The organism is Flavobacterium shii (assembly GCF_025847235.1).
GTDB lineage: Bacteria > Bacteroidota > Bacteroidia > Flavobacteriales > Flavobacteriaceae > Flavobacterium > Flavobacterium shii.
In genome coordinates this window covers 230687-285318 of record NZ_JAOZEW010000004.1, presented here as the reverse complement: position 1 = coordinate 285318, position 54632 = coordinate 230687, and the positions used below count along the sequence as shown (strand labels likewise).

Here is a 54632-nt window from a genome sequence, read left to right as displayed (position 1 = left end):
CTTTTTTTTGAGTTAATGAGTTCTAGATTAATTTATAATTTAAGTTCTCTTTGGAACTTCGTAATTTAATAATCTTACCCTCATTGCTCTCAGACACAATATTGTTTTCCATTAGCAATCGTGCAGTCAAATAACAAATTGTAGACTCAGCACCCTGATTTAAATTTACATTTTCTTTTTCAAGACCATCATAGCAACCACCAGTAATTGGATCATACATGATTTGATTTAAATGATTTTGACCTAAAAACCAGTTAAAGGCTGTTTTCATTAATTTTTTATATAAGGGATCATTGAAATTTTCATAAAAAAGTTCCAATGTCTGCATGGTATAAGAAACATCTATAGGTTGTTCACCGTATTGATGGGGTATTGCTCCTTTGTGATGCCAGCCTTTATTAGAAATAACTTTAATTTTTCCATTTATAAACATTTTGGACAATAAAAAATCAAATGTCTCAATGGCTATTTTTTTATATATTAATCTATTAGTAGCCAAGTGGGCATAAAGCATTGATTCGGGTAATATACTATTGGCATAAGTAAGATAGTTTTCAAACCAGTTCCAATTCTTGGTTGCATGAGCATCATAATTTAGGGATAATCTTCTAGCTAGTTTATCTATTATTTCAATCACACGATTATTTGGCTCTACAGAATTGAATAAAAACAAACCTTTGGTTATGAAACCAATTGATCTGGGCGAAGTAACAGTTTCAGTCCAATCTAATGCTTTTAGAATACATGCAACAGCTTTATTTACTGAAGAAGATGGAATAGTCGATTTTAAAGAAACAAGCATTCCTAAGGACCAAATTGCTCTTGCATTTGAGTCTTCCAGATTTACGGTGTCATTTTTAGGATCAACATTATTAAATTCGTCTACATAATTTATAAAATTACCTTTGGGTTGTTGGCATCTTTCAATAAAATTAAGATAGGTATTGATGTAATAAATATCATTAATGTCTTCTTTTAACTGGTAATGCAAACACATTGAAATTAAAGCTCTTGCATTATCGTCCAGAGTATACCCTGAAGTAATATCGGGCTCAGAAATTTTGCTGAATTGTATCATTCCTAAAGAAGTTGTCATGTTTTTTTGATGATCCATTTTTATTGGTGGATATGTAAATTTGACTTCCATTGGTTTACTTGTGATTTTTTGATATGTAATCATATGTTGGATGGCAACATTTTCCCAAGAAGTTTTTCTAGTTTTTTCAAACGCATTTAGAGCCATTGATTCACGTAACTCAGGGTTTGATAATAATTTGATAGTTGCATTTGCAAATTGTTCTGAATTTTTAATATCAACCAAAATACCAGTATCAGATGAAAGAACTTCCAGAGTATGAGGTATTTTTGTCGCAACTATTGGACAAGAACAACTCATAGCATACGAAAAAGTCCCGCTTACAGCCTGATTGGGATCTTTGGAAGTAAATAAATAAACATCTGTTGCTTTTAGATAATTTAATAGTTCTTTTACTTCGAGATATTGATTTACAAACAGAACATTCTGTTTTAAGCCTAAATCTTCGACGAGAGATTCCAAATGATTTCTGTATTCATCTACATTATTGATGATATTATTAGGATGTGTTTTTCCAATAATCAGATATAATGCATTTGGAAATTGTTCTACAATTTTAGGAAGTGCTTTTAATCCTGTCTCAATATTTTTACCTTCTCCCAGTAATCCAAAAGTGGAAAGGATTATTCTGTCTTCAAAATTAAATTTTTGCTTTGCTTTGGAAGTATTTTCATATTCTACGATATGCGTGCCATGATGGATACAAACAATGTTTTTAGGTTCTATTTCGTAATCTTCAACAAGGATTTTTTTTGACTGATTTGTCATAACAAAAATTAAGCTTGAATAAGATATTAATAGCTTAACAAAATTTTTAAGATTTTCATTGGGGTTAGGAATGACACTATGGAATGTGTATGTTACGGGCTTTTTATTTGCATTTAAAAAGTCAATTAAATAATTACCGTATTCACCTCCAAACAAGCCAAATTCATGTTGGATATGGATTAATTTTACCGCGTCATCCTTATTTATTTCCAAAGCTATTTTTTTATACTCCTCTTTGATTTTGCTATGTAAAATATATGCTGTCCTTTTATCAATATCTCTATTGTCTGTTAATTCACATATTTCACATGTAATACTTTTTCCGTATATTTTATTTATTGCATTGATGCTATCTTCGGTGTATGTTGCAATTCCACATTGAGTTGGCGGGAATGTAGAAAGAAATACTATTTTGGATTTAGAGTCTCTAGTTTTCATCTTTATTATTTTTTAGTTCGTGTAATAAATTGTTTAAGTTTATTGAAGCAACCGCTATTTTGTCATCGGCAGCACCGTAGTAAATATATAATTGGTCGTCAAAAATTGCGGTCCCTGTAGGGAAAACAACATAATTTACATAACCTTGTCTTTCATAATATTCAGTAGGAGTTATTATTGGTTTTTTTAGTCTTGCAATAACTTTTAATGGATTATTTATGTCTAATAAAGCTACAGAGGCATGATATATTAGACCTTTTTCTCTTTTCTCGGCAGAATGATAAATAAGCAACCAACCATCATTAGTTTCGATAGGAGGGCATCCTGCTCCAATATGACTGGTTTCATGTTCGTATTTAGGACTCAATACAATATGCTGACTTAAATTTGTAATGTATTCTTGCCAGAATTCAATTGTTAGCTCCGAAGCTTTATTAAAATATAATAGTTGTATAGAAGGGAATAATCGATGAAGCAGTGCAAATTTTCCTTTTATTTTTTTTGGGAAAAATACCACATCCTTGTCCCATACATATATCTTATCTTTAAGATCTTTTGTCAACGGATGATTATTAATACTAAATACTAAATTATCTATAAGACTGGAATTTCCTAAACTATGCTTAAGTAAATTCGAATACTCTTCTATCTTAAATTGTGGAGTAATAATACCTTTCTTTTTAAACTTTTTTAATTTTTTAGAAATTGCATAAGCTCCAAATGCATTTATTCCATCATAAGTAGCATATGACAAGTAATATAGATCTTCAATCTTAGTAATACGTGGATCTTCAATCCCATGCATTTCATAGATATATTCTGGTGACATTATAGGTTCTGTTGCTCTTTCAATTACATGCAAAGGCCCTTCGAGCTTGCAATATCCGATTGTAGAAAAATTTCCTATTTGTATTGCTCTATAAAACATATGGACTGTATTATCTTCTTGATAAATCGCAGGATTAAGCACCCCTAGATTTTCAAAATTTAAATTAGTATGTTCTAATATTACACCATGCCTAGTAACTGATTCCATAATGGATTTTCTTTTTTATAAAATTAAAGATGTAGAGTTGCATAAATTAACTCAATCGATTATTTGATTAACTCATTTATGGTTATATAAAAAATGAAATGTGGTATTTTGATTTTTTTAAGCTAAAAAAAAAATTAAATGGGTCAAGAGAAATCGCTAGTTATATTAAAATTTGTATATAAAATAATTGTATTACCTCTAAATTTTAAAAGATGCCAAATCCTAGAATTAAAAATGAAGAACAGTACGAAGCTCTTTTGAAAAAAGGGTATAGTAAACAAAAATCAGCACGAATTGCAAATACGCCAGATGCTGGAGTAAAAGGAGGTAAAGCAAAGCCTTATGAAAAATGGACAAAAAAAGAGCTTTACCAACAAGCTACAAATGTAGGAATAAATGGCCGGTCAAAAATGAATAAACAGGGTTTAATTTGCTCATTAAGAAATAATTAGGAATTTATCAAAAAAACTTTATTAATAAATAACTATTAATAATTAAAGATTATGAATTTTAGAATAGTTAATAAAAAAAATTACGAACAAATGATTGTATCACCGGAAAAAGCGATAAAAAACTTGATTTGATATATGTTAGTAAAGAAAAATTATCCATAATGAAATTAAAAATGGAGAAGATTTTAGTTGTTTAAAGTCTGATTTGTCTTAAATTACGGAGTAAATGAGTCAATGATTTTATTATTAGAGTTAACTCAATTACTTAATAAAGATGAAATTTGTTATAACTAGAAGACCTTTTTATAGATCTTGTTTATTAACTAAAAAATAATCTTATGTTACGTTGGACAGTCATTTTTATAATTCTTGCAATTATTGCCGGAATTTTTGGTTTTGGCGGTATTGCTGCTGGAGCTGTAGATATAGCCCGAGTGCTATTCTTTATCTTCATTGTATTGTTTGTAATTTCATTGGTTACAGGAAGAAAAAAAGTATAAATAATCCATTAATATTTTTAATTTTTTATTGATTGGGGGATCAATAGATTATTTGCTAAAAAAGTCTAGTCATTATATTGATAAGACTTTTTTTATTTTATATCCTGATTTATAGTTAATTATGAAACTTAATATCGGAATTCTGTAACACTATTGTTGTATAGATTACGAAATTTGAATGTATCAATAAAAAACAAAATAGATTTATGATACCCATTTTTTTGAACATTTAAAGGAATTAAGAATTATTTTAAAAAAAATAAAAATGAAAAGTATATATCTAAAAGCCGGAAAAGCACAAGATGTTTTTAATGAATTAAAAAAAAGCCTTAAAGGTACATTGACCTTGAATAATGAGGAATACAATTTAGCAATGGAATCAGATTTTGTAAAAGGTAATATTGAAGGAATAGCATTTCAGGAAGGAATGACATACATGCAATTTGACCTTGTTTTTTCTGATGATGTAATGTTGAGTATGGAATCTTTTAAGGCTCCTCCCATTTTATTTGCTTATTGTTCTGAGGGAGCTCTTAGACATAGTTTCGGAGTAAATGGCGATAAAAAAAGCCTTAAAAAATATAATTCTGGGGTTCTTAAAAGTACAACTAGTATTAATAGTATTTTATATTTTGAAAAAAACATTCCAATTAAATTTTCTATAATAGGTGTTGGGACAGATACAATTGCCAATGGGCAGAACAATGATTTAATTAAAAAATTAAAAAACACATTTTTAAATAAGAAAGAAAATTACTTAGACATAAGATTTCAAAACTTTAAGATAGCTGAGAAAATAGAGGAGTTTAATACTATAAACCAAACTGGAATTGTTCGAAATTTATTAAAAAAAGGCATTTTACAAATTATTTTGGCAATGGAGATTGAGCAACATACCGATAGTTTTACTAAAATATCACAAGCAATTACTTGTTTGACTTTAAAACAAATTGATGAAATTAAAAGGATATCAAATTTTATTATAAATTTTCCGGCTGAACAATTTACAATTAAGTTTTTGGCACAAAAAACAGGATTATCTCCAAACAAATTGCAAGAAGGGTTTAAGCTGGTACATAATAGAACTGTAAATGACTTTATAACTTTTATGAGAATAGAAAAAGCCGAGGATTTAATTAGAACATCTGATTTAAATATCTCCGAAATTGTTTATTCGATAGGTTTTACAAGCAGAAGTTATTTCTCGAAAATATTTAAACAAAAATATAATTGTAGTCCAAAGGATTATAAATACAATCAGAATTCGGTAGCTAAAACAGCCTAATATATGTTTATTGGTTTATTAAAGAAGCCGTCTCAGTCCAAAAAATTGAGACAGTTTCTTTTTAATTTTATAATTTACCGGATAACAGCTGTTGTTATGCATATTCCCGCTATAAGTCTTATGATGCTTGCAGTTTTCATAATAATTGTTTTGGGAATTAAAGGATTATCTGTTGAACTTATAAAATTTTAAATCAGGATGATCGGAATTATTTAATGATGCTATAATAGAATCCATTGCCATTACACTAAAAGTAATGCCATTACCACCAAAACCTAAAACATAATGCTCCTTTTTTTTAGGGTTTGGTTTCCCTAAATAAGGGAGTGCATCCTGTGTTTCTCCAAATGTGCCTGCCCAGGAATAATCAAGTTTGAGGTTTATATCCGGAAAGCATTTCTGGAATTGTTTTAAAAGATAGGCCTCTTTTGTGTGTAGCGATTTATCTCGTCTTTCGGGATTTTGAAATTCATCATCACCACCACCCATTATAATTCTATTATCGGCAGTTCCTCTAAAATATGAATAGGGCTTAGATGTATTCCAATAAATTGCATTTTTAAAAGCTTTGGGGATTTCTGTAAAACTTTCTGATGCTAAAGCATAAGTACTTTTTAAATCTACTATTTTTTCAGTGAGTGTTTCGGTACTTTCATAACCGCTACAATGGATAATATCTTCGGCTGTAATTGTGAAATTGTTTTCTGACAAGGCTAGTATTTTTCCTTTTTGATGTTTAAATTCTATAATGTTTGTACGATCAAAAATTTGCATTCCTTTTTGTTTGCAATATTTTAAAAGATCATGTGCAAGTCTGTAAGGATCCATAACTGCGCCAGCTTCGGATTCTATTGCTGCATAACCGTTGAGTCCCAGTTTTTTTAAATCTGTTTCTTCTAGCCATTTTACTTTAAATCCATTTTCTTTTCTTGTTTTAAATTCTCGTTCTAGAAAAGGAATATCTTTTTTTAAGGAACAAAAATAAATGCTTTTTTTGAACTCAAATTGACAATCACTTTTTATGGAATCCACAATTTTATTGAGATTGTAAATTGCTTTTTCACAATTTTTATAACTGGAAACAGCACAATCAAAACCTCTTTTTTCTATTAATTCATGTAAGGAAATGTCAATTTCATATTGTAATAATGCCGTGCTTGCAGCTGTGCTACCATTACAAATATCGCGTTTGTCTACAAGTACTACTTTTTTTCCTTCAGTTATTAATTTATATGCTATTAATGCACCGGTAATTCCTCCACCAATAATTAAAATTGGCACAGTGATATCTGCATCTATTGAAGGATAACTAGTATCCATGGCATTTTTTATTGGCCAAAAAGTTTCGGTTGAGCGTAGCTTCATAATTTTATATTTTCGATTATAATTTTATTACTGTTGTGCTTTTTAAGAACCGGTAATTTGATTTGAAGTAAAGTAGAGGTATCTTATATATTATTTTTTTATGTTTTCTTTTTCTTTTGCAGCTTCCTCTTTTTTATCCTTTTCTATTTTTTCCTGTTCTTCCTTTGCTTTTTTATCGGCTTCTTCTTTCTCTTTCTCTTTCTCTTTCTCTTTTTCCTGTTTTTTGTAATATCCTCTAAACAAGAAATTACTTTTTGCAGCTTCCATATTTTGACTAAATCCCTGCGTACCATTTTCTAGGTTGGTAATTGTTTTAGAGAGTGTATTTGCAAGTTTAGGATCTGTAAGTAACTTAGATAAAGCACCGTTACCATTATTCATATTGTGGGTAAATATTGCAAGTTCTTCGGATATTACACCCGCATTATCTACACTCTTTTTCACACTTTTCATAATGTCGTCCATTTCTATAGCATCTATTGAAGCGATTTTTCCGTTATTGGCAATAATCTTATTGGATTTATTACCAGGTGAGATAGTAAGAACTTTATCGCCCATTAATCCCTCAGATCCAATACTGGCTCTGGCATCTGTTTTTATAAATTGCCTGACTTCATCTTTGATGACTAATTTTACAACTACCGAGGAGTCATTTATCAATTGTATATCTTCGACAGTTCCAATATTAATTCCGGAAAAACGTACGTTATTGCCCACTTGTAAACCGCTTACAGTTTTAAAATTTGACGTTATATGGAATGTTGAACCAAATAAATTTTGTTGTTTACCAATAAAATATATAGTTAACATAAAAAGGATTAAACCTATAGTTACAAACATTCCTAGTTTCCATTTAAATCCAGATTCCTTATTCATAATTTCTTATTGTTAAATGTTTATATAAAAAATGATCTTACCCATTCATCTTTACTTTTTTCTAATTCTTTGTATTTTCCTTCTGCGTGTATTATTCCATCTTTTAAAATCATGACTCGATCGGCTGTGAGTTTTGCGCAGGACATATCGTGTGTAATAATTATCGAAGTTGTTTTACGCTTCTGTTTAATATCTACTATTAATTCGCTTATTTCCTTCGAGGTAATTGTGTCTAATCCGGTTGTAGGTTCATCGTATAGAATAATTTCTGGTTTTAGAATTAGTGTACGTGCCAAGCCAATTCGTTTTCGCATTCCGCCTGATAATTCAGATGGCATTTTATCTATAGCATCTGCCAAACCTACACTTTCTAGAACATCAATAATTTCAGTCTCTATTTCCTGAGTAGATAACTGTTTTGAATACCGACGTAATGTAAATTCTAAATTTTCTCTTACCGACATAGAATCATATAAGGCTCCACTTTGGAAAAGAAATCCAATTTTGACTCTTATTTTATTAAGTTCGTTTCTTTTTAATCCAATTATTTCCTCTCCCAAAACGCTTATATTTCCTTTATCAGGAATTACCAATCCTACAATACATTTTATAGTTATCGATTTTCCTTCGCCAGATCTTCCTAAAATCACTAAATCTTCGCCTTTATTTACAGTAAGATTTATCCCTTTTAAAACAGCATTGTTACCAAAAGACTTATGTAAATCTTTGATCTCAATTATAGGGGTTCTCTTATTAGGAGTAAGTGTTTGTACTATATTTTCTTGTTCTGATTTCATACTAGAAAAATAAATCAGTGATTTGTACTGCGAGCATATCTATAATAAAAATGGTTAACGAAGCCGTAACTACAGCAGAATTTGCTGCTTTACCAACACTTTCGGTACCATTGGCAGCATTAAAACCTTTGTAACAACCAATCATTCCTATAAAAAAACCAAAGAAGAATGTTTTTATGGTAGCAGGTATAATATCTATAAAGCCTAATGATTGAAAAACTTGTGAAATATAACGGTAAGCATTCACGTCGCTATGTATTGTAATTCCGGCATAACCACCTAAAATTCCAATTGCATCGGCAAAAATCACTAATAATGGAACCATTAAAGTAGTGGCTAAAATTCGCGTTACAACCAGGTATTTAAAAGGGTTTATGGCGGCTACTTCCATAGCATCTATTTGCTCGGTCACCTTCATTGAACCTAATTCTGCCCCAATTCCCGATGAAATTTTTCCGGCACAGATTAATGCGGTAATCACAGGTGCAATTTCTCGAATTAATGATAACGCAACCATACCAGGCAACCAAGATTCTGCTCCAAAAGTTGCCAATGTTGGTCTTGTTTGTAGGGTGAGTACTAATCCCATTATAAAGCCTGTAAGAGCTACCAATGGTAAAGATTTATAGCCTATTAGGTAGCATTGTTTAAAGAATTCCTTAGTTTCATAGGGAGGAATAAAAACTTCCTTGAAAAACTTTTTGGTAAAAAGCGTCGCATCACCTATGTCTGTAAATGTATTTTTTAAGTAGAGAATTGGCATAGTATATTTTTAGTTATTGAACAATCATTTCATAATTATCATGTTTTAAAAAATAAAGAAGAGTCTTTAATCTGAAAAAAAAACACTTAACTAAAGGTAGTCTCTGTTTTTTTTAATACAGTAATTTTAAATGTAAAGCCATTTTAAACTTTGTTTAAGTGATTGATTTGTAAAATATTATTTGTAGAAGACTATTGATAAAAGTCCGAATTTTATACTCTATTAGCCTTATATAACTTCAAAAAAAGGTTATATAATTCGCATCGAGAAAGTGATATGATGTAAAAAGGGGATGTAGTATAGTAAATGTAAAATTAATTGGCTTGAGCCAAAGTAGAAATAGGATAGAATTATGGAGCTATTTCTAGCTCGTTTTATGACATAAACATATAAGATTTAAGAAAATTTAAGTTTTATATGTTTTTACTTAAGTAGATTTATATGATTGTTTTTTTTGCTTAAATCAATAATCTAAACCCAAAAACAGGAAGTTCACCTTGCATAAAATCTAAATCTTCAGATCTTTTAAAACCTAGTCTTTCATAGATTTTCCATGCTGTTTGCATAGCCATAGTCGAATGAATAATCAGTTGATGATGCTTTTTCTCTTGAGTCTTTTGGATGCAATCATTTATTAGGAGTTTACCAATTCCTTGTTCTCTAGCCAAAGTATCTACGGCTAATAATCGGAAGCCAGAAGTATTTTGTTCTTTGGTTGCAATCCCACCAGAACCATAGTATTGCATATCGGAAAAGTAGACAACTGCCCCAACTATTTTATTATCAGAAGAAACTGCTACCAAAAGTTCGGAGTTAGGATTCTTTGTTAAGTCCCCAATATTCACAAGCATTTTATAATAATTGGGTTGCTCAGATTCTTTTGGAAAACCTTTTAATTGAGAATAAACCTGAATCAATAATTTTCCGATTTCCTCAAATTCATTTGCTTTAGCATTTCGGACAATATATTCTGGGTTATTCATAATCTAATAAGGTTTGTGAGTATTGAATAAGTAATATAATAAATTTTAATTCACTATAATATCATGTTTAAAAAGCAATCCTTTTACTTCTTTTAAAGCAAAAACGGCTTTTTTTAGTTTTACTTTGGATGGATCCATAGTATAATTATAACTGGTCTTAAAATCGGTTTTATTTGCGATCGCTTTATCAAATTCTGCACGGTATAAGTCACAATTGTCAAAAACTACATTTGTGATATCGCTAGCCATAAAATCGACAGCAACCAGGCTACAATCGGTAAATGAAGTACCTTTTATTTTTAAAGTATAAAATTTAGAGAAATCTAAAACACAATTATTAAAATGTACTTCGAATATGAGTTTGTCACACATGGCAAAATTCACATCTTTAATTTCACAATTATTAAAGGTTGCAGTTCTAAAAGCGACATAGTTTATTTTGGCTTCACTAAAAATACAGTTATTAAAAATACAATCTATAAAAGTTACGGCTAAGAAAGTACAGGCAGAGAAATTACAATTATTAAAAGTACAGCATTCAAAATCCTTGAAGTTTACATCCTCTTTATCGTAAGTGATGTAATTGTATTCAGTATCAAGGAAATAGTCGGTCATATTAATTGTAAAGCAAGGAGTAAATTATTAGTACAAATAAACAAAATTATTTGCTCATGAATTAAAGATAAAGATTATAATTTCTGCTCTTTTATCTAGACAGCTCTTGTTGTAATTCCAAAATAATTTTCCATTCATTTAGTTTTAAATCAAAAGATTTGCCTGCATTTGCAGGACTTGTAGACAGAAGCGTAATGAGTTTATAATCGTCACCTACTTTGATATATTTTTTGAAAAATGCAGCAGCTTTTTGTCCGTTAAAAAGAATTGTTTTAATCTTTGAATGTTCTTTTAAAAAAGCATCAAAATCATTTGTAATTTCGTTTTTAATAGCGCTGTCTAAGCTACCAACTCTATCACAGTATTTTAATACATCCCACAATGCGATATTATTTTTTAATAGAATGTCTTTTTTGGAGTTATAATTATCTGTAAAATCTTCTTTAAAAATGGTGAATATTAGTTTCCAAAAGTTATTTTGTTTATGTCCATAATATTGCCTCAATTCCAAGGATTTTATTCCCGGCATAGTTCCAAGAATTAAAATAGTAGCACCGGGAGATGCAATAGGATCAAATGAATAACTTTCCATTTTTTCTTTTATTTACTATTTTGAGAAATCACAATTAAAACAATCGCTATTAATGCTAAGAAAAGACCAATATAATTCATTTTGGATTGCTTTTCTTTGAAGATAAGAATACCTGTAAGACTTCCTATTACGATTACTCCCATATTCATCCCTGCAAAAACTGTGGAAGGATTATCGGCAAATTCTTTATGTGCTTTTAAGTAAAAAAGGATATTGCCAAAATTGAGAATACCAATCAATCCGCCAAAAAGAATATTTCGAGCGTTTAATTGTGCTTTCTTAAAGAGTACCTTATAAGTAACTACCAGAATCATTATTGTCATTGAAATCCCGAAAATTATAAATAATGAAGTAGTATAGGGAAGGGCTGTGTAAGTTGCTATTTGCTTAAAAAGTATATCAATTACTCCGAATCCTAATAATACTATTGCAGGATAAATCCATTTATTATTTGCCTTTTCAGAACGTTTATTAAGGATAAGTAATAATGCCGGAAACGCTATCAACAATGCAGTAATCTTGAGGGTATTAAATTCTTCTTTAAATAATAACCATGCGGCAAGTATTGGAATAAACAATGAAAGTCGTTGTGCTGCATCGGTTTTTACAATCCCCATATGTTTTATGGATAATGCCAAAAAGAGAAATATAGAAGGTAGTAAGACCCCAATTAATATATATAGGTTCCAAGGTGCGGCTTTTGTGACTGTAGTAATATCCGGACTAAATGATATATAGCATAGTATTAATGCAAAAATATAATTGTAAGCTACGATTTGAATATTACTAGTATCGTATTTTCGGGATATTTTAAATAATACACCAACACTTACACTACATAAAATGCTTAGGATGAGAAATAACATAGAGTGTTTACTATTTTAATGATTACCAATTGCCTTTTAAACCTTCTTTTAGAGCAATATCATATTTCTCTAAATCAAAACTATATAAATTGGGAGCTTTATGTGCACCACCTTTTCGTGATTCGTCTAGTTTTGTTAAGATATCGAATTTCAGAATTTTTCGATAAAAATTACCTCGATTTAGTTTTTTCCCCAAGATGATCTCATATAATTTTTGAAGTTCTGGCATAGTAAATTTTTCAGGAAGGAGATTATAACCTATTGGGTGATTATTTAATTGTTCCCGCAATGTAACAAGTGCTTTATCAAATATTACCCTGTGATCCATCATGAATGGCGGCAAATCATCAGTAGATTTCCATTCACAGGCATTTGAGATATCATCAATATTCAAATTTACTTTTGAATAATCTGCCAGAGCATAATATCCTATAGATACAAAACGCTGTTTATTCCATAAATTATCATCATAATCTTTAAAAACACTTTCGGAACGGTTTAAATTACCAAATGTGTAAAATTGTTGGAGATAGACATTTTCGGTACCAGTTCTGTCTTTCAAAATACGGATAGCAGCATCATCAACATTCTCCTCTTTTTGTACATATCCACCAGGGAGCCCCCATGAATCCTGATCTTTCATCTTGATTGTCAGTACTTGAAGTGAAGTGTCTCTAAAACTAAAAATTGCACAATCGATGGAGAGCGTCGGAATATATTTTTTCCAAGCCTCTTCAGATCGTTTTTCAAGTATTTTTTTTAATTCCATTCTGTATAATTATGCCCAAATTTACTCTTTTTGAAGTTTACACTAGACCAGATTTAACTTTTTTCTGACATTATTTTTTCTAGTCGTTCTAAAAAATCAATTTTGGAAAATTCTATTTTATTTCAATTTTGTTTTTACTCTGTTTTTTGACAGTATCAATTTTATTCAATGAAACCAAGGCTTTCCTACAACGTGATAGTAGATTTTTTTATGTTTTTGTAGTATTCAGTGATATGTATCATTTATTGTTTTTATCTAATTTAATGTCTGTTTTTTATATGATTATAAAAATTATTTTATGATTTATTTGTTGATATGAAAAAATGTAATTAATATTGCTTCATTATGAAGCAATGAAAAAAATACTCAATTAAAACTAACTAACAACTCATGAAAAAATTAATAATTTCGGCAATCTGCATGGCATTTTTCCCAACTTTAGAAGGGTATTCTCAAGAGGATAAAAAGCAATTGAAAAAACCAGCAGATTCAACTAAAACTAAGATTGTAGAAACAGATACAAAAGAAGAGAAGAATAGAAATGTGATGCTTAATGCAGCAAATAATAATGGTCCTCGTGATGTAAATATCGGATTACCATCTACGGTAGGAGGAATTACCATTCAGGAAAATGATTTACCGGTTGTATATTATTTTTGGCCAGAGTTACCAAACAGAACTTGGAGACAAAGCAAGAGTTTGGAACGTACAGGTTTGTTAAAAATAGGAGAAGCCGCAATTACGACGGGAGATTTAGGTTTTGCAGTTAATTCGTATACGAGACTAGGATCTGATAAATTAGAAATAAACGGTAACTTGTCGGGATCTAGCTTTGGTTGGATGAAAGGAGATTTAAATGTATCTGGTCCCATAAGTGATGGTTGGTCTTATACAATGGGCGCTTATGCCAATTTTGATCCGAATTCTTTCGATTTGAAATTTGCTAAATATTCCGATAGAACGCAGATTTATAGAGCTGGTGTTACTAAGAAATTTAAAAATGGTAAGGGGCAAATTAGCTTTTTATATAAATACGCAAACTCTGCTTCTTTAACCAACTATGCTGTTTTTAGGTATAAAGAAGGAGGAAAAGTCGAGGAATATAATGATTTTAGAATCGGGAGAGATTCTTATATCGTAAACGATGGAATCTTAAAGTTTAAAGACATACTTACCGGTGAATCCAAAACGGGTAATATGGGAGGAAGCGATGCTGCATCAACATCACATACATTCGATTTACTAGGGAATTATGATATGGCTAATGATTGGAAATTTAGTTTCTCGACACGTTTTCGTTATGCTCAGGCATCACAGTTAATCGCAATTCCGTTAAGTATTTTTCAGGGAACAGCAGCAGATAATTTTACGTATCAAGCCACAGGTCAGCCATACGTGGGTAATGTAAATTCTATGTTAGCAATGTACACAGATGGAACACCAACGACCACTTTTTTATCTCGATTCGAAATTAAAAAAAATGTAGATAATCACAAATGGAGATTTGGGTTAATGGAATATTATTATAATGTGGATCAATTTACTTCAAGTCGTTCCTTTTTTAATCAGACAGTGAGTCCAAATCCAGATAAATTAGTTCGTAATACACCTGGAGGTACTGCAAATACAGACGCCGATGGATTTTATAACTATAATGTAGGAGGAGAATATCATAATGGTTTTGAGAATAAACTATCGGGATATTTCTCGGATAATTGGACAATTTCTGATCACTTGACTTTAGCTTATGGAGTGAATTTGAGATACCATAAACTAAAAGGAGATTATTATCAAACACCTAGAACACCGAATATTGTATTTGATCCAAGTCAGAAATCATACTTTGATAACAACTGGTTTCATTTAGGAGGATCGATAAATGCAGTTTATAAAGTAACAAAAAGTGCCGGAATTCTTGCCGATTTTACCTATACAGAAAAAAACGGACAATTAGAAAGCTATTCGGGAGCGGTAGCGCCTAATCTTACTAAAACCAAAAGTCCTCTTGCTGCTTTTGGACTATATTACAATCAGGAAAAATTTAGTGTTGTTTCGCAAGCCACTTATTTGACAAGAAATAATTATCAGGCAAGACTTAATTTAGTAAATCCTACAAATTCTAGTCAGTCAGAAGTAGCAACTGTTTTTTATGATATCCAGACATTAGGTTGGACTACCGATATCGTGGCAACACCTTTTAAAGGCTTTAATCTTCATTACTTAATTACGTTTCAGGATCCGGTTTATAAAAATTATGATTTTTCTGCTTTTGGAAATAACTATTCTTATAACGATAAAAATGTTTTGGAAATTTCTAAAGTATTAATGGAAATTGATCCAAGCTATACTTATAAAGATTTCAAGGTATGGGCAAGTTTCCGTTATTTCAGCAAGCAATATGCCAATCTTACCAATGCATTATTTTTTGCCCCAAGATGGGAAACGTTTGGTGGGGTGAATTATAAAATTAATAACCATTTTGATATTGGTTTAACAGCAGTAAATTTCTTAAACCAAACAGGTGCTAAAGGAACTATCAATGGAGCTGAATTAATTACAGATGCTTCGGCATATTACGATAAGCTTTTGGTAGGATCATATATTCGACCATTTACTTTGGAAGCCTCTTTGAATTTCAGATTTTAAAATTTATATAAAATGAAAAAAATAATTATAACAGCCAGTTTAGCTTTTTTTATAAGCGTTACGTTACAAGCCCAGCAGGAAAATTTTACTATTGTAAAAAATAATAAAGGAGCCGATTTAGGATATTCTCCTGAGTCTGGAGTTAAAATTCTTACTGTTAACGGAAAGAAATTTAAGGATTTAAATAAAAATGGGAAACTTGATAAATATGAGGATTGGCGCCTTTCGGCAGATGAACGTGCAAAGGATTTAGCTTCGCAAATGTCGGTTGAGCAAATTGCAGGATTGATGCTTTATAGTCGACACCAATCTTTACCGGCAGGAGTATCGGGATATAATTCCGGAACTTATAGCGGGAAAGTATTTCCGGAAAGTAATGCCAAAGCGTATGATCTAACAGATCAACAAAAGGCTTTTTTAAAAGAAGATAATCTTCGACATGTATTAATTACAAATGTAGAAAGTCCAGAAGTAGCTGCTTTATGGAATAACCAAATGCAGTCTTTTGTAGAAGGTATTGGTTTAGGAATTCCAAGTAATACAAGTACCGATCCACGTCATAATGCAAAGGTTACAGCAGAGTTTAATGCAGGAGCGGGAGGAACAATCTCAATGTGGCCAGACGGTTTAGGAATGGCAGCTACTTTTGACCCAAAAATTGTAGAACAGTTTGGGCAAATTGCTGCCAAAGAGTACCGCGCTTTAGGAATTGCAACTGCTTTATCACCACAAATAGATTTAGGATCAGAGCCAAGATGGTATAGAATCTCGATGACTTTTGGCGAAAGCCCAGCATTAACAAGAGATATGGGACGTGCCTATATTGATGGATTTCAAACTTCTTATGGTAAAGACGAAATTAAAGATGGATGGGGATATAAAAGTGTGAATGCAATGGTAAAACATTGGCCGAGTGGTGGTGCCGAAGAAGGTGGTCGCGACGGACATTGGGCTTATGGGAAATTTGCGGTATATCCGGGAAATAATTTGCAACAGCATATTGATCCTTTTGTAAATGGCGCTTTTAAACTAAAAGGGAAAACAAGTAAAGCTTCGGCTGTAATGCCTTATTACACGATTACTTTTGATCAGGATAAAAAATACAATGAAAATGTAGCCAATGGATATAGTAAGTATATCATTACCGATTTATTAAGAGATAAATACGGTTATGATGGCGTAGTTTGTACCGATTGGCTTGTTACCGGAGATGAAGGAAAAACTCCAAATGTCTTTGCGGGGAAACCTTGGGGAGTTGAGAATCTTTCGATTGTCGAGAGACATTATAAAGCGATTGTTGCCGGTGTAGATCAATTTGGTGGAAACAATGATAAAAAGCCAGTTCTGGAAGCCTATGATATGGGAGTAAAAGAATTTGGCGAGCAATTTATGAGAGCACGTTTCGAAAGATCTGCAGTTCGATTACTAAAGAATATTTTTAGAGTTGGACTTTTTGAAAATCCATACTTAGATGTAGCCGAAACAAAAGCGATTGTAGGGAATCCTGAATTTATGAAAGCAGGATATGATGCGCAATTAAAATCGGTGGTATTATTAAAAAACAAAGTGTCGGTTCTTCCTATAAAAGAAAAGAAAACTGTTTTTATTCCTAAAATTTATACAGCTTCTACCAAAGATTGGTGGGGAGTTTCGAGCCAGCCAAAATTGGACTATCCTGTAAATTTAGAATTAGTAAAGAAATATTATAATGTTACCGAAGATCCTACAAAGGCTGATTTTGCAATTGTTTTTGTAACCAGCCCACAAAGTTTAGAAGGTGGTTATGACCTTAATGACAGAAAGAACGGTAGCAACGGTTATGTGCCAATTTCTTTGCAATACAGAACCTATACTGCAACCGAAGCCAGAGCCAAAAGTATTGCTGCGGGAGATCAGGTTATAGATCCTACGATTACAGACAGAACTTATAAAGGTAAAACGGTTACTGTAGCAAATACAATGGATTTGAGAACTATTCTGGATACAAGAGATATGATGAATGGAAAACCGGTTATTGTTTCGGTAACAGCATCTAAACCGATGATTTTTAATGAATTTGAAAAGCAAGTTGACGGGATTGTATTGAATTTTGGAGTTTCTACTCAGGCAGTTTTAGATATTATTTCGGGAAAAACAGAGCCATCGGGATTATTGCCTGTTCAAATGCCTGCAAATATGGAAACGGTCGAAAAACAATTTGAAGATGTTCCATTTGATATGGTTTCTCATAAAGATAGCGAAGGAAATGTTTATGATTTTGCATACGGATTAAACTGGAAAGGTGTTATAAAAGATGCCAGAACAGAAATGTATAAGAAACAGTAATTTTTTTATTGCCACGAAGGCACAGCGCTTTATTTAAATCCAAAGATTAAAAAAAGAAGAAGATTTTTTGTTTCACGCATATTCCGCATATTTAAAATTTTAAAATAAATAATTCTGTTCTTATCAGCTTAAATTTTTTCAAAATCTGCATGAAAAAAAAATGCGCCTTCGCGAGATTAAATTAAACTAAATATTACAAATCATATGAAAAATAAAATCACACTTTTATTTGCTTTTCTAATGCTTTCATGCACAGCAGTAAAAGCACAGGAAACGGTAAAATTATATGCAGGAAAAGCACCTGGATCGGAAAAATGGACACAAAAAGAAGCACAAACGTATTCGGATCTTTTTAAAACCGAAGTTGTTTATAATGTAACCGATCCGTCTTTATTGGTTTATCAAGTGCCAAAAGGAGTTAAGAATACAGGAACTGCGATTGTAATTGCGCCGGGAGGAGGTTTCCAGAGTTTGTCGATTAACAGAGAAGGAATTGAGCTTGCTAAGATATTAAGCGAAAAAGGAATTACGGCTTTTGTATTAAAATACCGTTTGAATAAAACGGAATCCAATGACCCTGCAAAGGAAATGATGGATAAACTGAAAGACAGAGCAGCTTTTGAAAGAAATTCCCTTGCAACAATAAAATTAGCAGCACAAGACGGGAAAACGGCTCTAAAATATGTTCGCGATAATGCTACTAAATACGGAATTGATACTAAAAAAGTAGGTATAATTGGTTTCTCTGCAGGAAGTACAGTCGCTATGGAAACTGTTATGGATAATGCCGCTAATCAATTACCGGATTTTGTAGCCAATATTTATGGGGCACCAAGAGAAGAACTTTTAAGTATTGCAACGCCAGAAAAAAAGATTCCAATGTTCGTTTGCGCAGCTAGTGATGATCAATTAAAACTAGCTCCAAGGAGTATTCAAATGTATACTAAATGGCTTGATTCGGGGCAAAGTGTCGAATTGCATATGTACTCAAAAGGAGGTCACGGTTTCGGAATGGGAAAACAAAACCTTCCTGTAGATTCATGGGAAGCCCGATTTGAAGATTGGCTTAGATTACAAGGATTTCTAAATTAACTAACCACATTAAACTATAACCTATGAAACACACGATTATTAAATCGGCTCGAGTATCGCTTTTAACAGCTTTAGTACTTGCAAATATATCTTGGAATACGGCTCCAAATAATGAAAATGATCCGCCACTTCTAACAATTAAAGGGTTTACTTTTAAAGATTCAAACAGAAACGGAAAATTAGATCCTTGGGAAGACACTCGTCTTTCTGTTAGTGAAAGAATTGAGGAGATTATTAAACAAATGACCAATGCCGAAAAGGTAGAATTACTTATCGGAACAGGGATGCCGGGAATCGAAGTCTTAACAGGTCCTGTGGGAGATTCTAAGCAAGGTCTTGTTCCGGGAGCTGCAGGTGGAACTGCTGCTTTTGAGCGATTCGGAATTCCTGCAACAGTTGTTGCCGATGGTCCTGCGGGTTTAAGGATTGCACCTACGAGAGCGAATGATTCAAAGACCTATTACGCAACGGCATTTCCGGTAGGAACAGCCTTAGCATCAACTTGGAATAAAGCGCTTTTAGAAGAGGTTGGAAAAGCAATGGGTAACGAAGTTAAAGAATACGGTGTAGATGTTTTATTGGCACCAGCTTTAAATATTCAAAGGAATCCTTTAAACGGAAGAAATTTTGAATATTATTCTGAGGATCCATTGATTTCCGGAAAAACGGCAGCAGCTATTGTTAATGGAATTCAGTCTCAGGGAGTAGGAACTTCGATAAAACACTTTGCAGTTAATAATGAAGAGACAAACCGATTAACAATTAATGCTCACGTTTCTGAAAGAGCTATTAGAGAAATATATTTAAAAGGTTTTGAAATTACAGTTAAGGAATCACAACCTTGGACAGTAATGTCATCTTACAACAAACTAAACGGTACTTATACATCTGACCGTAAAGATCTACTAACACAAGTTTTGAGAAACGAATGGGGTTTTAAAGGAATTGTGATGACCGACTGGTTTGGAGGTTTTCCTGGTTTTGAATCTATAAGAAACGGTTCAAGCTCCGATGTAGTACAACAGATGATTGCAGGAAACGATCTTTTGATGCCGGGAATTCCAATTCAGAAAAAGGCATTGTTGGAAGCTTTAAACTCTGGTAAATTATCTCAGGAAGTTGCCAATACAAACGTAAGAAGAATTTTAGAATATGTTTTCCGTACACCTACTTTTGCTAAATATAAATACAGCGATAAACCGAATTTAGCCAAAAATGCTGAAGTAACAAGAAATGCTGCAGCAGAAGGAATGGTTTTGCTTAAAAATGATAAAAATACATTGCCTTTTGCCGATAAAAAGAAAGAAGTATCGGTATTTGGGGTTACTTCATACGCTTGGATTACAGGAGGGACAGGAAGCGGAAGCGTGAATAATAAACACACCGTTTCTCTTTTGGAAGGACTGAATGCTGCGGGTTATAAATTAGACAAAGAATTGGTTGATTTGTATACACCTCACGCTGAAAAAGAACTTGTGGCAGAAAAAGAAAGAAGAAAAGCCAAAGGAATTTTAGCTCTACCAGAAAGACTTCCCGAAATGAAAATGGACGATGCTTTTCTTGCTAAAAAAGCTGCAAGTTCAGAAATTGCATTTGTGACTTTAGGAAGAAATTCTGGAGAAGGTGGTGATAGAGTTGTTGATAATGATTTTAATATGGCAAATGAAGAGATTGAAATGCTTGATGAAATTTCAAAGGCTTTTCATGCACAAGGAAAGAAAGTAGTTGTTATTTTAAATATCGGTGGAGTAATCGAAACAGCGTCTTGGAAAGACAAAGTTGATGCTATTTTATTAGCTTGGCAGCCAGGTCAGGAAGGTGGACATTCTGTTGCAGATGTAGTTTCTGGGAAAATAAACCCATCAGGAAAACTAACAATGACTTTCCCAGTGAAATATTCAGATACCCCTTCGGCAAAAAACTTCCCGGGATTTCCTGCTGAAAATCCAAAGGACGTAACCTATGAAGAAGGCGTTTATGTAGGATATCGTTATTATAACACATTTAATGTAAAACCATCTTATGAATTTGGTTTCGGAAGTTCTTATACTACTTTTGATTTTTCGGATGTAAAATTAAGTTCTCCAACTTTCAATGATAAATTAACAGTAAGTGTAACTGTTAAAAATACAGGTAAGACAGCAGGAAAAGAAGTAGTGGAATTGTATCTTTCGGCTCCTTCAAAATCTATTGGTAAACCGAAAGAAGAGTTAAAAGCTTTTGGTAAAACCAAAGAATTGAAACCAGGAGAAAGCGAAATCCTAAAACTGACTTTATCTCCAAAAGATTTGGCTTCGTTCCTGGAAAGTAAAAGTGCCTGGATAGCCGAAGCAGGAACGTATAAAGTTTTGGTAGGAGCTTCGTCTCTTGATATTAAGAAAACTGCTGAATTTTCGGTAGCAAAAGAAATTACTGTTGAGAAAGTCAACAAAGCTTTTGCACCAGACTCTAAGTTTACCGAACTTAAACCTTAAGTACTTAGTAATAGTTAATTATTTTTTATTGAAAAAGCCTTCAAAAACTCATGTTTAAGAAGGCTTTTTATTTAGCTAAAATAAGATTTATTTAATAAAATCCATTTCGACATGATCGATTCCTGCATCTACAAAATAATTATCGGTTACCTTAAAACCATTTTTTATATAAAATTGTTTAGCAACAACCTGAGCGTGTAAGTATATCTTTTCTTCCGCTTTTACATCATCCAGGATTTTAAGCAATATTGCTTCGCCAATGCCTTTTCCTCTGTAGTTTTTTAATACTGCGATGCGTTCTATTTTAGTTCCTTTCTCGGTTTTTCTATATCTTGCTGCACCAGCAGGTAACTCATTATAAGTAGCCAAATAATGAACCGATTCGTTATCATCCATCGATTCGCGTTCTACAGATACACGTTGTTCCTCAACAAAAACTTGTCTTCGTATAAAAAAAGCAAGATCTATTTGGTCCTGATGCTCTATTAATTCCGTCTTGATTATATCGTTCAAAGTTTGATTTGATTTATTCTCCATTTTAATTGATTTATGCTGTCAAAAAATAATTTATATGCAAATATACGTAGTTGACTACGTATATTCAAAATCAATAAGAAAATTTTAAGTTTTATTAATACAAAAAAGCAATAACCCATCGTTAAACCAATACGATAGTGTAGCAATTAAGGATTCTATTTTTTAGGAGCAGAACAATTGTTTAGTTAATAGCAGCTTGAGTCCCGCTGTGCACTATATCTTTTTCTCGTAATCCTTCCTCCGTCAGGATAACAAGAAAAAGGATGCCGTTTCCATCAGGGCTAGGAGGGAAGAATAGTAATTCTATCACCTTTTTTCTAAAGATTGGAATTTAGAATAGAGAAACTATAATATTATAAATCATATTTGTGTTTTAAATAAGTATAAAGAGATTCAGTATCTGTATACATATTTTTGACTAAGTTTATCTGAATATCTAAAATTTCTTGTTGTTCTGTAGATAATCCAAAAGGTTTTGTATCTGACGTCATGTTTGTTTCTTGCATGATTTAAAATAGAATAAAGTTGATTGAGATATTATAAAGTAAAGATAGACTTATTTAATCTGCAATGTGTTTGATTACAAAAAAATGGATTTTCATTAAGAATTCTAATCCTGCAAGGTTTTTTCTAACCTTGTAGGTATAATTTTATACCCCATAATATTTTGTGTTATTATCCTAACAGGTTTTTAAAACCTGTTAGGTATCTTATCATTATTATTAATCAAACCTACAAAGTCAAATAAGACCTTGCAGGAGATTTATATAAATTAAGCATAAATTACTTTTTAGATAACGTAGCCAATACTTTTTCTAAGTTATCGATAGACATTGTAAAGCCTTCTTTAAAGCCCATTTCTATCATTCTTTCCAAACGTTCAAGAGATTCATTTACAATAATAATGCTCACTTTTGTTAAGCCGTTTTGTTCACTAAAAGTATAATCCCAATCAGAACCAGGTATTTCCTTATTTTCGTCTTTATCGGCAAAAGTATTGTACATTTTAAAATTCGTCTTAGGAGTAATAGAAGTATATTCCTGAACAGACCAACGCTCCAATCCTTCGGGACTTACCATGGCATAAAATCGACGTCCGCCAATTTCAAAATTCATATGTTTTGTTCTAGACGACCAAGGTTTTGGCGCAACCCATTGATCCAGAATTTCAGCTTTAGTAAAAGCATCCCAAACCAGCGGAAGTTCAGCATCAAATTCCCTGTTTATAAATACCGTTTTTATGGCTTTGTCAACGGTAAAATCAAATTGCAAATTAGTTTTCATTTTTCTCGTTTTTAAGTGTTAATAGTACATCATCAAGTTGGTTAAACTTGGTTTTCCAGATTTCTCTAAATTGGATTAACCATTTATCAATCTCTTTCATTTTTTCAATTTCAAGTGAATAGTAAATTTCTCTGCCTTGTTGTTCCTGTTTTACAAGTTCACATTCGGTAAGAATACGAAGGTGTTTAGAAACAGATTGTCGGCTAGTATCAAAGTTCTCCGCAATGGCATTTGGAGTCATTGCTTGTATGGCAAGTAAGGAAATAATAGATCGCCTTGTTGGGTCGGCAATTGCCTGAAATATATCTCGTCTCATAATTATTAAAATTTGAATTGTGAAACCAATCAGTTGCAAATGTACGTGCAACTGATTGGTTTCGCAATTTATTTAACAGTTATTTTTTAGAAATAGTATCGAAAAGATATTTATATACAGTGTTTTACAATTATTTTCTTTGTGATTTCGCGTCTTTGTGAGATTATTTCTTAAGTATAAAATAGGATAAGAAAACCCTACGGAATACGCGGGTTTTTCCTATATTTGCCGTTCTTAAATCTTCACATTAAGAACAAAATAAAATTGCCCTCATGCTATGTAGTAAAGTTCCTAAAGGGCTTTGACGCCGTGAAGAAGCGTAAGACTGCTAACGCATGAGGGTTTTTATTCTTAAATCTTCACATTATGAGTACAAACAACCTTTCGGAAGAAGCCAAAACAAGGCTCATGAATTTTTTTAGCAATACAATAGACCCAAAAGGCATGGCTAAAGTAATAAGGCAAGCAAATTATCTACTTGCTTTAGGAGCGATGAGGGAACAAACCCTCCAGAACGAAACAATCAACCTAGAAAACAGCTTTTATTGGCTCAATGAATTAGCCGAAATTTTAAATCCCTATTTGGATGTAGAATAAGTCTCACTTATCATATTTTTATTAAACCTCGATTTTAAAAAAGTCGAGGTTTTTTTATTTGACTCCTTTCTCAGCATGGCGCACATTCTATTTACGGATGCTGTGCGAAGTCGAAACCTCACAAGAAACTAGACTATCAAGAAAAGCTTTGTGTTAGTTTCTTGCGGAGACCCTTCCTTCGTCAGGGTGACAAGATTGGGTAAAAATAAAAATTATTTATATACAAGTTTGCACAGAAAACAACCACAAACTTGTCTTTCTGAGGAACGAAGAATCCCAACTAGTAGCTCAGGCTGTACGAAGTCAGGAGACTTCGTACCCAATCCAATAAGCAATAAATCAATGTAAAAAAGAGATTTGCTAAAGTAGGAATGGATTATAGCAATGTGTACGAAGTCGGGAGACTTCGTACAGCACATAAATTATGATGATATCTTCTTTTTTAAGAAGACTTCGGAGAACTGGGGACTAAGCCAATAGTTATAATGTACATTAGTAACATAATATGTTAACAATTTTTCAGTTTTGTAAAAATTCCCAACACCGCTTTTAATTTGAATAGCAATAAATTTACCTGTTGGTTCCCCGTTTTCAACTTGTTCTATAATAGCATCCAATCCAACGTCAGCAATAGGTTGTTCTCTGAAAATCCATCCAATATTTTTAGTAATAATTCTTTCGGTTGCATTAACACCTATCCTTTCCGTTGGATCAAATCTTTTCATATTATAATTTTTGTATATGTTCTCACGCTTAATAAGCTTGTGTTTATAATCTAAGACAATAATTTTCTAAATCAGTTTTAATTGTTTATCAATATTTTGAGAATATTTAGCCATTGGTCTTTTATGTACCTAGCGACGTATGTTATTAGCAGTTATTACTCGTTATTAAATTCGTCATATTGGGGTTCTGCAAACTCATTATATCTCTCAGTTATTGCATCATAATCATCGGGATTAATCATATCATAGTATTCCTCTGGGGAATATGTTGTTTTTCTGGTATAGTGGTTTGCTATATCAGCTGCTTTTAATGAACTATAACCGTTTAACTTTAATTCACAGGCTATGCAAGTAAACTTTGTTGGAAGTATTGAACTTTTTATAATAATATGATCTTCTTTATTTTCAAAATGGTCTTTTCCATAAGTTTCACCTATGACTGTTCCAATATTTGAACATGCAGGACAATCGACTCTATGATGCCCTCTAGTTGAAAGCTTATCTCCATTTTTTTGAGCTAATTCTTTTAATTCATCTTGAGTTTCTTTTGGTTTATTTTCAAAGACTTTTTTGTGTGCCGCAATAAGACTTTTTGTTTTTCCAATAACCTCTTCCTCGATTTCTGCTAAAATTACTTCAGCTTCGGTTTGAATCTCATCTCCAAATAAGGAATTCAGAGATTCTCCTTGAAATTCACTCAAAATTTTGCAACATTTATAAAATCCAGCAATCCATTGTTGAGTCGGATATTCTTCAAATGCCGCAGCACCAGAATGTAATTCTTCGTTACGTTGATTAATTATTGCAGATGCAATTTTAAAATGAGCTTCATTAAAATCAGTAATTAATGTTTGACATAATGATAAAACTTGCATTGTAATAAGAGATTTTCTTTTACTTTTAGTAGAGCCAAGGTTTAGTGCATGTAATAAGTTTTGATGGCTTACATCAGGATCAGCAAGTAAGGTTGGGCTAACATGGGCTAAAGCGGATCTTGTTAAAAGTTCCAATCCCATTGCACACCATAATCCAAAGAATGGACTATCTTTTTCTTCTTCGTTTGCTTTTTCAAAAAAAAGTTTTGATTTTGTAAATAACGGTTCTCTTTCCCAACTCATGATTTTACTGAATATATATTCGTTTAAGTTTTCTATCTAAATCTTCTCGTATTGATTCTCTGCCATGTAGAGTTTGCCAATTGTCAAAAATTATAATTTTATTTGAATTCCAATTAATTTTAGTAACATTTAATAATTCAAAAATCTCGTTAAATCTTTCTTCTATTTTTTGTGCATGTTTATTTAATGGCTTCATTGTAGATGAATCATATCTATAACAAATTTGATTTCCAAATTTCTGCTTTAATTTTGAAAAGAATGTTTTGTTTTTTGTTTTAACCAAGTATATAGCTTGTTCTAAATCTATTAAATCTTGCTTATTAAGTTTCTCAAGAACATGTTTGAATGTTGTTATTGTTGTAGCAGTTTCACTTATATTTTCAGAGGTTAATAGAACATATCTAGCCGGAATTGTCCAAAAAGCAGTATCTGAATGTAATGGAAATGAATTAAAACCAAACTTATGACTAAAACTATTTTGTATAGCTTGTTCAGCTTTTTTAGGAACTAAAATATCTATAATTTTCCCACTTGGGTGTGGCAAAATTTCTCCAAATGTTTTTGCTAAAGATAGAAGCTCTTCATCAGATATTTTAATATTAATTTCTACCCATCCTTTTTCTTCAAGTTCCTTTATATAGTTGTTTTTCATAGATAATTACTGGTAACTTGTATATTTGTATCATAAAACAAATCCAATCCCTCAATTTTGGAGAGATAAATGGTATGCATTATTTTAATCCAAAAATATACTATTTTAATTACTAATCTTAGATTAATTTTTAAATTCATCACTTCCTATAATTCCTTTAAATCATCTAATGTTGAATCAATCAAAATTGGAATTTTACCATCTTTAATTTCAGAATAGTTTACTTCTTGTCCATTATAAAGATCTACTGCAATACAATAATCTGGATTTATATAAAAATCCTTTGAATAATGTTTATCTAAATATCGATAAAGTATGTCTGTAAACATTCCCAACTCACTCTTTGTGAATCCATGTATTTGAGCCACAAACCAAATTCCTGCAATTTCATCACCATTGTTATTTGAAAAAGTAAAAATATGACAGGGCTTCGCTTCAATTGGGAATTCCTTAATATTGAGTATAGCATGCTCTTTTGGTTGGGTTAGAAAATGTAAATCAACATTTGGTTTTAAATGTTGAAAATCATAATCCTTAAAATTATTTATAATATCAAGGTTTCTTTGAAATTGGTCTTTTATTCGTTTATCTTCTACAACTTTAATTTTATCTCTCAGTAGATTTATCTTTTCGTCCAATAAATCTGCATTATTAAATTTAAAAGCATTTCTAATAGCACTCAAGCAACTAATCCAATAATCACCTCCTGAATCATCAACAGATTTTATTTTTTCTTTATTAAGGTTTTTTACAAAGGTGATTTTTGTTCGGTCATTTTTCCCACGAAATTCAATTAGTTTTTTTACTGTTATTTTCTCCATAGCTTCAATAATATTTTGATGATGAACGAATATTTTAAATAATAAAAACAAATATCAGCACTCCAATATTATCTTTTTTACGGAAAACCATACTGTACTAAAATTTGTCAGAAACAAGAGTAACAATAAATAATGCAAAAGATGCAAGTACTTTTACCTGTTTATTTTTTTGAATACTAAATCCCTAGCGCTGATAGAAGGGAAAATCCTTTTTTATTGTTTTTCTCAATAAAAAAGATTGGAATGATTGCAGGAAATAGCTCCTAAAGAAATATTTAGAAACAAATATTTTTAAAAGCTTCAAATGTTTTTCTTTAATTGCCTCCTGCTTTAGCTGGAGGTTTATAATTGAATAATAAAATGGGCTTTAGCCAAAATGTACATATTCGGCTAAAGCCTTAGTTCTTGCTCTATAAAATTCCTCCAGCTAAAGCAGGAGGCAATTCAGGTTTTTAGAATAAAACTTTGCGACTCTGTGCCTTTGCGAGATTATTTTTTCACCACAAAAAAAGGACGATACTTTAAAAGCATCGTCCTTTAGGGCAATTTTTGATTCGCATTCTCAAGTCATTTCAGGTTCTTAAATGCGGGAATTAATAATTGCGTACAGTTTCTTTGGGTAATCTAATAAAAAAGAAAGCTAAAGGGGGGTTATTCGTTTACAGTATCACCTTCTTTAATTTCTTCGCTGGCAAGTTTTATCAGTTTATCATTGGCATTTAAATCTCCAAATATTTCGATTTTATCATCGATTTCTCTTCCTTTTTTTACGTTGATTCTTGTTGCTTTATGGTTTACTACTTTTATAATATAAATGCCTTCGGCAGAACTTACAACGGCAGTTTTTGGCGCTACAAATGTGCTGTCTTTTGCATTTAGCGGAAGCAAAACTTCGGCTACCATTCCTGGTAATAAATCTCCGCTTGTATTGTTTACGTCCATCTCTACACGTTCTGAGCGCAGTTTTAAATCTAATGCTCCCGACATACGTTGTATTTTGGCTTTAAAAGTATCTGGCGATGATTTTACATTAAAACTCATTTCGTCACCTTGTTTTAAATATCCTGTATATAGTTCTGGGATAGATACGGCAAGACGCAATTTTGTTTGTTCCTGAATGGTTAATAATGGCAAATCTGATCCTTTTCCTGCAGGACCTACGTAAGCGCCTAAGTTGACATTTCTTGCTGTAACAATTCCGTTAAAAGGGGCACGAATTTCTAGATAGCCTCTCATAATCGCCACTTCTTTATGTGCTGCAACTGCGGCTTGGTATTGTGCATAATCAGAATTCTTTTTTCCGTTTGCCATTTCTAAATCATTTTTAGAAATAGTACCTTCTACTTTACTAGTTTCATAAAGACGATTGTAGGTGCTTTTGCTTGTATTGTAAATGGCTTCCATCGATTTTAATCTCGATTCGGCAGCAGCAAGTTGAGAGCTAATTTCGGGCGCTTCTAGTACGATTAAAAGTTGTCCTTTGGTTACTTTCGTACCTATATCTACTTTAAGTAATTGTACAAAGCTGCTCACTTTTGCATATAAATCTACTTGTTGGAAACCAGATAATTCTGCTGGCATTCTCAATTCGGTTGATAGTTTTTCTTTTTGCAAAAGAAATGTTTCAGTCTTCGGTTCAACTTCTGCAGTAGCTTCTTCTTTCTTACCAGAATTACAGCTGCTTAATAAACTTACTGCTACAAAAAATAGCATGGTCGATTGTAATATTTTATTTTTCATTTTTTGGATTTAATGAGGATATATAATGGATGCTTTCTTCGTCTTCGGGATCTAAAGAAACAGATTGTGTGCTTGCTTTTTCTTGTGCCCAGGCAAAAATAAGTGGTAAAATTAATAATACTGCAAATGTCGAAAATAATAATCCACCGATAACAGCACGTCCTAATGGAGATACTTGATCGCCACCTTCTCCGTGTCCAATTGCCATTGGTAACATTCCAGCAATCATTGCCACAGATGTCATAATGATTGGACGAAGACGTAATGCTGCAGCTTCACGAGCCGACTCTAATGCATTGCCATTGTATTTTCGTAATTGTTCGGCATTGGTAACCAATAAAACGGCATTGGCGATAGAAACCCCAACCGACATGATGATTCCCATATACGATTGTAAATTTAGGGTAGATCCTGTAATTAATAACATTAATAAAGACCCCAGAACTACTGCAGGAACTGTGGTTAAGATTACTAACGATACCTTGAATGATTGGAAATTTGCCGCCAACATTAAGAAGATCACAAAAATGGCGACCAATAATCCGATTTGTAAACTACTTAATGTTTCAGTCAATACTTTGCTCATACCAATAGGGGTAATGAATAAACCACGTGGTAATTCTCCCAACGAATTTATTGTTGCATCCACATCTTTTACTGCCGTACCAAGATCGGTTTGGCTTATGTTGGCCGTAACAGTAATGTATGGCATAGCCCCTAAATTGTCATTTTCTCCACTCACAAATCCTGGTGTAATTTTGGCTACATCACTTATAACTGGACGAAGCGAATTTTTTAATACCGGAATTTCTCCAATATCAGTTTTACTTTTCATCTGGTTTAATGGAACCTGAACCTGAACGTTATATGATAATCCGGCTCTTTCATCTACCCACATATTCTTTTCGGTATATCTTGATGATGAGGTCGAGGCCACAAGTGATCTTGAAATATCATTCATATCTACGCCCAATTCGGCAGCACGAGTTCTGTCAATGTCAATATTCATTGCAGGATAATGAATTGGTTGTCCAATTTGCACATCTCTGAAATAAGATATTTTCTTTAGTTTCTCTACAATCTGATTGGCATATAACTCATTTCGTTTTTTGTCTTTTCCAGCTATTCGCACTTCAATTGGAGTAGGAGAACCTTGGCTTAAAACTTTATCGGTAAGTTCGATTGGCTCAAAAGAAAGCTTCACATCTGGAAGTATCTTTTTGATTCTAGCTCTAAACTCGTCTTTAAATTCATCCATATCGGCATGATAGTCTTTTAAACTCACTTGAAAAACAGCTTCATGTGAACCCGCCATGAATAAATATATTGGGTTAATAGAGAATAAAGAAGGGTGTTGCCCTACATACACAGATGAGATTCCGATATGTTCTTTACCAACCATTTTGTCTAATTCTTTAAGCACTAAAATTGCTTTTTCTTCGGTACGTTCTAAACGAGTTCCATCGGGAGCACGCATCCTTAGTTGGAACTGACTTGAGTTTACTTTAGGAAATACATCTTTCCCGATAAAAGTAATTAATACCATTGCAAGACAGGTAATTCCAAGAAGATAGGCAATGGTTACTCCTTTTTTAAGCGGAAACAGGCGATCTAATGTTTTCATAAATCGAATTCTGAATTTCTCAAAACGACTTATTTTTCCATCATTATTCAGATCGTCTCTTTCGACCATGTTTTTTTTCTGAGTAATCAGATTTTTTTCCGATTCGGCTGTTATTCCGCTATCGTTAAATTCGGCTTCATCATCGGTAATATTTGGTGCATGTTCATGAACTGGATGTCCTTTCATTAACCAGTTTGCCATAACAGGTACAAATGTTTGCGATAGTAAAAACGAAATAACCATCGAGAATCCAATCGCTAATGCCAATGGTAAAAACAAAGCTCCCGGTATTCCTACCATCGTAAATGCCGGTGCAAAAACGGCAAGGATACAAAGTAAGATCAGTAACTTAGGTAAAGCAATTTCCTGACAGGCATCCCAAATGGCGAGTGCCTTGGGTTTTCCCATGTCGAGATGCTGGTGGATATTTTCTATCGTAACAGTACTTTCGTCCACCAAGATACCAATTGCAAGTGCCAATCCGCTTAATGACATTAAGTTGATGGTTTGACCAAATAATTTCAGGAATAAAACTCCCGAAATAATCGAAATCGGAATCGTAAGGATTACAATTAAAGCAGCACGTCTGTCACCAAGGAAAAGTAAAACCATTAATCCGGTTAGTACAGCTCCAATGATACCCTCGGTAATTAAACTTTTAACCGAGTTGATTACATAAACCGATTGGTCAAATTCATAGGATAATTTTACATCCTCGGGTAAGGTACTTTGGATTTTAGGCAATTCGGATTTTAATTTCTGAACCACATCCCAAGTCGAAGCATCTCCCGCTTTTGCAATACTAATATAAACCGAACGTTTTCCGTTTACCAAGGCATAACCGGCAGTAATATCGGCACCATCTTTTACAGTAGCTACATCGCCTAAAGTTAAGTTTTGTACACCACCTTTAAACAACGGAATTTTCTCAAAATCCTTAACTTCTTTAATCGTATTGTTGGTTGGTGTAATATAGTTTATATCACCCATTCGAACATTTCCGGAAGGGGCAGTTTGGTTGTTTACACGTATTGCATCTACGATTTGATCGGGTGTCATATTATGCGAACGCAATAAATCAGGATCTACGTTAACCTCAATCGTTCTTGGGCTTCCGCCAAAGGGAGCCGGAGATAATAAACCGGGAATAGAGGTAAAAGATGCACGAACATAAACGTTGGCTAAATCCTGCAATTCATTATTGGAACGTATTTTACTGCTTAATACCAATTGACCAATAGGCAAAGACGAAGCATCAAATCGAATAATGAACGGCGGTTGTGTTCCTGGAGGAAATGCCGCCTGAATCCTGTTCGATAGCGAACTTAATTCGGCAGCAGCCTGAGCCATATTCGTATTCTCATAATAGGTTAATTTCATAATCATCAACCCCTGAATATTCTTGGTTTCAACTGATTTTACCCCATTTGCAAAAGGTAAAATATTGACATAAGTCTTGGCAAAATAAGCTTCCATCTGATCTGGAGTATAACCACCAAAAGGATGTGCAATATAAATAACCGGCAAATTCATTTTCGGAAGAATATCTACCTTGATGTCCTTGATGGCACCAATTCCGAAGAAGAATAAACCTGCAACCAAAACCAGTATGGAAATGGGTTTGCGAAGTGCAAAACGTATTAAATTCATTAGGATCTATAATTAAAATTCATTTATAAATAAGTCAAAATTACCTGTGGCTGCTGCCTTAAGTAAGAAAGATTGCCAAACATTATTATTGACAATATCCCGATCTATTTCGGCGCGATTCAGGGTATATAATGTTTGGGTTATATCTGTTAATGTGGTTAACCCATTTTTATACAAGGTCGATTTTTGTAAATAAGCCTGAGCAGCAGCATTAACCTGAATCGGTGCTTCGACATAATTATCCATCGTGATTTTAATTTTTGCGTCAGCGAGACTCAATTGCGCTTTTAGCTCGGTATCAATCTGGTTGTACTCATCTTGTAAACCCTGAGAAATAAATTTTTGTGCACTAACTTGTTTGCTCGCTCTAAATGGCGTTGTAAGATTCCATGAAATTCCAATTCCCACAAGATAATTGGTTCGGTCCGGGCTAATTCCATCGATATAATTTCGATTAAAAGAAGTTTGATCGGTTACATAATCCGAGTTAAATCCAGATGCTCGCGTTTGTAAAACACCAAACATACTCATCGTAGGGTAGTAGCTTCTTTTATATAATTTAACCTGTTGATTGCTGTAATCAATTCTGGTTTTATAGTATTGAAGTACAGGATGAAGACTGTCATTAGACTCACTTGGTTGTATCATTTCCCTTGGGATTTGATTTACAAATAAGGTATCGGGAACAAAATCCTGAGTAGGTACTCCCATTAAAATAACCAATTTACTATTTTGCTCTTTTACAAAATCTTTAGCCTGATTTAAGGCGATTTTAGCACGAGATACTTCGGCTGTAGCCAATGTAGAATCGACACCTGCAAGTAATCCGTTTTTTACTCTTGCCACGGCTGTGTTCTTGAAAACGATAGCACGTGATAAGTTTTTTTGCTGAGAGATTAATAAACGTTGGCTTGCCAGCAAATTAAGATATGCCGCAGAAATTTTAATTTCCTGTTGAAATTTTTCCTGTTGCAAATCATTTTCACGACTTTGAACCTCGACTTTGGCAAGATTGATTTTTTGTTTGATTTTCCCAAAAGTGAAAAAATCCCAATTCATGTTAACCAGATACAAGGCACCAAAAGAGGCGTTCCAGTTTTGTTCTGGTAAAGCGGGACCCGATGAGGCAGTACCAAGACCATTATAACCATATAATACACCATTTTGGCCATTAATAGTTCCGTAATCTTGTTGTGCCGATAAATTTAGATTTGGTAAGTAATCCCGGTTAGCTTGTTTAAGCGTTTCTTTGGAGGCACTGGCATAATTGCTTTTTGCTTTAACACTACCATAATTTTCAAGACCTATTTTAATAGCATCTTTTAAAGATAGTGTCTGGGCAAATCCTGCCGAAACGGAAAACAATAAAAATAATAGCGTAATTTTTTTGAAAGACATAAAACTCAAAATAAGAAATTATCTAACAAAATTATTTTACTTGAACCAAAATAACCCTTGTTAAATGATGTAATACGATAATAAATGATGAATTGAATTGGTCATTTAATAAAATTAAAAATTAAAAATTAGCCCGTAATTTGTAAACTATTTAAGTATTAGTAATGAACAAAAAGATTAATAGCGTATTGGATAATAAATGGTGGCAAGAGATTGCTGTTGTTGCTTTTTCATTTACGATTTATACATTAAAAAATGATTGGATGCTTTTTAGCTCCTTAGCTTCCATTCTTATGGGGGGGTTTTTCTACTTAATCTTGTATATGCATGCCCAATTCAATCGTTTTTTTCTTCTTCCAATATTATTTAAAGAACAAAGACCACTAACATATATATTTTTAACGCTGCTGGGAGTATTACTGTTTTCTATAGTTTTATACGAAATAACGACTTTGGATATGTTTAGTAAATGTCGTTTATATCAAAACTCACATCAAAGAAGTTATGCCTATCAAATGGCAAGTGTTTTGGGGACATTAGTATGTATTTTGAGTCCGATAATTGTTTTTAAATTCTACCGGATTCATAAAAAACAAACTGATGAAACACTATTATTCAACCAGATGCAATTAAATTCTCTCCGCGGACAGTTGAATCCTCATTTTTTATTTAATACCTTTAATACCCTGTACGGGATTAGCCTTGAGTTTCCTGATCGTACACCGGATTTAATCATGAAAGTTTCGCAATTAATGCGTTATCAGCTAGAGAGTAATGCCAAACAATGTGTATCGCTGGAAGAAGAACTTTCGTTTATTAATAGTTATATTCAACTAGAAAAAGAGCGTGTAGGATACCGTTGTGATATTACATACGATTGCAAAATCGATAATGAAAACGCCTATAAAGTTTCACCAATGTTATTGATTACTTTTATAGAAAATGCATTTAAACATGGGACTTGTGCAATTGAAAATTGCTTTGTTCGTATTTTTATAACCGTTGATAATGGATTATTACATCTTCATGTAATCAATTCGATACCTACTAAAAAGACAAATGTTGTTTCGACCAAAATTGGATTGAAAAATACAGTTGAACGCATGAATTTACTTTATGGCAAAGAATATAAATTAGATATTCAAGAAGATAATAATACTTATATCGTAGATTTGAAATTACAACTCAAGAAGTTTGTATAATATGAAAGAACCAAAAAAATGTATTATTGTTGATGATGAGCCAGCAGCACATTATGTTTTGGTGAATTATATAAAGCAAAATCCGCAACTGGACTTGGTTTATCAGTGTTACAATGGTATCGAAGCCATGAATTATCTTCGGGAGAATAAAGTAAATTTGATGTTTTTGGATATCAATATGCCCGAAATAACCGGTATTGAATTATTAAAGATTATTCCATCTCCTCCAAGAACAATCTTAACAACTGCTTATTCGGAATTTGCCCTTGAAAGTTATGATTACGGAGTCATTGATTATTTATTAAAACCAATTTATTTCCCAAGGTTTTTAAAGGCAATAGATCGTTTTTTCTCTATGGAAAATGGTCAAAGTAAAGCTGTAGAAACTGTTGCAAATACCGTGAGTGTAAAAGTAGATGGTCACTTTGTAGAGCTTGAATTGGAAAATCTTTTATTTGCACAGAGTTTTGGTAATTATGTAAAATTACATACTACAAAAAGAACCTATCTGGCATCTATAACTACGAGCGAATTCGAAAAATGTCTTCCCGAGTTAGGTTTTATGCGCATTCATAAGTCATATATTGTTGCTTTGGACAAGATAGAAGCAACAGAAAAAGATTTTGTTGTAATTAAGAAAGAAAGGCTACCTATCGGGATTACTTATAGAAGAGAACTTTCTGATCGATTGAAGAATAAAACGTTTCTTTAATCAGAATACTTTAAACCCTTTGGTAATCTCCTCTCCAATCGGTAATGGATTTTTTTATTGAATTCCCGGATAGATTTTCATCCAAAGTTTTTTCGATTAATATAATGAGTTCTTTATCGGGACTAAATCGCAATGCAAATATTTGTTCGTCGTTTAATTGATCCTCAAACTCCTCCAATCTTTTTCCTGTTATTGAGAAATAGCGATATCGTAATTCTAATCTAATAATTCTGTTTTGTAAGGTTAAAGCATAATGCTGACGGAGCATTAAACCCAATCCAAATAGAACAACAAAAATTAGACTTATAAAGATCCAGATTGCTGTATCATTTGATGTAAAAGAAAAATAGATGCTAATAATGAGCAAAATTGTTATTACAGGATAATAAATATAATGATGAGGGGCATAATACCGAATATGATTTTTATAAGATTGTGCTTCCATAATAATTATTTTTTTTAAAGATAGGTAAAACTGTAGTTTTTTAAGTGTTATTTATCAATCTCTTAAGACTTTAAACTTTGAGCAAAAAGTATAAAATACAGTTATTTAGAGTAATACAAACTGAAAGATTTTTTTTATAAAACACTATTAATGTATAGGTAATTAGTAGTTTAGTTAATTGTATTGATGGTTATACAAGATAATATTGTTAATTTTAAGAGAATACTTGAGCATATTATTGGATTTAATTTTATCGATATGAAATTTAAAACTTTACTCAGTTGTTATATTTTTACAATTTTCTTCCTATTTATAAGTGATAAAACATTTTCCCAATGTTTTGAAATTCAAAGTATTTTAGTTGATGCCTGTGATGGTACTGCAGAAGGTTTTAATGAAATGGTCCGGTTTAAAGTAGGGAGTGCACCATTGGATATGAGTACACTAGTGGTTTCTTGGCCCAACAATTCCTGGAAAGGTCTTGTAGAGGATGTTGTAACAGCTTCTAAAGTTGCTCAATTAAACGCCGACATTGTTGCTGCAGGAGGTTGCAGACGGATAATAGAGCCTCCAGGTGGAATAATTCCGGCTAATGCAACAGTTATTCTGGTAACAAGTTTTAATATGAGTCCATCTGCAAACCCATTCGGTCCTTTGTCTGAGGATATTTATATGATATTTCAAAATAATCCAACAACTAGTAGTGGGCATTTTGCCAATTTTGGAGTAGGTCTACGTACTCTCACGATGGCTTTAATTGGCGGTTGTGCTAGGAGTGTTACCTACGATAGAGCATTGCTAACCGATATAAATGGGAATAATGTAGCTGCAGATGGAGCTACAGTTGATTTTACGCCAGCTGGAGTTGCCAGTTATGTAAATTATGGATGTCAAGCACCAATACCTCCTTTTATTGTAAACGCAGGCCCACCAACTTTAACCGCTTGTGCTGGTGCTACAATTGCTTTAAATGGTACTGCACTAGGCGAACAGTCGGTTGCTTGGACATCTCCTGTTGGGACTTTTTCTTCTTCAAATACAACAGTAACCAATTATACAATTCCGCTTGCATCTGGTGGAAGTACTATTGTATTAAAACTAGAAGCGACAAATATTTGTGGAGATAAAATTTCGGATGTTATTAATTTGACGGTAAATTCAAATACAAGGCCAGATTTTGCAACAACACTAACCTTATGTAATGGAGCAACAGCACCAGTTCTAGCAACAACCTCCCCAAACGGAATAACCGGAACTTGGAGTCCTGCAGCAATTGATAATGCAATAAGTGGTAATTATGTTTTTACTCCCACAGCAGGTTTATGTGCTACAACAACTACATTGGCAGTAACGGTTAATCCAAATGTTACGCCAGATTTTGCAACAACACTAACTTTATGTAATGGAGCAACAGCACCAGTTCTAGCAACGACTTCCCCAAACGGAATAACCGGAACTTGGAATCCTGCAGCAATTGATAATACAATAAGTGGTAATTATGTTTTTACTCCAGATGCTGGACAATGTGCCACAATAACTACATTGGCAGTAACGGTTAATCCAAATGTTACGCCAGATTTTGCAACAACACTAACTTTATGTAATGGAGCAACCGCAGCAGTTCTGGCAACGACTTCCCCAAACGGAATAACGGGAACTTGGAGTCCTGCAACAATTGATAATACAATAAGTGGTAATTATGTTTTTACTCCCACAGCGGGTTTATGTGCCACAACAACTACATTGGCAGTAACGGTTAATCCAAATGTTACGCCAGATTTCGCAACAACGCTAACATTGTGTAATGGAGCAACAGCGCCAGTTCTGGCAACGAATTCCCCAAACGGAATAACGGGAACTTGGAGTCCTGCAACAATTGATAATACTACAAATGGCAATTATGTTTTTACTCCCACAGCAGGTTTATGTGCCACAACAACTACATTGGCAGTAACGGTTAATCCAAATGTTACGCCAGATTTTGCAACAACACTAACTTTATGTAATGGAGCAACCGCAGCAGTTCTGGCAACGACTTCCCCAAACGGAATAACCGGAACTTGGAATCCTGCAGCAATTGATAATACTACAAGTGGTAATTATGTTTTTACGCCCACAGCAGGTTTATGTGCTACAACAACTACATTGGCAGTAATGATTAATCCAAATGTTACGCCAGATTTTGTAACAACGCTAACATTGTGTAATGGAGCAACAGCGCCAGTTCTAGCAACGACCTCCCCAAATGGAATAACTGGAACTTGGAGCCCTGCAGCAATTGATAATAGTACAAGTGGTAATTATGTTTTTACTCCCACAGCAGGTCAATGTGCCACTATAACAACATTGGTTGTAACAATTACACCAAGTATTACACCTGATTTTGCAACAACGCTAACATTATGTAATGGAGCAACAGCACCAGTTCTAGCAACGACCTCACCAAATGGAATAACCGGAACTTGGAATCCTGCAGCAATTGATAATACAATAAGTGGTAATTATGTTTTTACTCCCACAGTAGGTCAATGTGCCACTACAACAACATTGGTTGTAACAATCACACAAAGTATAACACCAGATTTTGCTACTACACTAACATTATGTACGGGAGGATCAGTACCAATTCTGGCAACCCGATCTCCAAACGGAATAACTGGAACATGGAGTCCGGCAATAATCAGTAATGCTGTTAGTGGTAATTATGTTTTTACTGCTGCGGCAGGACAATGCGCTACAGGAATCACGCTGAATGTTATTATAAAAGATATTAATTTTTCGACCACTCAGCAATGTATAAATAACGAGTATTTGGTTAAAGTAATATCAGATACAAATTCTTCAGATTATCAATATACCTGGACTAACAATATTGGGAACATTGTAGGGAATAATAGTGCTAATTTCAACTTTACAGATTACGTGAGGAATAATAGTTCAATTACACTTCCACTTGAGTTTAAAGTTACTGTAAGTAATGGAACTTGTCAAAAAGTAGAAACAGTCTTAATTACAGAATATCTATGTGGTGTCCCAACTGCAATTTCTCCTAATGGAGATGGTATTAATGACAACTTTGACTTAACTGGTTTTAATGTTAATGATGTTGAGATTTTTAACCGTTGGGGACGAAAAGTTTACCACTATTCGGGCAAGTATGTTAATGAATGGTATGGTCAGAGTGATGATGGTAAAACACTTCCTAATGGAACTTATTACTATGTTATTAAATCCAATGTTGGCGCTGGTAAAGCAGGATGGGTTTTCATTAGTTATTAAAACAGAAGTTTGTGTATAAAAGAAAAACCTTTAAGGAGGCTCATTTTAGAAACTTTTGTTTTGATTTATGATTTCCATTTATTTTTAGATTCCATACTATCGGCTATAAGTTCGTTTAACCGCTTAATTCTTGTAACTTCTTGTTTTGCGCTCATAACCCAGTTTTTTGATACTTTTTTATAAGAAGGCGCTAATGCCTGAAAGAAATCCCATGCTTTTTCATTGGCTTTAAAAACTTTTTCAAATTCATCAGAAAAGTGAACTTCGTCAATTTCGTGTGTATAAATTCTGGATTTATTCTCTTTTCGCAATTTAAAGCTGGCAATACCTGCAGGTTGCATTAATCCTAGTTCGGTTAAAACTTCTATTTTTTTGATATTTATAGCACTCCAGATACTAGTTGCTTTTCGAGGAGTAAAACGAATAGAATAACTATCTATATCAATCGATCTGCGAACACCATCAATCCAGCCAAAGCAAAGCACTTCATCCACAGATTGTGACCATGTCATGCTAGGTTTACTGCTGTTTACTTTATAAAAACCTACCAGTAATTCGGTTTCATTTTGATGATTTTTGATTAACCATTTTCTAAATTCGGCTTGATTTTCAAAGAATTTTGCTATCATTTAATTTTCTTCTACAAGTTTTTTTATTTCTACTAAAATTGGACTCCAGCCTTCACCATTATTTAATCCTTCACAATATCTTCTTTGACCATCTGCCACTTTTGAGTAATCGCCTTGTGAAACATTCAGAATTGTTTTTCCATTATTTTCGGCCAATTCATAAGTTACATTCAGGTAATTTTCTGGAATATCGACAATTGTTGAATTTGGATCAAAAGTAGAATAAATAAGCTTTTTATTAGGTTCGATACTTACAATATTTCCTTTTACAAAAATAATATCGGTACCTTCATAATTGCCTTGCCAAAGTAGTTTACTCCCAACTTTCCAATCTGAGAGAGCTTCACAACCAAACATATAAATTTTTGTTTTCTTTGGATTAGTTAATGCATCCCATACTTTATGTGCAGGAGCATTTATCTCGATGGTATTATTAATTGTTAATTGGGTCGCCATGATTATTTTGTTTTTGCTTGTTCTATGTGTAAAAAAATTAACACATAGGAACATAAATTTTAAATAATAACCTAAGATGTGTTTTTATAAATCATCTTTGATGTATTATTTAAGCTATGTCACTATGTGTTAACAGAAATAATTAAATAGGATCCTTATTTGCTTTAAGTAAAATAAAGAACTGTTATATATGATTATTCAACAGCTTTTGCAGCTTCCAAAATTAGTTCTAAAACTCCTTTTGGGTGAGAAGCCAAAGAAGCATGACTTGCATCTAAATGAATTATTTTTTTAGGTTTCATTCTGTCGGCCATTTCTTTTTGAGTTACTGGTGGAATCATATGATCGTTATCGGATATCTGATACCAACTCGGTTTTGTTTTCCAGGCAGGTTCACCCGATTCTGCTCCAAAGCAACTACCATGAATAGGTTTTTGAGCTAAAGCCATTGTTAATGTATCTTTTTCGTTTAAATCCTGACAGAAACTTTCGTGGTACTTGTCATATTTAATCCATAAAAAACCTTTACTATCAGGGTAAATATTTGCTCCCCCTGATGGTTGATCTCTGCGTCCGAATATACCACCTAGACTTTCGCCTTTATCTGGTGCAAATGCTGCAATATAAACCAAACCTACTACTTTGTCATGATGCCCAGCGCCACTTATTACCGAACCTCCATAAGAGTGCCCTACCAATAATACTTTGCCATCTTGTGCATCGATTAAATCTTTTGTTTTTTGGATGTCATCATCCAGTGATGTTAACGGGTTTTGTACGCTTCGAACTTTGTAGCCTTCTTTATGCAAAGCCGGAATGATGTGTTGCCAATGGGAACCATCTCCCCAAGCGCCATGAACCAATACAATGTTTAAATCTTTTGTTGCCATGATAAATAATTTTTAAGTTAAAATAATTCGTTTAAAGCATAGGTTTATCTCATTGGGACTTAAATAATAATCACCTATTTGATGAATAGTAGTGTTTTTTTGTAATAAATGCGATAGGAAGTCCGATGCAAAACACCAGTATTAGTATCGATAACAGTAACGGGAAATCTAAATTCTTGGCAGGTAAAACTGGAAATACAATTGGAAGAACAATTAGGTTCATTACTATCCAAACAAAAACACCATATGTAAATCCTGAGAGTAAAGTATTATTCTTTAAAAATGGGATGTATGGGTAAATTATAAGATAAAATAAAGCAAAAAGCACAGCAATTATAAAATGAAACAATAGCCCGTAGTAAAGCACTTTTGGATCTCCGGAATAAGCGTCTTTTTTTAAAATACCACTTGCGATTGATTGCAGAATTTTGGTTGCAGTAGTTTTTTGTAATATAAATGCATAAATAATAATAGAGGTAATAATATCCAATGTGCCTGCAACTAAACCAGATAATAAAACAGTTCCTACTTTTGATTTCATATAAAGACAGTATAAGTTTTGCGCTGAAGATTATAATTAAAATTTACCGATTCGCTAAGCCCTTGAAAATTGCATTTAATTGTTTTGTATGTCTCATTATATGGATAAGTGAGAAATTAATCCATTCATAAATTGTAAATTTTCCAAAAGGAGGAATTTCAAAATTGAGACATGTTAATGTTAAATCATATGTTCCAGAGATATGCAATAATTCTTCTTCTATTTTTTGCAGAGATAAAGTTAGCGAATTTTTATCGTATTCTATATCTGGAGGTATTATGAATTCAGGCGATTGCATTTTTATAGAAAAATCCAAAAAAATAGCTTCGATATCTTTAACTTTTTCATCATGTTTTCGTGTAGTCGGTTCAGTGGGACCACTGCACATTTCGGGATAACCGGAACTTGCCATGATAAGATGTTGTACAACTTGTCCCGCAGTCCAACTTCCTTTATATGGAGCTGTATTAAGTTCGCTTTCGGAGAAAGAAGAAAGTATCTCGTTTAATTGCTCAAACGTCTCAATAATTTTTTTTTGAAGTGCTGATTTCATTTTGTCGATTAATTAAGAAATTATAATATTTTTTTAGAAAGTATATTTTTCATTTTATTATCGATGTTATCCACCATACATTCCCAAAAGGGTCTGTTATGCCGCAGGTTCTCCCATAATCCTGATTGCTTAATTCCATTAACGTTGTTGCTCCAGAGTCTATCGCTTTTTTATAGGTTTCATCGGCATTGGCAACATATATAAATAAGTTTGCTGTTTGTGGTTTCCAATCACTTGTCGCTTCGCTAAACATTATAGTACTTCCGCCAATTGTAACTTCTGAGTGTCTTATTGTTTTTCCATCTTCATGTAATTTGTGCATGCTTGCTGTTAACTGTGCGTCAAAAGCTTTTTTGGTAAAGTCAATAAACTTTTGAGCTCCATTAAGCATTAAATAAGGCATTACCGTTTGATGTGTTGTTGGGATTTCCATTTATTCTATAATTTGCTGATTAATAATAGAATAAAATTACAATATTTAAAAGTTTTAAATGATTAAAAATCAGTTAATTATGTTGTTTTGTGTTATGGGAGTACTTCACACTGATAACCATGAAAATTAAGGAGTTTGATTATTTTTTGATTTGAAATCATCAAATCATCAATCCGTAAAATTTTGTCACAATCTTCCAAGTCAAAATTAATACGACTATTTGGAAAATGTTCAAGAAGTTTTTCAACAATCATTTTGGATTGCTCTACTTCCTGAACATTTGTTTTGAAAACTTCTATCATTGATTTTCTAATTTATAACTAAATGCCTTTGTGATTCAGTAGTTTGTGATAATTGATGTATGAGATTATCAAAATTACCAGAAAGATTAATGGGAAGAATACTTGAAAGCCAATTCCGTCTACAGAAAAATGGCTTATTGAAGCAAATATAAAATCGAAAGCAAAACCGGCATAAGCCCATTCTTTAATACGATTTGGGATTGTTGGGATTACCAATACAAGTACGCCCAAAATTTTAAAGACAACCAATGCATTGCCAAAGTACTCAGGATAACCTAGATGTCTGATTCCTTCTTTGGCAAGTTCTGTTTGAGATGTAAAGGCTGCCATGACTCCTTCGAATAAGAAAATGATAATAGTAGTTACCCAGAAAATAATTTTTGTTGATTTCATTTTGTTAGCTTTTAGATTGGTTATTAATTACTTATGTAAATTTACAACTATTCTTTTCTCATTAAATACGTATTTACGACTATTTAAGGGGCATATACGACAATCATTTTTTATCATTAAAGAATAAAGGTTTATGCCACAGATTAGAAGGATTTTTGATAAAATAGAGTATTTACTCAATTTGTTTTGTTGCAATCTTGTCTCTCTGTGGCGGAGTCGGAGGATCATTTCGTGGAAAAAAATTAACCGCAGAGTCCGCAGTCCCGAAGCCTCGGGATACGCAAAGACCACAAAGTTTTGCAACTTTTTAATCTTTATAATTTGTGGCAAAAACATAAAACTTAATTTTACTTAATCTCTTAATGATTTAAAGTTTTCACTCACTTTTTAAAACGTAATTTTTTATAATAAATAAGTCTTCAAAGCCAAGTTTAGTGTAGATGCCTTTTCCCATTACGGATGCTTGTAGTAATGCATACTCGGCTTTTAAATCTATAGCAATATTGAGTGCATATTTCATGATTTCTTCGGCAAAACCTTTTCTTCTCATTTCTGGGATTACGCCTACGCCATGGATTCCGATGTTGTTTTCGGTTTGGAATAGCATAAAAGTTCCTATTGACTGGTTCTGGTAAGTTACTAAGTGAAATTGTACTTCGTTGTAATTATGTATTAGAATCTCTTTACTAATTACATAGCCAAATGCATTTGGATATAAATCGGCCCAGATTTTTGCCTCTTCTGCATTCCAAATACGTTTAAATTCTAATGTGTTTTGTAGCTCAAATGGTTTGTCTAGTTTTAATGCCATTGCCACTTGTTCTGTTTTTTTGACCAAGCCTTTGGCTTCTAGAATTTCATTAGAATTTGTTCCGTAGATATCCCAATACGGAATCACCAAATTAGGATTGGCTTGTAGTGTTTCAATTGCTTTTTCGGCACTACCTAATGTAAGGTCTTGGTTGAACCACAATTTATTGGGCCAACCGGAGTTTTCTATTTTACAATATTCGAAAGTATCTTTTTTATGGTTTGATTGAAAAGGTGTTCCTACTGTTTTCCATAAACGGGTAAGATTACTAATATTGTCTGCGATTAAGTTTGCTTTTTCTTTCATTTCGATACTATTTATAGCGGAATATAAAACAAAGATAAGTCTAGTGTTTTACTTGGATCTTTACATATGTTGATTTAGCTATTTATCTAAACTTTTCCGTATTCGGCTTAATTGGGTTGGCGTAATTCCAAGATGTGATGCTATATGGAGTAGGGGAATCCGATGCGAAATATCGGGATGTTTGGCTAAAAGGTTGAGGTATCTTTCGGTTGCATTTTGCATAACCAGTGAAATTTCCCGTTGTTCTTTTTCGATTACCCAATTTTTTTCGAGATAAGCGATATAATAATTTTTTAAATCGTCGTTTTGATTAATTAGTTCTCTGTATTTCTTGTAGTTTATAGCGATAAGAATACAATCTTCTAATGCTTCGATTGTAAAATCGGATGGAGTTTGCTGCAATAACGAAACTTTTGAACCTGCAAAAGAACCTTCAAGAAAGATATTCTTATTATAAATATTGCCTTCGTTATCTGTAATATAAGCTCTTAATGCTCCTTTGCATATAAAGTGGATTTCTTTGGCAATCTGTCCATTATTTAATAGAATTCCTCCTTTTTTTAAGAATTGAAACTCAACGATATTCTCTATTAATTTCCAAGATGCTTCGGTAATCAGAGCATAGCTTTGGAAATTTAATTTTAAATCGTTGCTATATTTATCTTTATTGAATGTCATTTTGTAGTTTTTCGACTTATCAAAAATAAGAAAATAAAATGGCTTGTGGGTAAATGGTACGCTGATGATGCGGATTCGCTATCGCGAAAACGCGGATTTACACGGATTTTTTTTATTACTGCTGGTTACTCACATTACTGGTCTTCGACTCAGACTGACATATGTGATTATGATTGCTGAGTTTCTTGTGTGACTTCTCGTTCCTCGAAGTGACAAGACTTGCTGTGCGAAGTCTGCCGACTTCGTACCCGTTCCAATTTTTTTACAACTTTAGATTATTGTTGTCGGTACGAAGTCGGGAGACTTCGTACAGCGAACTTCTTTAGCCAGGAAAAGATATAGTGTACAGCAGGGAAACTAACACATTTTTAAAAACTGTTAGGATAAGATTAGTGTTTTACTTTTTTTGCTTTTAGTTTTCTCCATTGAGCTATTGGAATAATATCACCGGAAACGACTTCATTTACATAGATATCATTGCAATTTTTCTTATTTACATAAAAAAGATTGTAGGTTTCCCATCGGGTTTCGCCATTATAACCTGTGGCAACTTCAAAATAGGATTTGTTTTTAATGATTTTATCATCAGTCATATAGGAAACTCCTTTTGTGTGATTTGAAATGGAATCAATATATTTTTGCTGCAATTGTACTTCTTTTAATTCTGAAATCACTTGTATCGCCTGATCTTCGGTTCCGCAAGTTGAGTTTGTTTTGCTTTGGGCAATACAGTTGATAAAAATCAAACAAAAAAGCAGGTTGTAAATGAGTTTCATATTGGTTATAGTTTATTAAAAATGATGCTATTAATAACTACAAAAGTATATTTTATATCTGATTTATTATGGTTTGTTTCTTCTAAATTTTGCTTTTTAGCCCTGATGGAAACGGCATCCTTTTATGGCGATCCCGACACTTCGGGATGCCATAAAAGATATAGTGTACAGCAGGAAATAGCTCCTCATTCTACTAAATTATAACTGTTTTTGGATAATAAAAAAACGCTGCAAAACCTAAGTCTTGCAGCGTTCCCGCCTCAAATTAATAATAAAACCTTATTATTTCCATCCTCCGCCAAGTGCGCGATATAATTCGGTATTGGCAGTTAATTGTTCGCGTTTAATATTGGCTAGTTCCAACTCGCTTTGTAGTATATTAGCTTGTGCTGTAATTACTTCGAGATAGTCTGCCATTCCGTTTTTAAACAACATAGTCGAGTTGGTTATCGCTTGTTGCAACGTTTTTACGCGTTCTTTAAGAAAGAATTGTTGTCTTTCTAGTTTTTCTATTTTTACTAATGCGTCTGATACTTCGCTTACAGCAACTAGTACCGATTGTCGGAAGTTTAATACTGCTTTTTCTCTTTCGGCTTTGGCAATATTGTATTGTGTTCTTATCTTTTTGCTGTTTAATAAGGGTTGTGTTAATCCGCCTATTGCTGTTCCGAATAATGAAGCTGGTATATTAAACCAATTGCTTGTTTCGAAAGAATTTAAACCTCCGTTTGCTGTAATTTTAAGCGATGGGTATAGGTTTGCTTTTGTAATCCCTACGCTTGCATTTGCTTTAACGAGGGCTAATTCGGCACTTTTTACATCAGGTCTTTGTCTTACTAATGAAGATGGAATACCTGATTTTAAATTCTCTTTTAACGCAATTGAATTTAGCGTAATTGTTCTCTCTTTAGAACTAGGAAATGTTCCTGTTAATACACTCAATGCATTTTCCTGAATTGCAATATTTTGTTCCAATAAAGGGATTAGTTGTGCTGCAATTAGTTTTTGTGCTTCCGATTGCTGAATGGCTAATGACGTTACCTGACCAGCATCGTATTTTAACTTGATGATGAAGGTTGTACTATCATTTAATTTCAGGTTCTTTTTGGCAATTTCTAATTGTGAATCTAGCATTAATAGGTTGTAATATCCTTTGGAAACATTAGATACTATGGTTGTTTGCAATGCTTTTTTTACTTCTTCGGATTGAAGATATCCTGCATAGGCACTTTTTTTCTGACTACGGATTTTACCCCAAATATCTGCTTCCCATGATAGTCCGATTCCTGCCGAATAATCCTCGATATGGTTTGTTTGTAAGGCCTGACTTAAGTTATGACCTGTAAAACTATTTTCGGATGGTCGATTGGTATTTGCACTCACAAGAAGATTTAGCTCCGGAATATTTCCCCATTTTGCCTGCGTTAATTGATATTGTGCAATTTCAATATTTTTGGTTGCAATTTGCAAATCATTATTTTTTGTAATGGCACTGTCTATCAGTTTTACGATGTCTTTCTCTGTAAAGAAGCTTTTCCATTCCAAATTGGCAATACTTGTTGTATCGCTTGAAGCGGATGCATTCCTGAAAGTATCAGGAAATGCATCTTTTGGAACTTCGATATCCTTCGAGACTTTACAGGATATGAATGTTGTGATTAAAAGGACCGCAACAACTGTTTTGGTTATATAATTTTTCATTTTATATGGTATCATTAATTTTTTTGACATTTATCTTCTGGCGCTTCAAGTGCTTTTGAAACTTTCCAGGATATTAATGTAAAGACAACAAATACTGTTATCAGAACTGATGTTATATAATTTTCCATTTTTTATTTTTCTTCGTTATGAATTACGGCTAATGATTTTCCAGAAACCTTTTCTTGTAAATGTTGGAATACGATAAATAAAACCGGGATGATTAATACCCCTAGGATTACTCCTGAAATCATTCCGCCGGCTGCACCGATACTTATCGAATGGTTACCCATTGCAGATGGTCCTGTGGCGCTCATCATCGGGATTAATCCCACGACAAATGCTAGTGATGTCATGATAATTGGTCGTAGCCTTAGTTTTGCTGCTTCTATAGATGCCGCAACCAATGATTTACCTGCTTTTCTTCGCTGTGAGGCAAACTCGACAATAAGAATCGCATTTTTGGCCAATAAACCTATAAGCATGACTAGGGCAACTTGTACGTAAATGTTGTTTTCGATTCCTGTTAATCCGATTGCTACAAATACTCCAAATATTCCCACTGGGATAGATAGAATTACTGCCAATGGCAAGATGTAGCTTTCATACTGTGCTGCAAGTAGGAAGTAAATGAACACAAGACATAATAGGAAAATCGTTGTCGATTGACCTCCTGAAGAAATTTCTTCGCGTGTTTGTCCTGAGAATTCATAACTATAACCTGCGGGTAATTGCTGTGCAGCAACTTCCTCAATTGCTTTAATGGCATCTCCGGAACTAAATCCTGGTTTTGGGATTGCATTTATCGAAATCGAGTTAAACAAGTTGTATCTCGATGCAGTTTCGGAACCATAGATACGAGTTAGTTTTACCAAAGTATTGATTGGAACCATTCCGCCATTTTTGTTTTTTACAAAAACATTATTGATTGATGATGGTTCAGCTCTATCATCGATGTCTGCCTGAACAACTACTCTGTAATATTTACCAAATCGATTAAAGTCGGATGCTTGTGCACTACCAAAATAAGCTTGCATGGTTTGTAAAATGTCTTTTACATTCACGCCCAATTGATCTGCTTTTTCATCATTTATATCCAATTGTAATTGTGGATAATCGGCTTTGAAACTGGTAAAGGCTACTGCAATTTCTGGTCGTTTCATTAATTCTCCAATAAAAGATTGAGAGATTCCACTGAATTTATCCAGTTTACCACCTGTTTTATCCTGAAGTACCAAATCCAACGCTTCTACGTTGCTGAAACCAGGAACTGTAGGAAAGCTGAATACGAAGAAACTACCCTTTGAAATGGCTCCCAATTTACCTTGAACATCTGCCATTATTTTATTAATGTCTTTGATTTCTCCACGTTCCTCATTTGGCTTAAGTAATACAAATATTACTGCAGATGATGGACTTGTTGAGTTCGTTAACAAGTTAAAACCTGAAATTGCTGTTACAAATCGTGATGCATCTAATCCTCTTAACGTATTTTCGGCTTCAGTCATTACTTTCTGAGTTCCATCTAATGATGTTCCTGATGGTGTGTTTACCGCAATGGCAATAAAACCTTGATCTTCTGTAGGGATAAATCCTGCAGGAGTAGTTTTTACCATTAATATTGTTGCTGCTGTTATTACTGCTAATCCTCCTAAACTAACCCATTTGTTGCGTATTAAGAATCTTAAACTACCTACGTAACGGTTTGTTAAGGAATTAAAACTCTTGTTGAAACCTGTAAAGAATTTTTCTTTGAATCCTTTTTTAGCTTCTGGATTATCTCCGTGTCCTGCATGGTTATCTTTTAAGAATAAGGCTGCTAGGGCAGGGCTTAATGTTAATGCATTTACTGCCGAGATTACAATTGCAATTGCCATTGTAAAGGCAAACTGACGATAGAAAACTCCTGTTGAACCTTCCATGAAACCTACTGGTAAGAATACGGCTGCCATTACTAAAGTAATCGAGATAATTGCTCCAGTGATTTCGTGCATCGCTTCGCTCGTTGCTACTTTTGGCGATAAATGTTTGTGTTCCATTTTGGCATGCACCGCCTCGACGACGACAATCGCATCATCGACAACAATACCAATTGCTAAGATTAAAGCAAATAGCGTTAATAAGTTTATCGAAAAGCCAAATAGCTGCATGAAAAAGAACGTACCCAAAATAGCCACAGGAACTGCAATTGCAGGAATTAATGTAGATCTAAAATCTTGTAAGAAGATAAATACCACTATAAATACTAGTATAAAAGCTTCTACCAAAGTGTGTTTTACCTGATCTATAGATTGATCTAATGAAACTTTTGTGCTATAAAAAACATTTTGTTTTATTCCGGCAGGGAAATTTTTAGCCGATTTTTCCATCAGCTTATTAATTGCTATCTGAATTTCATTGGAGTTTGATCCTGCTAACTGGATAATACCAATTACTACACCTTTTTTACCATTTAAACGAGTTAAACTATTGTATGAATAGGCTCCAAGTTCTACTCTTGCTACGTCTTTTAAACGAAGTATGGATCCATCTGCGTTTGCACGTATAGCAATATTTTCATATTCTTCGGGTTTTGTTAATTTCCCTTTGTATTTGATAACGTATTCAAAAACTTCTTTACTTCGTTCTCCAAATTTACCTGGAGCCGCTTCTAAACTTTTATCCTGGATAGCTTTCATCACCTCATTTGGGGTAACCTGATAGGTAGACATTTGTGTTGGGTTTAACCAAACACGCATAGAATAATCTCTTACACCACCAAATATACTTGCAGATCCTACTCCCGGAATACGTTTAATTTCTGGAATAATATTGATTTGTGCATAATTGGCAACAAATGTTTGGTCATATTTAGTTTCGTCTTCGGTATATAAACCAATACCCATGATAAAACTATTTTGTTGTTTGGCAGTGGTAACACCTTGCTGTACAACCTCTGTAGGTAATTGGCTTGTTGCTTGTGCAACCCTGTTTTGCACGTTTACTGCAGCCTGATCGGCATTAGTACCCAATTTAAAGAAAATTGTAATAGCTAGTGTGCCATCATTACTGGCTGTTGAGCTCATGTAGGTCATGTTCTCCACACCATTTATAGACTCTTCGAGTGATGGAGCAACAGAACGCAATACCGTTTCTGCACTAGCCCCCGGATAAACTGCCGTTACCAAAACCGATGGCGGCGCAATATCGGGAAACTGTTGTAAAGGCAATTTTGTAAGTCCAAGTACTCCTAATATCACCAATAAAATGGAAATAACAGTTGCCAGTACAGGTCTTTGTATAAATATTTTGAACATTTTTCGTGTAATTATTTTTTGTTAATTATTTGGGCAACTTTAGTTGGTGTTGATTTCTCAGGCTGAATTACCTGTCCTTCCTGAAGTTTGTCGATACCACTTAATACGATTTGGTCACCAGATTTTACACCATCTTTAATAAGATAATCTGTTCCTGATTTTCCGATAATCGTAATTGGCATTTTGTTAACCTTGTTTCCTTTGTTTAATGTATAAACGAAAACTTTATCCTGCATTTCTATAGTAGCAGATTGTGGAACCAAGATTGCATCGTCATGCTGAATCCCCAAACGGATTTTTCCTGTATTTCCAGAACGTAAAGTTCCGCTAGCATTAGGGAAAGTCGCTCTAAGTGTTATTGCACCAGTGTTTTTATCAAATTGACCATCAACCATATCAATTTTTCCTAATTGAGTATAAGCATTTCCATCGGCTAGTATTAAAGAAACAGGAGGTAAGTTTTTTATTTTATCACCAATTGTATTTCCGGAATATTGCGATTTAAAGTTGATGAAATCTGTTTCTCCTAATGAGAAATAAGCATATACTTCATGAACATCTGATAGTTTGGTTAATGGTTCAACATCTGATGCTGAAACTAAACTTCCTTGTTTTTTAGGAAGTCTTCCTATGTAACCACTTACAGGTGCTGTGATTGTAGTATAACTCAAATTAATTCTGGCAGATTCTACCATTGCTTTTGCTTGCTCAATAGTAGAAGCAGCAATTCTGTGAGAAGCTTTTGCAGTTTTTAACTGATAGTCAGAAACTACTTTGTTTTGTACAAGAGGAGTTAATTTGTCAATTTCCAATTGTGCGTTAATCAATGCTGCTTCGGCTCCGTGAAGGTTTGCGAGTGCATTGTTAAGTTGCTCACGGAAAGGGCGTTCGTTTATTTTAAATAAAGATTGTCCTTTAGAAACGTAAGCACCTTCATCTACAAAAACACGGTCTAGGTTTCCACTTACTTGTGGACGGATTTCTACATCAATTGTTCCTTGTATCGAAGCAGGATATTCAGAATCTGTAGTTGCATCTGCATTTTTAATTGCAAGTACTGGTAATAATGGGGCAGGAGCAGCGGGTGCTTGAGCCTTATCTGCACATCCTATTACAACTAAGGCAAGGATGATACTGGTTAAGATTACATTTTTCATTTTAGTTTTAATTTTAATTTGTTGGACATTTGAGTTATTTGTATTCTGATTGGGTTTTGTATTCTTGTGATTCGCTTTTAATTGCATTAAATTTTCTAACATTGTTAAGTAAATTGCTGTAAAAATCCATATAATTATTCCTTCCAGTTATATGATACTATAATTGGTATTAAATTATTTATCACTGTTAAGTGAAGTGGCAAAAAAATCAATTTATCCTTCGACTCTGTTATGAGCGACTATTAATTGAAAATTATGGTATTAAATTACTGTATTAAATTTTCTAACGTTGTTAAGTAGAATGATAAAAAAAAACTTCTTTGGTTTTTCTTTAATTCAACTTAGAATAATAAAATTTGGTCCAAAATTACTACATTAAATTATTTATCAGCGTTAAGTGAGCATTAAATTTTTTTTAACGTATTGATTTTATGATTCCACCAATAGCATCTTTTAAAATTTGCGTATTGATTGTTTCTAAAACTTCACTTTTGTTAATGATATTGATTGAAATTAATCCGTGAATAACAGAAAAGAAAGTAAAATACTTTTGTTTTATTACTTCTTCAGTTGGTTTGCTATCTTTCATTATTTCGGCAATAACGGCAACAAATAATTTGTAGGGTGCTTCAGAAGCCGAACATCGTTCGTTACAACAAGTCATTTGCACTCCAAACATTAATTGATACATTTCGGTATCGGTAAATGCAAAATCCCAATATGCCATCCACATTGCTTCAAGCTGTTCCTCAGGATTATCGTATTTGTTTCTAGCTTTTTCTAGTTCAATGGTTAATTTTACAAAACCTCTACCTGTTAGTTCTTGTAATATTGCTTCTTTGTTAGAAAAGTATTCATAAATGATTGGGGCAGTATATTCAATCTTATCAGCGATTTTTCGCATACTAAGACCTTGCCAACCTTCATCTTTTACAATAGTACAGGCAGCATCCAGAATGTTCTTTCTGGTTTCTTCTTTTTGTCTTAAAATTCGATCTTTGCTTGCCATTTTTATAGAGTATTAAATTGTTTAACACCGTTAGGCAAATGTATGGCAATTTTTAGTATTACAAAATAATTCTTTCATAGTTTTTTTTTATCGTGTGATAAGTAATTTTTAAGACTGAACAATTTTATCGCTCTGGAGGTAGCTTAATCCCCGTCCAGCCTGATGATTTTTAAAATTTAGATTATGAATAGAAGGTCAAAAAGGATTTACTGAAATTAATAATTAGCTCTTTATTGACTCTAAAAATTGAATTATTTCGGTTTTCATAGTCGTCAATCCGGGTTCTTCATAAGGTGCATGTCCACAATTTTCTAATAAAACTAACTTTTTTGGACAATTTAGTCTATCATAAAATGGTTTACTGGTTGCTAATGTTGTCCAGTTATCTTTATCGGGTTGAAGAAATAAAAGGGGGGCAGAAGTATAATTTTCAGGTTCTATTGCGGGAGTAAAGTTCATATATGTTCTTAGAAAACGTAATTTTACTTTACTTCCTCCAGCTAGTTTATCATTCGAAAATACTTTAGAAAAATTACTATCATTTGTTATTTTCTCCATTTTGCAAAGCCATTTTATAGGGAGTTTAACAGAATCCAAAATTAACTTGAAAGCATTACTTAATGGTAATCCAATTCTACTTAAAAACATATTCGTTGCCAAATCATCCTTCACTTTTTGAGAACGTGGATCTGCCAATGTCGTAACTATAATTCCTTTTACATTTTTATTTTTTGCAGCAACCTGATAAGCTAACATTCCGCCAACGCTAAGACCAAATAATATTATTGGTCTACTATCTTTTATTAGTTCCTGATCTATAAAATCAGAAATACAATCTATCCAAACCGAATAATCAATATTTACAT

Annotated in this window: 51 protein-coding genes (1 of these 51 cut by a window edge); 12 read left to right on the top strand and 39 right to left on the bottom strand. The window is 33.1% G+C overall.

The genetic code is table 11. The features are described 5' to 3' along the window. Positions 1 to 22: 22 nt before the first annotated feature. Together OIU83_RS06325 and OIU83_RS06320 are read right to left on the bottom strand one after the other, a co-directional pair. Positions 23 to 2302 (bottom strand): glycosyltransferase, encoded by a 2280-nt coding sequence (locus OIU83_RS06325; protein WP_264205429.1) that lies wholly within the window; start codon positions 2300 to 2302, stop codon positions 23 to 25. Continuing rightward, positions 2292 to 3338 (bottom strand): glycoside hydrolase family 130 protein, encoded by a 1047-nt coding sequence (locus tag OIU83_RS06320; protein WP_264205428.1) that lies wholly within the window; start codon positions 3336 to 3338, stop codon positions 2292 to 2294. The genes OIU83_RS06325 and OIU83_RS06320 overlap by 11 nt, the downstream gene beginning before the upstream one ends. 212 nt (positions 3339 to 3550) lie before the next feature. On the opposite strand from OIU83_RS06320, the gene OIU83_RS06315 reads away from it, so the two are divergent. The 3 genes from OIU83_RS06315 to OIU83_RS06305 all read left to right on the top strand — a co-directional run bounded on the left by OIU83_RS06315 (position 3551) and on the right by OIU83_RS06305 (position 5575). Continuing rightward, positions 3551 to 3790 (top strand): DUF7218 family protein, encoded by a 240-nt coding sequence (locus tag OIU83_RS06315; protein WP_264205427.1) that lies wholly within the window; start codon positions 3551 to 3553, stop codon positions 3788 to 3790. A gap of 338 nt (positions 3791 to 4128) precedes the next feature. Continuing rightward, complete coding sequence (locus OIU83_RS06310; RefSeq protein ID WP_264205426.1) at positions 4129 to 4290, top strand: DUF1328 domain-containing protein; 162 nt, start codon at positions 4129 to 4131, stop codon at positions 4288 to 4290. 265 nt (positions 4291 to 4555) lie between these two features. Then, positions 4556 to 5575 (top strand): helix-turn-helix domain-containing protein, encoded by a 1020-nt coding sequence (locus OIU83_RS06305; protein WP_264205425.1) that lies wholly within the window; start codon positions 4556 to 4558, stop codon positions 5573 to 5575. A gap of 165 nt (positions 5576 to 5740) precedes the next feature. Here the strand turns inward: OIU83_RS06305 and OIU83_RS06300 are convergent, their stop codons facing one another. The 9 genes from OIU83_RS06300 to OIU83_RS06260 all read right to left on the bottom strand — a co-directional run bounded on the left by OIU83_RS06300 (position 5741) and on the right by OIU83_RS06260 (position 13201). Then, positions 5741 to 6940, bottom strand: a complete 1200-nt coding sequence (locus OIU83_RS06300) for an NAD(P)/FAD-dependent oxidoreductase (RefSeq protein ID WP_264205424.1) — start codon at positions 6938 to 6940, stop codon at positions 5741 to 5743. Positions 6941 to 7030: 90 nt separating this feature from the next. Further along, positions 7031 to 7816 (bottom strand): MlaD family protein, encoded by a 786-nt coding sequence (locus OIU83_RS06295; protein ID WP_264205423.1) that lies wholly within the window; start codon positions 7814 to 7816, stop codon positions 7031 to 7033. Positions 7817 to 7836: 20 nt separating this feature from the next. Further along, positions 7837 to 8613 (bottom strand): ABC transporter ATP-binding protein, encoded by a 777-nt coding sequence (locus OIU83_RS06290; protein ID WP_264205422.1) that lies wholly within the window; start codon positions 8611 to 8613, stop codon positions 7837 to 7839. A 1-nt stretch (position 8614) separates the two neighbouring features. Further along, positions 8615 to 9376, bottom strand: coding sequence for an MlaE family ABC transporter permease (locus OIU83_RS06285; protein ID WP_264205421.1), 762 nt, complete (start codon positions 9374 to 9376; stop codon positions 8615 to 8617). Positions 9377 to 9834: 458 nt separating this feature from the next. Continuing rightward, positions 9835 to 10359, bottom strand: a complete 525-nt coding sequence (locus tag OIU83_RS06280; RefSeq protein ID WP_264205420.1) for a GNAT family N-acetyltransferase — start codon at positions 10357 to 10359, stop codon at positions 9835 to 9837. 45 nt (positions 10360 to 10404) lie between these two features. Next, positions 10405 to 10974, bottom strand: coding sequence for a pentapeptide repeat-containing protein (locus tag OIU83_RS06275; protein ID WP_264205419.1), 570 nt, complete (start codon positions 10972 to 10974; stop codon positions 10405 to 10407). 91 nt (positions 10975 to 11065) lie between these two features. Further along, positions 11066 to 11566, bottom strand: a complete 501-nt coding sequence (locus tag OIU83_RS06270; RefSeq protein ID WP_264205418.1) for a DNA-deoxyinosine glycosylase — start codon at positions 11564 to 11566, stop codon at positions 11066 to 11068. 8 nt (positions 11567 to 11574) lie between these two features. Further along, positions 11575 to 12432, bottom strand: coding sequence for an EamA family transporter (locus tag OIU83_RS06265; protein WP_264205417.1), 858 nt, complete (start codon positions 12430 to 12432; stop codon positions 11575 to 11577). Positions 12433 to 12454: 22 nt separating this feature from the next. Further along, complete coding sequence (locus OIU83_RS06260) at positions 12455 to 13201, bottom strand: NUDIX hydrolase (RefSeq protein ID WP_264205416.1); 747 nt, start codon at positions 13199 to 13201, stop codon at positions 12455 to 12457. 390 nt (positions 13202 to 13591) lie between these two features. Here OIU83_RS06260 and OIU83_RS06255 point away from each other — a divergent pair, with 390 nt between their 5' ends. The 4 genes from OIU83_RS06255 (at position 13592) to OIU83_RS06240 (ending at position 21738) form a co-directional block, all read left to right on the top strand. Beyond that, a complete protein-coding gene (locus OIU83_RS06255; RefSeq protein ID WP_264205415.1) occupies positions 13592 to 15847 on the top strand; it encodes a TonB-dependent receptor in 2256 nt (751 codons plus the stop codon). A gap of 12 nt (positions 15848 to 15859) precedes the next feature. Next, the gene (locus tag OIU83_RS06250) at positions 15860 to 18172 is read left to right on the top strand and encodes a glycoside hydrolase family 3 protein (RefSeq protein WP_264205414.1); all 2313 of its coding nucleotides are present in this window, start codon (positions 15860 to 15862) and stop codon (positions 18170 to 18172) included. Positions 18173 to 18376: 204 nt separating this feature from the next. Then, positions 18377 to 19264 (top strand): alpha/beta hydrolase, encoded by an 888-nt coding sequence (locus OIU83_RS06245; protein WP_264205413.1) that lies wholly within the window; start codon positions 18377 to 18379, stop codon positions 19262 to 19264. A gap of 23 nt (positions 19265 to 19287) precedes the next feature. Then, positions 19288 to 21738: a glycoside hydrolase family 3 C-terminal domain-containing protein gene (locus OIU83_RS06240; protein WP_264205412.1), complete on the top strand. Its 2451-nt coding sequence runs from the start codon at positions 19288 to 19290 to the stop codon at positions 21736 to 21738. An 87-nt stretch (positions 21739 to 21825) separates the two neighbouring features. Here the strand turns inward: OIU83_RS06240 and OIU83_RS06235 are convergent, their stop codons facing one another. The 4 genes from OIU83_RS06235 to OIU83_RS06220 all read right to left on the bottom strand — a co-directional run bounded on the left by OIU83_RS06235 (position 21826) and on the right by OIU83_RS06220 (position 23875). After that, positions 21826 to 22275, bottom strand: coding sequence for a GNAT family N-acetyltransferase (locus OIU83_RS06235; RefSeq protein WP_264205411.1), 450 nt, complete (start codon positions 22273 to 22275; stop codon positions 21826 to 21828). Between the two features lie 353 nt (positions 22276 to 22628). Then, positions 22629 to 22781 carry a hypothetical protein gene (locus tag OIU83_RS06230; RefSeq protein ID WP_264205410.1) on the bottom strand — a complete coding sequence of 51 codons (153 nt, stop codon included), beginning with the start codon at positions 22779 to 22781 and terminating at the stop codon, positions 22629 to 22631. 277 nt (positions 22782 to 23058) lie between these two features. Then, on the bottom strand, positions 23059 to 23559 hold the full coding sequence (locus OIU83_RS06225; protein WP_264205409.1) for an SRPBCC family protein: 501 nt from the start codon (positions 23557 to 23559) through the stop codon (positions 23059 to 23061). After that, on the bottom strand, positions 23549 to 23875 hold the full coding sequence (locus tag OIU83_RS06220; protein ID WP_035628965.1) for an ArsR/SmtB family transcription factor: 327 nt from the start codon (positions 23873 to 23875) through the stop codon (positions 23549 to 23551). Before OIU83_RS06220 ends, OIU83_RS06225 begins: the two co-directional genes overlap by 11 nt. A gap of 366 nt (positions 23876 to 24241) precedes the next feature. On the opposite strand from OIU83_RS06220, the gene OIU83_RS06215 reads away from it, so the two are divergent. Beyond that, on the top strand, positions 24242 to 24472 hold the full coding sequence (locus tag OIU83_RS06215) for a hypothetical protein (protein WP_086895833.1): 231 nt from the start codon (positions 24242 to 24244) through the stop codon (positions 24470 to 24472). 422 nt (positions 24473 to 24894) lie between these two features. Here OIU83_RS06215 and OIU83_RS06210 read toward each other — a convergent pair whose 3' ends face one another. The 7 genes from OIU83_RS06210 to OIU83_RS06180 form a co-directional block, all read right to left on the bottom strand. Continuing rightward, positions 24895 to 25197 (bottom strand): DUF4365 domain-containing protein, encoded by a 303-nt coding sequence (locus OIU83_RS06210; protein WP_264205408.1) that lies wholly within the window; start codon positions 25195 to 25197, stop codon positions 24895 to 24897. A gap of 155 nt (positions 25198 to 25352) precedes the next feature. Next, positions 25353 to 26315, bottom strand: coding sequence for a hypothetical protein (locus OIU83_RS06205; RefSeq protein WP_264205407.1), 963 nt, complete (start codon positions 26313 to 26315; stop codon positions 25353 to 25355). Positions 26316 to 26319: 4 nt separating this feature from the next. Continuing rightward, the gene (locus tag OIU83_RS06200) at positions 26320 to 26967 is read right to left on the bottom strand and encodes a TauD/TfdA family dioxygenase (protein ID WP_264205406.1); all 648 of its coding nucleotides are present in this window, start codon (positions 26965 to 26967) and stop codon (positions 26320 to 26322) included. A 146-nt stretch (positions 26968 to 27113) separates the two neighbouring features. Then, on the bottom strand, positions 27114 to 27788 hold the full coding sequence (locus OIU83_RS06195) for a hypothetical protein (RefSeq protein WP_264205405.1): 675 nt from the start codon (positions 27786 to 27788) through the stop codon (positions 27114 to 27116). Between the two features lie 651 nt (positions 27789 to 28439). Further along, complete coding sequence (locus OIU83_RS06190) at positions 28440 to 29528, bottom strand: efflux RND transporter periplasmic adaptor subunit (protein WP_264205404.1); 1089 nt, start codon at positions 29526 to 29528, stop codon at positions 28440 to 28442. After that, on the bottom strand, positions 29518 to 32802 hold the full coding sequence (locus OIU83_RS06185) for an efflux RND transporter permease subunit (protein ID WP_264205403.1): 3285 nt from the start codon (positions 32800 to 32802) through the stop codon (positions 29518 to 29520). Before OIU83_RS06185 ends, OIU83_RS06190 begins: the two co-directional genes overlap by 11 nt. A 12-nt stretch (positions 32803 to 32814) precedes the next feature. Next, positions 32815 to 34200 (bottom strand): TolC family protein, encoded by a 1386-nt coding sequence (locus OIU83_RS06180; protein WP_264205402.1) that lies wholly within the window; start codon positions 34198 to 34200, stop codon positions 32815 to 32817. 164 nt (positions 34201 to 34364) lie between these two features. On the opposite strand from OIU83_RS06180, the gene OIU83_RS06175 reads away from it, so the two are divergent. Next, a complete protein-coding gene (locus OIU83_RS06175) occupies positions 34365 to 35402 on the top strand; it encodes a sensor histidine kinase (RefSeq protein WP_264205401.1) in 1038 nt (345 codons plus the stop codon). A 1-nt stretch (position 35403) separates the two neighbouring features. Next, positions 35404 to 36114, top strand: coding sequence for a LytR/AlgR family response regulator transcription factor (locus OIU83_RS06170; RefSeq protein ID WP_264205400.1), 711 nt, complete (start codon positions 35404 to 35406; stop codon positions 36112 to 36114). Positions 36115 to 36124: 10 nt separating this feature from the next. Here the strand turns inward: OIU83_RS06170 and OIU83_RS06165 are convergent, their stop codons facing one another. Continuing rightward, entirely contained in the window at positions 36125 to 36559 is a 435-nt protein-coding gene (locus OIU83_RS06165; protein ID WP_264205399.1) for a DUF6526 family protein, read from the bottom strand. 258 nt (positions 36560 to 36817) lie between these two features. Between OIU83_RS06165 and OIU83_RS06160 the strand changes: the two genes are divergently transcribed. Next, entirely contained in the window at positions 36818 to 39838 is a 3021-nt protein-coding gene (locus tag OIU83_RS06160) for a T9SS type B sorting domain-containing protein (RefSeq protein ID WP_264205398.1), read from the top strand. 65 nt (positions 39839 to 39903) lie between these two features. On the opposite strand, the gene OIU83_RS06155 is transcribed toward OIU83_RS06160, so the two are convergent. The 11 genes from OIU83_RS06155 to OIU83_RS06105 form a co-directional block, all read right to left on the bottom strand. Next, positions 39904 to 40467 carry a YdeI/OmpD-associated family protein gene (locus OIU83_RS06155; RefSeq protein WP_264205397.1) on the bottom strand — a complete coding sequence of 188 codons (564 nt, stop codon included), beginning with the start codon at positions 40465 to 40467 and terminating at the stop codon, positions 39904 to 39906. Beyond that, entirely contained in the window at positions 40468 to 40923 is a 456-nt protein-coding gene (locus OIU83_RS06150) for an SRPBCC domain-containing protein (RefSeq protein ID WP_264205396.1), read from the bottom strand. A gap of 194 nt (positions 40924 to 41117) precedes the next feature. Next, positions 41118 to 41813, bottom strand: a complete 696-nt coding sequence (locus OIU83_RS06145) for an alpha/beta hydrolase (protein WP_264205395.1) — start codon at positions 41811 to 41813, stop codon at positions 41118 to 41120. Positions 41814 to 41883: 70 nt separating this feature from the next. Continuing rightward, entirely contained in the window at positions 41884 to 42354 is a 471-nt protein-coding gene (locus OIU83_RS06140) for a DUF1440 domain-containing protein (protein ID WP_264205394.1), read from the bottom strand. Positions 42355 to 42397: 43 nt separating this feature from the next. Next, positions 42398 to 42907: a DinB family protein gene (locus OIU83_RS06135; RefSeq protein ID WP_264205393.1), complete on the bottom strand. Its 510-nt coding sequence runs from the start codon at positions 42905 to 42907 to the stop codon at positions 42398 to 42400. A 49-nt stretch (positions 42908 to 42956) separates the two neighbouring features. Next, a complete protein-coding gene (locus OIU83_RS06130; protein ID WP_264205392.1) occupies positions 42957 to 43340 on the bottom strand; it encodes a VOC family protein in 384 nt (127 codons plus the stop codon). 92 nt (positions 43341 to 43432) lie between these two features. Beyond that, a complete protein-coding gene (locus OIU83_RS06125; RefSeq protein ID WP_264205391.1) occupies positions 43433 to 43642 on the bottom strand; it encodes a hypothetical protein in 210 nt (69 codons plus the stop codon). An 18-nt stretch (positions 43643 to 43660) separates the two neighbouring features. Then, entirely contained in the window at positions 43661 to 44035 is a 375-nt protein-coding gene (locus OIU83_RS06120) for a DoxX family protein (RefSeq protein ID WP_264205390.1), read from the bottom strand. Positions 44036 to 44411: 376 nt separating this feature from the next. Continuing rightward, positions 44412 to 45152, bottom strand: a complete 741-nt coding sequence (locus OIU83_RS06115; protein ID WP_264205389.1) for a GNAT family N-acetyltransferase — start codon at positions 45150 to 45152, stop codon at positions 44412 to 44414. A 78-nt stretch (positions 45153 to 45230) separates the two neighbouring features. Beyond that, a complete protein-coding gene (locus OIU83_RS06110) occupies positions 45231 to 45830 on the bottom strand; it encodes a Crp/Fnr family transcriptional regulator (protein WP_264205388.1) in 600 nt (199 codons plus the stop codon). Between the two features lie 389 nt (positions 45831 to 46219). Further along, entirely contained in the window at positions 46220 to 46606 is a 387-nt protein-coding gene (locus OIU83_RS06105; RefSeq protein ID WP_264205387.1) for a hypothetical protein, read from the bottom strand. Positions 46607 to 46627: 21 nt separating this feature from the next. Here OIU83_RS06105 and OIU83_RS06100 point away from each other — a divergent pair, with 21 nt between their 5' ends. Continuing rightward, positions 46628 to 46810: a hypothetical protein gene (locus tag OIU83_RS06100; RefSeq protein ID WP_264205386.1), complete on the top strand. Its 183-nt coding sequence runs from the start codon at positions 46628 to 46630 to the stop codon at positions 46808 to 46810. A gap of 78 nt (positions 46811 to 46888) precedes the next feature. Here the strand turns inward: OIU83_RS06100 and OIU83_RS06095 are convergent, their stop codons facing one another. From OIU83_RS06095 to OIU83_RS06075, 5 genes are all read right to left on the bottom strand, one after another. Continuing rightward, positions 46889 to 48307 (bottom strand): TolC family protein, encoded by a 1419-nt coding sequence (locus tag OIU83_RS06095; RefSeq protein ID WP_264205385.1) that lies wholly within the window; start codon positions 48305 to 48307, stop codon positions 46889 to 46891. 131 nt (positions 48308 to 48438) lie between these two features. Beyond that, positions 48439 to 51600 (bottom strand): efflux RND transporter permease subunit, encoded by a 3162-nt coding sequence (locus OIU83_RS06090; protein ID WP_264205384.1) that lies wholly within the window; start codon positions 51598 to 51600, stop codon positions 48439 to 48441. Between the two features lie 11 nt (positions 51601 to 51611). Continuing rightward, positions 51612 to 52757, bottom strand: coding sequence for an efflux RND transporter periplasmic adaptor subunit (locus OIU83_RS06085; RefSeq protein WP_264205383.1), 1146 nt, complete (start codon positions 52755 to 52757; stop codon positions 51612 to 51614). 415 nt (positions 52758 to 53172) lie between these two features. Further along, complete coding sequence (locus OIU83_RS06080) at positions 53173 to 53766, bottom strand: TetR/AcrR family transcriptional regulator (RefSeq protein WP_035622703.1); 594 nt, start codon at positions 53764 to 53766, stop codon at positions 53173 to 53175. 222 nt (positions 53767 to 53988) lie between these two features. Beyond that, on the bottom strand, positions 53989 to 54632 hold the 3' portion of the coding sequence (locus OIU83_RS06075; RefSeq protein ID WP_264205382.1) for an alpha/beta hydrolase. Its footprint extends 292 nt past the window's final position; the window shows 644 of its 936 coding nt (coding positions 293-936); the start codon falls outside the window, past its right edge; the stop codon is at positions 53989 to 53991.

Excerpts from the sequence above, each read along its gene's own strand:
- OIU83_RS06325 (WP_264205429.1), bottom strand. The coding sequence starts at position 2,302 with ATGAAAACTAGAGACTCTAAATCCAAAATAGTATTTCTTTCTACATTC.
- OIU83_RS06320 (WP_264205428.1), bottom strand. The coding sequence starts at position 3,338 with ATGGAATCAGTTACTAGGCATGGTGTAATATTAGAACATACTAATTTA.
- OIU83_RS06315 (WP_264205427.1), top strand. The coding sequence starts at position 3,551 with ATGCCAAATCCTAGAATTAAAAATGAAGAACAGTACGAAGCTCTTTTG.
- OIU83_RS06310 (WP_264205426.1), top strand. The coding sequence starts at position 4,129 with ATGTTACGTTGGACAGTCATTTTTATAATTCTTGCAATTATTGCCGGA.
- OIU83_RS06305 (WP_264205425.1), top strand. The coding sequence starts at position 4,556 with ATGAAAAGTATATATCTAAAAGCCGGAAAAGCACAAGATGTTTTTAAT.
- OIU83_RS06300 (WP_264205424.1), bottom strand. The coding sequence starts at position 6,940 with ATGAAGCTACGCTCAACCGAAACTTTTTGGCCAATAAAAAATGCCATG.
- OIU83_RS06295 (WP_264205423.1), bottom strand. The coding sequence starts at position 7,816 with ATGAATAAGGAATCTGGATTTAAATGGAAACTAGGAATGTTTGTAACT.
- OIU83_RS06290 (WP_264205422.1), bottom strand. The coding sequence starts at position 8,613 with ATGAAATCAGAACAAGAAAATATAGTACAAACACTTACTCCTAATAAG.
- OIU83_RS06285 (WP_264205421.1), bottom strand. The coding sequence starts at position 9,376 with ATGCCAATTCTCTACTTAAAAAATACATTTACAGACATAGGTGATGCG.
- OIU83_RS06280 (WP_264205420.1), bottom strand. The coding sequence starts at position 10,359 with ATGAATAACCCAGAATATATTGTCCGAAATGCTAAAGCAAATGAATTT.
- OIU83_RS06275 (WP_264205419.1), bottom strand. The coding sequence starts at position 10,974 with ATGACCGACTATTTCCTTGATACTGAATACAATTACATCACTTACGAT.
- OIU83_RS06270 (WP_264205418.1), bottom strand. The coding sequence starts at position 11,566 with ATGGAAAGTTATTCATTTGATCCTATTGCATCTCCCGGTGCTACTATT.
- OIU83_RS06265 (WP_264205417.1), bottom strand. The coding sequence starts at position 12,432 with ATGTTATTTCTCATCCTAAGCATTTTATGTAGTGTAAGTGTTGGTGTA.
- OIU83_RS06260 (WP_264205416.1), bottom strand. The coding sequence starts at position 13,201 with ATGGAATTAAAAAAAATACTTGAAAAACGATCTGAAGAGGCTTGGAAA.
- OIU83_RS06255 (WP_264205415.1), top strand. The coding sequence starts at position 13,592 with ATGAAAAAATTAATAATTTCGGCAATCTGCATGGCATTTTTCCCAACT.
- OIU83_RS06250 (WP_264205414.1), top strand. The coding sequence starts at position 15,860 with ATGAAAAAAATAATTATAACAGCCAGTTTAGCTTTTTTTATAAGCGTT.
- OIU83_RS06245 (WP_264205413.1), top strand. The coding sequence starts at position 18,377 with ATGAAAAATAAAATCACACTTTTATTTGCTTTTCTAATGCTTTCATGC.
- OIU83_RS06240 (WP_264205412.1), top strand. The coding sequence starts at position 19,288 with ATGAAACACACGATTATTAAATCGGCTCGAGTATCGCTTTTAACAGCT.
- OIU83_RS06235 (WP_264205411.1), bottom strand. The coding sequence starts at position 22,275 with ATGGAGAATAAATCAAATCAAACTTTGAACGATATAATCAAGACGGAA.
- OIU83_RS06230 (WP_264205410.1), bottom strand. The coding sequence starts at position 22,781 with ATGCAAGAAACAAACATGACGTCAGATACAAAACCTTTTGGATTATCT.
- OIU83_RS06225 (WP_264205409.1), bottom strand. The coding sequence starts at position 23,559 with ATGAAAACTAATTTGCAATTTGATTTTACCGTTGACAAAGCCATAAAA.
- OIU83_RS06220 (WP_035628965.1), bottom strand. The coding sequence starts at position 23,875 with ATGAGACGAGATATATTTCAGGCAATTGCCGACCCAACAAGGCGATCT.
- OIU83_RS06215 (WP_086895833.1), top strand. The coding sequence starts at position 24,242 with ATGAGTACAAACAACCTTTCGGAAGAAGCCAAAACAAGGCTCATGAAT.
- OIU83_RS06210 (WP_264205408.1), bottom strand. The coding sequence starts at position 25,197 with ATGAAAAGATTTGATCCAACGGAAAGGATAGGTGTTAATGCAACCGAA.
- OIU83_RS06205 (WP_264205407.1), bottom strand. The coding sequence starts at position 26,315 with ATGAGTTGGGAAAGAGAACCGTTATTTACAAAATCAAAACTTTTTTTT.
- OIU83_RS06200 (WP_264205406.1), bottom strand. The coding sequence starts at position 26,967 with ATGAAAAACAACTATATAAAGGAACTTGAAGAAAAAGGATGGGTAGAA.
- OIU83_RS06195 (WP_264205405.1), bottom strand. The coding sequence starts at position 27,788 with ATGGAGAAAATAACAGTAAAAAAACTAATTGAATTTCGTGGGAAAAAT.
- OIU83_RS06190 (WP_264205404.1), bottom strand. The coding sequence starts at position 29,528 with ATGAAAAATAAAATATTACAATCGACCATGCTATTTTTTGTAGCAGTA.
- OIU83_RS06185 (WP_264205403.1), bottom strand. The coding sequence starts at position 32,802 with ATGAATTTAATACGTTTTGCACTTCGCAAACCCATTTCCATACTGGTT.
- OIU83_RS06180 (WP_264205402.1), bottom strand. The coding sequence starts at position 34,200 with ATGTCTTTCAAAAAAATTACGCTATTATTTTTATTGTTTTCCGTTTCG.
- OIU83_RS06175 (WP_264205401.1), top strand. The coding sequence starts at position 34,365 with ATGAACAAAAAGATTAATAGCGTATTGGATAATAAATGGTGGCAAGAG.
- OIU83_RS06170 (WP_264205400.1), top strand. The coding sequence starts at position 35,404 with ATGAAAGAACCAAAAAAATGTATTATTGTTGATGATGAGCCAGCAGCA.
- OIU83_RS06165 (WP_264205399.1), bottom strand. The coding sequence starts at position 36,559 with ATGGAAGCACAATCTTATAAAAATCATATTCGGTATTATGCCCCTCAT.
- OIU83_RS06160 (WP_264205398.1), top strand. The coding sequence starts at position 36,818 with ATGAAATTTAAAACTTTACTCAGTTGTTATATTTTTACAATTTTCTTC.
- OIU83_RS06155 (WP_264205397.1), bottom strand. The coding sequence starts at position 40,467 with ATGATAGCAAAATTCTTTGAAAATCAAGCCGAATTTAGAAAATGGTTA.
- OIU83_RS06150 (WP_264205396.1), bottom strand. The coding sequence starts at position 40,923 with ATGGCGACCCAATTAACAATTAATAATACCATCGAGATAAATGCTCCT.
- OIU83_RS06145 (WP_264205395.1), bottom strand. The coding sequence starts at position 41,813 with ATGGCAACAAAAGATTTAAACATTGTATTGGTTCATGGCGCTTGGGGA.
- OIU83_RS06140 (WP_264205394.1), bottom strand. The coding sequence starts at position 42,354 with ATGAAATCAAAAGTAGGAACTGTTTTATTATCTGGTTTAGTTGCAGGC.
- OIU83_RS06135 (WP_264205393.1), bottom strand. The coding sequence starts at position 42,907 with ATGAAATCAGCACTTCAAAAAAAAATTATTGAGACGTTTGAGCAATTA.
- OIU83_RS06130 (WP_264205392.1), bottom strand. The coding sequence starts at position 43,340 with ATGGAAATCCCAACAACACATCAAACGGTAATGCCTTATTTAATGCTT.
- OIU83_RS06125 (WP_264205391.1), bottom strand. The coding sequence starts at position 43,642 with ATGATAGAAGTTTTCAAAACAAATGTTCAGGAAGTAGAGCAATCCAAA.
- OIU83_RS06120 (WP_264205390.1), bottom strand. The coding sequence starts at position 44,035 with ATGAAATCAACAAAAATTATTTTCTGGGTAACTACTATTATCATTTTC.
- OIU83_RS06115 (WP_264205389.1), bottom strand. The coding sequence starts at position 45,152 with ATGAAAGAAAAAGCAAACTTAATCGCAGACAATATTAGTAATCTTACC.
- OIU83_RS06110 (WP_264205388.1), bottom strand. The coding sequence starts at position 45,830 with ATGACATTCAATAAAGATAAATATAGCAACGATTTAAAATTAAATTTC.
- OIU83_RS06105 (WP_264205387.1), bottom strand. The coding sequence starts at position 46,606 with ATGAAACTCATTTACAACCTGCTTTTTTGTTTGATTTTTATCAACTGT.
- OIU83_RS06100 (WP_264205386.1), top strand. The coding sequence starts at position 46,628 with ATGATGCTATTAATAACTACAAAAGTATATTTTATATCTGATTTATTA.
- OIU83_RS06095 (WP_264205385.1), bottom strand. The coding sequence starts at position 48,307 with ATGAAAAATTATATAACCAAAACAGTTGTTGCGGTCCTTTTAATCACA.
- OIU83_RS06090 (WP_264205384.1), bottom strand. The coding sequence starts at position 51,600 with ATGTTCAAAATATTTATACAAAGACCTGTACTGGCAACTGTTATTTCC.
- OIU83_RS06085 (WP_264205383.1), bottom strand. The coding sequence starts at position 52,757 with ATGAAAAATGTAATCTTAACCAGTATCATCCTTGCCTTAGTTGTAATA.
- OIU83_RS06080 (WP_035622703.1), bottom strand. The coding sequence starts at position 53,766 with ATGGCAAGCAAAGATCGAATTTTAAGACAAAAAGAAGAAACCAGAAAG.